The sequence below is a fragment of the Thiohalospira halophila DSM 15071 genome, from assembly GCF_900112605.1.
GTDB classification, from domain to species: Bacteria; Pseudomonadota; Gammaproteobacteria; order Thiohalospirales; family Thiohalospiraceae; genus Thiohalospira; species Thiohalospira halophila.
The window spans coordinates 215,281-270,770 of the sequence record NZ_FOMJ01000002.1; the positions used below are offsets into that span (position 1 = coordinate 215,281).

The window sequence follows — 55,490 nt, forward strand, 5'->3', positions numbered from 1 at the left end:
CAAGGCCACCCAGGGGCTCTACGACAAGTACGGCGCCGACCGGGTCATCGATACCCCGATCTCCGAGAACGGTTATACCGGGCTGGGCATCGGCGCGTCCTTCATCGGCGCCCGGCCCATCATCGAGATCATGTCGGTGAACTTTGCCTGGCTGGCCATGGACCAGATGTTCAACTCCGCCGCCAAGGTGCGCTACATGTCCGGCGGGCAGCTCACCGCCCCCTGCGTCATCCGCTCCCCGGGTGGCGTGGCCCACCAGCTCGCCGGGCAGCACTCGGCGCGCATGGAGAAGGTCTTCATGGGCATCGCCGGGATGCGGGTGGTCACCCCCTCCAATCCGCGCCAGGCCTACGGTCTGCTGAAGTCGGCGGTGCGCTGTGACGACCCCGTCTTCATGAACGAGCACGAGCTCATGTACAACCTCAAGGGCGAGGTCCCGGACGACGAGTCCTTCACCCCCCTGGAGGGCTCCGAGGTGGCGCGCCAGGGTCGCGACGTGACCCTGTTCGGCTACAACATCTCCGTCCACTGGGCCCTGGAGGCCGCCGAGGTCCTCTCCCGCGAGGACGGCATCGAGGCGGAGGTGGTCGACCTCTACGCCCTCTCCCCGCTGGACCGCCAGGGGATCCGCGAGTCCGTCTCGCGGACCCACAAGGCGGTGGTGGTGGAGGAGGCCGAGCCCGCCTGTGGCGTGGGTTCCGAGGTGGCCGCCGTGATCAACGAGGAGTGCTTCTTCGAGCTCGACGGCCCGCCCCGGCGCGTATCGGCGAAGAACGTCCCCATGCCCTACAGCCGCACCCTGGAGAAGGCGGTGGTGCCGGGCGCCAAGGACGTGGTGACCGCCGTCCGCCAGCTCTTCGGCAGGGGCTGAGCGCGACCCCTCGGGCACGGGGCCGCGTGCCCCGGTAACGGCCGCCGTCCGGCGGCCCTCGGAACCTCCAACGTAGCGGGACTAGCCATGGCCGAACCCTATACCGTGAAGATGCCCCAGCTCTCGGACACCATGACCGAGGGCACCGTGGTCAGCTGGGAGAAGAATGTCGGGGATCCCATCACCCGCGGCGACGTGGTCGCCACGGTGGAGACCGACAAGGCGATCATGGATGTGGAGGTCTTCCGCGAGGGCTACCTCTCCGGCCCCGTTGCACCGGTGGACGCCACCGTCGCCGTGGGCGAGGCCATCGCCTACATCGTTGCCAGCGAGGACGAGGTGGCCGGGGCCGATGCCGAGGCGCCGGCGGTTGGCGAGGCCGCTCCGGAGCCGGCGGCCGATCCGGCCCCGGCCGCCCCGGCCGATGCCTCCCACACCATCAAGATGCCCCAGCTCTCGGACACCATGACCGAGGGCACCGTGGTCAGCTGGGAGAAGGAGCTGGGCGAGCCCATCGAGCGCGGGACCGTGGTCGCCACGGTGGAGACCGACAAGGCGATCATGGACGTGGAGATCTTCCGCGAGGGCTACCTCTCCGGTCCGCGCGCCGAGGTGGATTCGGTCATCCCGGTGGGTGAGCCCCTGGCCTTCCTGGTGGATTCGGCCGACCAGGTGGTCTACGAGGGGGTCGCCGTCTCCGGCGGTGGTGCCTCGGCCGGGGGCAGCGAGGCCCATGGCGGCGGCGATACCCGGCCTGCCGCCACCGCCGCCCCGGCGGCACCGGCTGGCGGGGAGGGGGATGTCACCCCGGCCCCGCGCCCCGAGAACAAGCACGCCACGCCCTACGCCCGAAAGATCGCCGCCTCCCAGGGTGTGAACCTGAACAACCTCAAGGGCAGCGGCCCGGACGGCGTCATTACCGCCGAGGACGTGCGCAATGCCCAGCCGGTGGCCCGGCCCACCGAGACCGCCGAGCAGGTGCCGGCCCACGTCATGCCGGAGATCCAGGTCCCCGGCGACGGCCGCAACATGACGGCCATGGAGAAGGCGGTGAGCCACTCCATGACCGCCTCGCTCACCATGCCCACCTTCGAGGTCACCCTCCGCGCCAGGCCGGAGGCCCTGATCAAGGCGGCCAAGGCCCACGGCGTCTCCGTGACCGTGGCCATCGCCAAGGCGTGTGCCCTGGCCATGCAGAAGCACCCGGCCATGAACTGGGCCTACCAGCCGGTGGACAAGCTGGTGGAGCGCGACCAGGTGGATATCGGCATGGCCGTCTCCGCCGATGGTGGCGGCCTGGTGGTCCCGGTGCTGCGCGGCTGCGAGTCGCGCTCCCTGGAGGAGCTCAACGAGTCCTGGGGCGACCTGGTGAACCGCGCCCGCAAGCGCCGGCTGGCGCCGGAGGAGTACGCCAACCCGACCTTCATGGTCTCCAACATGGGCATGCTCGGGGTGGAATCCTTCACCGCCATCCCCACCCCGGGGACCGCCGGGATCCTGGCCATCGCCGCCGCCGGCGACGAGGGCATGCCGCTGACCATCACCGCCGACCACCGCGTCATCAACGGCGCCCAGGTGGCGGAGTACCTCGGCGAACTCAAGGGCATCATCGAGAACCCCACGGAGTGGATGGGCCCCACCGGCCCCGCCATCCCCGAGGGGGACTGGGACTACGACGTCGTGGTCATCGGCGGCGGTCCCGGGGGCGAGGACTGCGCCCGGGACCTGGCCGGCCACGGCCTCAAGGTCGCCATGGTCAACGACGCCCCCTACCCGGGCGGCGAGTGCCTGTGGCGCGGCTGCATCCCCTCCAAGGCATGGCGCGCGGCGGCGGACCGCATGCGCGACCGGGCCCACGACGGCCTGCTGGGCATTCGCGGTACCGATAACGCCAGCCTGGACTGGGAGCAGCTGGAGTCCCACCGCCGTCACGTCCTGGAGGAGCGCGGCGGCATGGCGCTCAAGACCGACAAGGGCGTGAAGATCGATGTCATCCAGGGGCTGGCCAGCTTCGAGACCGACCACCGGGTCTTCATCGACACCTCCGGCAACAGCGCCGACCCGCACAACCGCGCCCCGGCCGGCGATGCCTCCGATGGCCGCACGGTTACCTTCGGCGCGGCCGTTATCGCCACCGGCGCCCCGCCCTTCGTGCCGCCCATCCCGGGCGCCCACGAGGGGCTGGAGTCCGGCGGCGTGCGTACCTCCGACACCGTCTGGTCCCTGCCCGAGCCGCCCAAGCGCCTCGGCGTGGTCGGTGGCGGCGCCATCGGCATGGAGATGGCGCAGATCTTCGCCGACTTCGGCGCCGAGGTGACCCTGCTGGAGGGCCAGGACCGGGTCCTGGCCGAGGTGGAGGCCGAGGTGGCCAAGCAGATTACCGCCGCCCTCAACGAGGAGCCCAACCTCACCCTGCAGACCTCGGTGAAGGTGACCGGGATCCAGGGCGAGCCCGGCAACATGACCCTGACCTGGGCCGACGCCGAGGGCAACGAGTCCTCCATGGCCTGTGACTACGTCATCCTGGCCACCGGCAAGCGGCCCGACCTGGAGCCGCTGGCGCTGGACAATGCCGGCGTGCAGGTGGAGGAGGGCGTCATCAAGGCCGATGCCCGCTGCCGCACCAGCGCCGACCACATCTTCGCCGTGGGCGATGTCATCGGCGGCCTCATGCTCGCCCACACGGCCGGCCAGCAGGGCCGCGTGGCGGCGCACAACCTGGTCGGCGAGGATGCCCGCTACGACCAGGCCATGGACTCCGGGGTGATCTTCACCCGGCCGGAGGCCGGCTTCGTCGGCCTCTCGGCGGAGCAGGCCAAGGCCGCCGGTATCGATGCGGTGGAGGTGAAGACCCCCATCAACATCGACGCCAAGGCGATGATCACCGGCGAGGAGGTCGGCCTCATCAAGCTGGTGGCGGACAAGGCGACCCACCGGGTCGTCGGCGTCCACCTGCTGGCCGACCACACCGACACCCTCATCGGCGAGGCGGTGATGATGGTCAGCGGCCGCATGACGCTGGAACAGGTGGCCGAGGCCATCCATCCCCACCCGACCCAGACCGAGCTCTTCGGCGAGCTGGCCCGACGGCTGCTCTCCCGGCTGCGGCGGTCCAAGAAGAAGGGCAAGTAGGGGAGCCCGCCGGCGACGGCGGGGTTCCCCTCAAGTTCGCTGGCAGTCGGCCGCTAATCAGACCGGAAGGGTCACCGGTGCGGCCCGGGTAGCGTCTATGCGTCTGATTGCCACAACTCTGCTGGGGCTGCTGTTCAGTCTTGCCACCACGGCCTCTGCCGAGGGGGTGCGGGACTTCCGTGCCTCCCTCCACGACGCGCGCTGGTCGGTGAGCGGGGATCGCATGGCCTGCCGGCTCACCCAGCGGATCCCCGACTTCGGTCGCGCCGTCTTTACCGCCGGGGCGGGCAATCGCATCCACCTGACCTTCGAGATGGACCGGGAACCCTCCCCCCGGGCCGTCCGTGCCCGCCTGCAGGTCGTTGCGCCGCCCTGGCGCAGCGAGCGCGACCGGCGCCTGGAGCGGACGACCGTGCGGGCCGACGATCGCACCCTGGTGGTCTTCTCCGGTGAATCGGCCCGGCGAGCGCTGCACGCCCTGGAGGAGGGGCTCTTCCCGACCCTGAGCTACGCCGCCGTTAGTGGCCGGACCCGCGTTTCGGTCTCGGCGGTGAACCTCGCCTCGCGGCTGGAGGAGTTCCATACCTGCACCGCCTCCCTCCATCCGGACTCCTACGAGGACGTCGAGAACCTGCAGGTCTTCTTCGGCTCCGACGAACACCGCCTGGATGCCGACGCGCGGGCCACGCTGGACCGTCTGCTGGCCTACTGGGAGGTCGACCCCACCGCCGAATTCGCCGTCCTGGGTGGCTACTCCGACTCCGTGGGCGATGCCGACTACAACGAGGAGCTGGCCCAGCTCCGTGTGGATGCTGTCCACGAGTACCTGGTGGAGAACGGCTTCCCCGACGAGCGGATCGTCGACCTGGTCTGGGGTGAGACCGGCCCGGATGCCGGGACGGATTCACAGCGCCGTGAGACCGGACCCCGCGTGGAGGTCCAGGGCCCCCGGGCGCGGGCACAGGATCGGCGGGTGGAGATTAAGCTGCGCCGGGAAGAGTAGTCCCGTCGCCCGGCGCTGGCTGCTAGAATGCGGCCCTCCAATTCAGGGCGAACATCCAGCGAGGAGCACCCGCACCCATGACCTCCGAGACCCCCGTGCGCAAGGTGGTCCTGGCCTACTCCGGTGGCCTGGACACCTCCATCATCCTCAAGTGGCTCCAGGACACCTACGGCTGCGAGGTGGTGACCTTCACCGCCGACATCGGCCAGGGCGAGGAGGTGGAGCCGGCCCGCGCCAAGGCCAGGGAGCTGGGCGTCAGCGAGATCCACATCGAGGACCTGCGCGAGGAGTTCGCCCGGGACTACGTCTTCCCCATGATGCGGGGCAACACGGTCTACGAGGGCGAGTACATGCTCGGCACCTCCATCGCGCGGCCGCTCATCGCCCGCCGCCTGGTGGAGATCGCCCGCGCCACCGGCGCCGACGCCATCGCCCACGGCGCCACCGGCAAGGGGAATGACCAGGTCCGTTTCGAGCTGGGTGCCTACGCCCTGGAGCCGGATATCCGGGTCATCGCCCCCTGGCGGGAGTGGGACCTCAACTCCCGGGAGAAGCTGCTCGCCTACGCCGAGGCCCACGGCATCCCGGTGGAGGGCAAGAAGCACGGCGGCGGCTCACCCTACTCCATGGATGCCAATCTCCTGCACATCTCCTACGAGGGCGGCGTCCTGGAGGATCCCTGGGCGGAGCCGGAGGAGGGCATGTGGCGCTGGACCACCGCGCCGGAGCAGGCCCCGGACCAGTCCCTCTATCTGGATATCGGCTTCGAGGCCGGCGACCCGGTGAGTGTCGACGGCGAGCGGCTGCCGCCGGCAGAGCTCATGGAGCATCTCAACCGCGTGGCCGGCGCCCACGGCGTGGGCCGGGACGACCTGGTGGAGAACCGCTACGTCGGCATGAAGTCCCGGGGCTGCTACGAGACCCCGGCCGGGACCGTCCTGCTCAAGGCGCGCCGCGCCATGGAGTCGCTGACCCTGGACCGCGAGGTCGCCCACCTCAAGGACGAACTCATGCCGCGCTACGCCACCGTGATCTACAACGGCTACTGGTGGTCTCCGGAGCGGCACATGCTCCAGGCCGCCATCGATACCTCGCAGACGCCGGTGAACGGCACCGTCCGTCTCAAGCTCTTCAAGGGCTCGGTGGCCGTGGTGGGGCGCTCCTCGGAGAGCGACAGCCTCTTCGACGAGGCCGTGGCCACCTTCGAGGACGACGCCGGCGCCTACGACCAGAAGGATGCCGAGGGCTTCATCCGCCTGAACGCCCTGCGCCTGCGCACCGCCGCCCGGCGCCATCGGCCCTAGGTCACGCCGGAGCGCCGCATGAACGCCGGAGTGCCGGGCCGGGTTACGGGACGGCGCATCGGCATTCCGGGACCCCGGGCCACCGCGGTACTGGCCGCGGTGGTGCTGCTGCCCCTGGCCGGGGTTGCCGGGTTCGCGGGCCACTGGATCGGGGTGCTCCTCGCCCCGGTCCTGGGCATCGCGCTCACTGGCCTGGCCGCTCAGGCCGCCCGCCGTCGCCAGCTCGAGGCAGATCACGCCGAGCTGGCCGCCTACCACGCCCGCACCCAGAGCGAGGCCGCCCGGACCCAGGGAGAGCTTCGCCAGGAGGTGGCGCGGCGGGAGTCCATGGAGGCCGAGCTGCGGACCAGTCGGGAGCAGATGCGCCTTATCCTGGCCAATGCCCCCCTGCTCATCGTCACCCTGGATCGGGCCGGTCGGGTCACCCTGCTGGAGGGGCGCGGGCTGGAACGGCTCGGCATCGAGACCGGGGGGCTGCTGGGGCAGCCAGTGCGCCTGCTTATCGGTAATCACGGTGTCCTGAATGACGCGGTCCAGCGCGCCCTTGCCGGTGAGACCCTGTGGGTGAGTACCGACTTCAACGGCGTCCCCTTCGAGTTTTACCACCGGCCCCTGGTGGATGACGATGGCCGGATCACCGGCGTCGTCCAGGTCGCCCTGGATATCAGCGAACGCCACCAGGTGGAGCAGCTCAAGCGCGAGTTCATGGCCTCGGTGACCCACGAGCTGCGGACCCCGCTGACCTCCATCCTCGGCGCCCTGGGGCTGCTCTCCGGCGGGGCCATGGGGGAACTCGCCCCCAGCGCCCGGCGCCTTCTGGACATCGCCCGTAGCAACAGTGAACGGTTGCTGGCCCTGGTCAACGACATCCTCGACCTGGAGAAGGTCGACCGCGGTGAACTGGCCTTCCACTTCCGCGATGTCGACCTCAATACCCTGCTGGAGCAGGCCGTGGACGCCCATGAGCCGTACGCCGCCCAGTACGGGGCGGTGATGGCACTGTCCCCGGCCTCGGGGGACCCCGTGGTCCGCGTGGACCCGGACCGTCTCCTCCAGGTGCTCGCCAATCTCCTGTCCAATGCCGCCAAGCACTCCCCGGAGGGTGGGACCGTCCGCGTGACGGCCGCTCCCCGCGGAGGGCGGATACAGGTCCAGGTCACCGACGAGGGACCGGGGATCCCGGAGTCCGCCCGGGAGCAGCTCTTCCAGCGTTTCACCCCCGCCGCCGCCAGCGGCCGCGGGGGCGGTTCCGGGCTGGGTCTGGCCATTGCGCGGGCGCTGGTGGAGCGCCACGGCGGTCGCCTCGATTACGTCAACCGGGACGCGGGCGGGGCCTGCTTCTTTTTTGACCTTCCCCTGGCCGACTCCCCCGGGAACGGGTTGTAACCGCGTCGTCCCCGGGCCTACTCTCGCCCGTTGGGATCGGGATCTTGGCGCTGGGGGCAGGGATGGAATCGGCAAGCTTCGAGCGGCAGCTGGGGCGCTGGATGGCGCTGGCTGTCGCGATTCCACTCCTCGGATTCATCGCCTTCTGGGCGGTGGAGTTCGGCCGGACCCTGGAGGTGGTCGGCGAGGCCGAGGATCTGCGGGCGGAGGCCGGCGAACTGAGTGCCCTCCACGGTGCACTGCATGCCCTCCAGCGCGAACGCAGCGCCGCGGTCATCTGGCTGGCCAGTGCTCGTGAATCCTTTCAGGAGCGGTTGGTTCCCTCCTTTCACGCCACGGACAAGGCCTACCAGGCCGCCTTCTCGGGCTCCGAGGCAGGGATAGCGCCGCCGCCGGCCCTCTTGCGGACGACTGTTGCTCAGCGCCGGATCAGTCTTCAGGAGGCCCTGGAGGCCTACGAGGAGCGCCTCCGTGATCTCCTGGGGCGACTGCGCGAGCAGCGAGGCGCGGCGGCGAGCGGGGCCACATCGGAGTATCTCCTGGCCAGCGAGGCCCTGCTGCAGCTCCGCGAGCATGCCGGCCTGGAGCGCGCCTTCGGGGCGGCCGTGGGGGGCCATCGGGACCCGGCTCCGGAGTGGTTCGCCAACCTCCATTATCACCAGCGGGCCCAGAAGGGGTATCAGGCCGCCTTCCTGCGCAGCGCGCCGGCGACCCTGGGAGAGCGTCTGAAGGCGGTGGAACGCGACCAGCAGTTGGCGATGGAGGCCCGCCGTGTGGGCATGGCCGGAGCGGCGCCCGCCCCCGGACTGGCCGGCTGGTTCGATCTCAAGGGACGCCGCCTGTTGGCGTTACGAGAGCTGGAGGAGGGCCTGCTCGCCGAGCTTGAACAGGCCGCTGCGGCCCGGGTGCGTGAGGCCCGGGCACGCCAGTGGCAGCTGGGATTGAGCGGAGGCGGCCTGCTGCTGGTGACCGGCCTGGCCGGCGGGGCGGTGGTCCGCCGCCAGCTGGCCCTGGTCCACCGGCGGGAGGCGGATGCGGCACGCATCGAGTACCTGGCTACCCACAATCCGGTGACGGGCCTCCCGGATCGCCGGACTTTCAATGCGCGGCTGGATGCCGCCCTCCAGGCGGAGCCACGGCGGGACTGGCGGGTCCTCCTCATCGACCTGGTCCGCTTTACCGAGATCAATCGGACCTTCGGCGAGGCCTTCGGCGATGAACTCCTGGCGGCGGTGGCGGGTGTCCTTCGGGGGCGGGTACCGACCCCCGGCTTCGTAGGGCAGCTCTACGGCGACCAGTTCGCGGTGGCACTGCCGGTGGAGGTGGGTGATGCGCAGTCCCTCCTGGCAGTCTTCGATGCCCCCTTCCACGTCAAGGGTCGTCATGTCTCCATCGCCGTGAGGGCCGGCTCCGCCGAGTCGCCGGAGGCCGGCCGTTCGGCCCAGGATCTGGTGCAGTCCGCGGACCTTGCCCTGGTCTCGGCGCGCTCCATCCCGCGTGGCTGTCGCTATCGGACCTACACCACCGCCATGGGTGACGCCCATGGCCGGCAGCGGGAACTGGAGGCCGGCCTGGAACGGGCGGTGGAGCGCGACGAGTTCGAACTCTGGTATCAGCCCCAGGTCGACCTGCGCACCGGCCGGGCTGTGGGCCTGGAGGCGCTCCTGCGCTGGCGTCATCCGGAGCGCGGCATCGTGGGGCCAGGGGAGTTTATCCCGTGCGCCGAGGCCAATGGCCTCATCGTTCCCGTTGGCGACCATGTCCTGAGCCGGGCCACCGAGCAGATCCGGCAGTGGCGGGGGACACCCCTCGGCCGTATCCCGATGGCGGTTAATCTGTCCGGGGTGCAGTTCCACCAGGCCGATTTCATCGACCACTTGCAGGCCCACATCTCGGGCGGACGCGGGCAGCTGAAACTGGAGATCACCGAGAGCGTGCTGATGACCGATCTGGGAGGGGCGGCCCGGCGGTTGGGTGAGCTGCGCGAGATGGGAGTGCCTCTCAGTGTCGACGACTTCGGCACCGGCTACTCCTCCCTGGCGTATCTGCGGCGATTCCCGGTGGACGAACTCAAGCTGGATCGCTCCTTCGTCTCGGAACTCGGCCATAGTGAAGAGGCCGACGCCATTGTCGAGGCCGTCGTGGCTCTGGGTCACACCCTGGGCATCCGGGTCCTGGCCGAGGGGGTCGAGACCGAGAGCCAGGCGAGGCGGCTGGCCCGACTGGGCTGCGATGCGGGCCAGGGATTCCTGTGGGCCCGACCAATGCCGGCCTCCGACCTGGAGGCCTGGTTTGCCGAGGAGAGGGTCCGAATCCCCTGAAGATCTTTCCCCCGATGGACGTCGCGCCGGCAAGCCGGGATACTGGACCCCTCTACTCGGAAAAGGGGGAGCCATGATGAGCCAGGAGGGAGGGCAGAGGGCCCGGTTCGCCGCCGGCTGTTTCTGGGGCATCGAGGTGGCCTTCCGGCGGGTGCCCGGCGTGCTGGACGCCCGGGTAGGCTATAGCGGTGGTCACGTGGAGCATCCGACCTACGAGCAGGTCTGCCGCGGGGAAACGGGGCATGCCGAGGCAGTCGAGGTGGTCTTCGATCCCGTTCAGGTGGGGTACGGTGAGCTTCTGCGCGTCTTCTGGGCCATCCACGATCCCACCCAGGTGAATCGGCAGGGACCCGATGTGGGTCCGCAGTATCGCTCCGCCCTCTTCCCGCTGGATGAGGAGCAGGAGCGGCTGGCCCGGGAGAGCCGGGCGGCGGAGGAGGCCAGCGGACGCCACGCGGCGCCCATTGCCACCACCATCGAACCCGCCGGCCCCTTCTGGGAGGCGGAGGGCTACCACCAGCGCTATCTGGAACGGCGCGGCCTCGGGGGCTGAGGGGTGACGCTGGACGGTCTGGTCGCGGAGTACGGCTACCTCGCCATTGCCGCCGGGGTCTTCATCGAGGGCGAGGTGGTGGTGGCCACCGGGGGCGTATTCGCCGCTCGGGGCGTGCTGGGGCTACCCCAGGTCATTCTCAGCGCCTTCCTGGGGTCAGTGCTCACCTACCAGATCTTCTTCCTCCTCGGGCGCAGCCCCGCTGCCCGCTGGCTGGCGGACCGCCCGCGCTGGCAGCACCGGGTGATGGCCCTGCGTCAGCGGCTGGTCCACCATCACGTAGGGTTGATCCTGACCTACCGCCTCCTGTTCGGCCTGCGTAACGCCACGCCCTTCGTCCTCGGCCTCTCCGGCGTCCCCTGGTGGCGTTTCACCCTTCTCGATCTGGTCCCGGCGGCCATCTGGTCGGTGGCGGTGAGCCTGGTGGGCTACGTGCTGGGCCGGGAACTGCTGCGCTGGACCGCCGAGAACTGGCGGGCGGAACTGGTCATGACCGGTGTGGCGGTGGCCCTGCTGGTCGCCGCGATCTGGTGGCTCCGGCGGCGGCTCCATCGGCGGGATCGAACCGGGGATAGCTGCTAGAATCAATCGCTCTTACCGAACGGTCGGGACGGAGGAGCCCGTTTGTACCAATTGCTCGAGAAACGCCTGGCACGGCTGGAAGAGCTTGGCGAGGTCGGCCGCCCCGACGGCCGCCTGGTGGGCCTGGAGAAGGAGGGCCTGCGGGTGGACCGGCAGGGCCGGATCGCCGCCACGCCCCACCCGGAGTCCCTGGGTTCGGCGCTCACCAATGCCTGGCTGACCACCGACTACTCCGAGGCCCTACTGGAGTTCGTCACCCCGCCGGCGGAGTCCGCCGCCGAGGCGCTGGACTTCCTCTGCGATCTCCAGACCTTCGTCCACGAGATCCTGGGGGATGACGAGTTCCTCTGGGCCACCAGCATGCCGTGTGCCCTCGCAGGCCCGGAGTCCATCCCCATCGCCGACTACGGCCCCTCCAACCCGGGGATGATGAAGACCGTCTACCGGCGCGGTCTGGGGCATCGCTACGGCCGGCTGATGCAGGTTATCGCCGGGGTCCACTTCAACTTCTCCCTGCCGGATGCCTTCTGGCGCGCCTACCAGTCGACGGAGGGCGACGCCGGGAGCCTGCGCGAGTTCCGGGATACCGGCTACTTCGCCATGATCCGCAACCTCCAGCGGGTGGGCTGGCTCATCCCCTACCTCTTCGGCGCCTCGCCGGCGGTCTGCAAGTCCTTCCTCGCCGGGCGCGGTGCGAGCCTGGAGCCCTTCGACGACCACACCGCCTGGGAGCCCTACGCCACCTCCCTGCGCATGGGGGACATCGGCTACACCAACACCCGGGAAGACCAGACCGGGGTGAAGGCCTGTTACGACGACCTGGACTGCTACGTGGACAGCCTCCAGTGCGCCATTACCACCCCCTTCCCCGAGTACGAGCGCATGGGGGTGGAGGTCGAGGGTCGGTGGGAGCAGCTCAACGCCAACATCCTCCAGATCGAGAACGAGTACTACTCCACCGTCCGCCCCAAGCAGCCCACCGAGGGGCTGGAGATGCCCTCACTCGCCCTGCGCCAGCGCGGCGTCGCCTACGTGGAACTGCGCTCCATGGACGTCAACGCCTGGCACCCGCTGGGTGTGGAGGAGGGGCAGCTGCGCTTCGTGGAGGTGCTCATGCTCTTCTGCCTCCTCCACGAGAGCCCGCCCATCGGGCCGGTGGAGCGCCGCGCCATCGACGCCAACCAGCTGGCCACCGCCCACCGCGGCCGCGAGCCCGGGCTGGCCCTGCAACGGGGCGGGGGAACGGTCTCCCTGCGCGACTGGGCCACCGAGGTCCTGGACCACATGGAGGGGGTGGCCGCCTGGCTGGATACCGGCGAGAACGGGACCCCCTACGCCGATGCCGTGGCCGCCCAGCGGGAGCCGGTGGCCGATCCCGAGGCCACTCCCTCGGCCTGCATGGTCCGGGAGATGCGCGAACGCGGCGAGGGCTTCTTCGAGTTCGCCCTGCGGCGCTCGCGCAGCTTCCACGAGGCCTACCGCGAGCGACCGCTCACCGAGGAGCGTCGGGCCCTGTTCGAGGACGAGGCCCGGCGCTCCCGGGAAGCTCGCGCGGCCGCCGAGGCGGCCGACGAGGGCTCCTTCGAGGCCTTCCTGGCGCGCTACTTCAGCCAGGCCGGCTAGCTTGGAATCCCGGGAGTGCTGGTCCATAGTGACGGCATGATCCCATGCAGAAGGAGGTGAGATGCGGGCAGCCGTGATCATCCTGGCCATCCTCGCGGTGGCCCTGGGCGGGACTACCTGGAAATTCCACACCGAGGCCCGGGATGCCCGGGAGCAGGTGGTCCGGCTGCAGGAGGTCAACCGCGAAATCGGCGCGCGCGCCCGGGAGCTGGCCGAGCACCAGGAGGCCATGGTGGCCGAGGTGGAGAAGCGTCTGGCCGCCGAGGACGAGAACTTCGCCGAGCTCGACCGCATCCGCTCCCTCTACGAGGAGCTGGTGGCGGAGCTGGAGGAGGAGATCCAGCGCAAGGAGGTAGCGGTGAACCGCATGGCCGACCGGCTCTCCGTGCGCCTGGTGGAACGGGTCCTCTTCCGCTCCGGCTCGGCCGAACTCAGTGATGCCGGGCGCGACCTGCTCTCCCGCGTGGGCCGCCGCCTCCAGGCCAACGGCGACTACGTCATCCGCGTGGAGGGCCATACCGACAACGTCCCCATCGGGGAGAAGCTCGTCGATACCTACCCCACCAACTGGGAACTCTCCGCCCGGCGCGCGGTGAACGTGGTCCGCCACCTCCAGGAGGAGGCCGGCGTGGATCCCGAACGGCTGCAGGCGGTGGGGCGGGCGGAGCACCGCCCGGTGGCGGATAACGCCACCGCCGAGGGGCGGGCCCGCAACCGGCGCATGGAGATCCACCTGGTGCCGCCGAGCCCCGCCGCCGGGGTCGTTGCCCGCGACGACTAGGGCCTGCCGGCGTCCGGCTAGCCGCCGAAGCGGCGACGCAGCCAGTGGTCCACCGACAGGCGCCCGGCCCCCAACAGGATCAGCGGCAGCAGCATCACCGAATACATGAGCGCAAGCTTGTAGCCGTTGTCGCAGACGTTGTAGCCGTGGCCGGCGTGGACGCTGTACCAGGCCACCAGGGTCAGGATGAGCAGGGCCACGCCGACGTAGCGCGTGGCCAGCCCCACCACCAGGGCGATGGCCCCCAGCAGTTCGCTCCAGGTGGCCAGGAACCAGGAGATCTCCGGCGGCACCACGTTGAAGGGGAAGGGGAACGCCCCCTGGATCTCGGCGAACCAGTTGGACCCGGTGAACTTCATCCAGCCCGATTCCCAGTACTCCCAGGCCAGGAGCAGGCGCAGGCCCAGCGGGGCCAGGGCCACGCCGACCCGGTCCAGCTGATCGTGCAGCCCCTGCACGTGGTGGATAGCGCTCATGGGGACTCCTCCTCGTCTTGGTTGGCGGTGGCTGGTGCGATGCCGGCGATGATGCCCCGATCCCGGAGGTCGGCGAGGATGTCGGTGCCGGCGGCGATGATGGGGTCGGGATCGGTATGCCCCAGGGAGCGGGCCAGTTCGGCAAGGACCGTCCGGCCGGGGATCCCGGGGGCCGCTGACAGCCCGTCCAGCAGGGCCAGGGTCGCCGGCGTGGCGGCCAGGAAGCCCACCTGGTCCGCACCGTCCCGGTGGACGATGACCCCCGTGGGCTCGGCCGGCGGCGTCCCGGGCTGGTACTCCGGTCCCAGCCGGGGGACCGGCCAGGTATAGCGGGCCCACCGGACCGCCGCCGCCAGGACCGGGGCCCCCGCCAGGAGGTCCCCCGGAACGGCGGCCGGATCCTCTTCGCCGGCGTGGGCGACCTCGATCTCCAGCCACTCGTAGTGGGCCAGTTCCACCAGGAAGGGGGGCTCGTCCGCCAGCGCCGGGCGCTCCGGCCGTTCCAGCCAGGTCAGCAGTTCCCGGGGGAGTTCCGGAAAGAGCGGGGTGGTGGGCCGGTGGTCGCGGAACCAGGCGCGGATGAGGCAGGTCCAGCGCTTCTCCCCCAGGATGGCGTGGCAGACCGGATAGGTGTCGGCCAGCATCCCGCGCAGGTTGTTGAAGAAGAGGTCGCGATAGACCCCCATGCGCCGGTCCGGGACCCCGGCGGGCGCGGGCGCCCGCTCCGGATCCCGGATGTGGTCGGCGAAGGCGCGCAGCTGGCGGGCGAGGGGGTCAGGCGCCTGCGTGGACACGGGGCTCCTCCGGCTCGGCATCCCCGGCGGTCGCCTGGCGGCGGCGGATCGCCTCCACCTCGTCCAGCAGTTCCGGTAGCGGCGGCAGGTTGAAGTCCCGCTCCAGCAGGGTGGGGCGGGGCCCCAGGCGCCGGTAGGCGTGCTCCAGCAGGGCCCAGACCGGGTCGATGACGGGGGCGCCGTGGGTATCGATGATGAGGTCTTCGGCCTCGCGGTAGTGGCCGGCCACGTGGAGGTAGGCCACTCGCTCCGCCGGCAGGCCGTCCAGGAAGGCACGGGCGTCGTAGCCGTGGTTGGTGGCGTTGACCCAGACGTTGTTCACGTCCAGCAGCAGGTCGCAGTCAGCCTCCTCCAGCACCGCGTTGATGAAGGCGAGCTCCCCCATGCCGGCCTCGTGGGTGGCGTAGTAGGAGACGTTCTCCAGGGCGATGCGCCGACCGAGGATCTCCTGGACGGTGCGAACGCGGCCGGCGACATGGTGGACCGCCTCCTCGGTGAAGGGCAGCGGCATGAGGTCGTAGAGGTGGCCGTCGGCGCTGCAGTAGGAGAGGTGTTCGCTGTAGCCGTGGAAGCCGTGGACGTCCAGGAAGTCGCCCACCCGGGCGACGAAGTCGGTATCGAGCGCCTCCGGCCCGCCGATGGAGAGCGACAGGCCGTGGGCGATGAAGGGATGGCGCTCGGTGAGCTGGCGGAAGGTACGGCCGGGGCGGCCGCCCAGTCCCATCCAGTTCTCCGGCGCCACCTCCAGGAAATCGGGGCCGGGCGCGGGGGGCTCGAGCAGGTCGTCGGCAATGGCGCGACGCAGCCCGAGCCCCGCCCCGGTAATGCCCTCGGGGCGGTTCATGACAAGCCCGGGGTTTTAGCGGCTACCGCCGCACTTGCCCTCACCGCAGCGGCCCTCGCCACTGCTCTTGTTGCCCTCGCCGTGCTGGCGCCCCTCGGCGGAGCCGCCGCAGCGCCCCTCGCCCTCGTGCTTGCGCTCCCCCTCGGCGGAGCCCCCGCAACGGCCCTCGGCATTGCGCTCGCGCTCCTGCTCGGCGGAGCCGCCGCACCGGCCCTCGGATTGCGCGACCTGGTAGCCGCTGCCGAGATCCGTGAGACCGAAGGGGTTGGCCCCCGTGTCGGCGCTGGCACTGCCGGCGGCGAGGCCGGCGGCGAAGGCGGTGCCCAGGGCCGCACTGACGGGTTTGATGGATTTGCGATCGCTCATGGTGGCTCCTCCTTGGTGGTGGGCTCGAGGCCCGGTCTTGTTGTCCTTGTGAGTCAAGCAGTCGCGGTCGGGGCTGTCGAGCGCGGCGGCAGCAGCGTCAACAGCTCGGTTGCCAGCTCGCGCAGGATCTCCGGCGCCGGCTGCCGGCGCTGGTAGACGCGCAGGCCGTAGACCGCGGCGATGAGCGTGCGCGCGAGGCGCGCCGTATCCCGGTCGGCCTCCAGCTGGCCGGCCTTGCGGGCGGCCTCCAGGGCGCCCTCCAGCCGCTCCTCGATGCCGCTGAACATGGCGTCCACGCGCTGGCGCAGCTCGGCATCGTCCAGGGCATCGGCCTCCAGGACGGTGTTCACCATCAGGCAGCCCCGGGCCCGGTCGTCGGCAATGGCGGCCTCGGCGACCCCCTCCAGGAAGCGGCGGGCCCCTTCCAGGGGATCCGGGGCGGTGGCCAGCGCCTCCTCCACGGCGTCGCGGGTACCGGCGTAGTAGCGCTCCAGCACCGCCAGGAAGAGTTCCCGCTTGCCGCCAAAGGAGCCGTACAGGCTCCCCGGGCGCAGGTCGGTGGCGTCGCTGACATCGCGCATGGAGGTGGCGTGGAAGCCGTGGCTCCAGAACAGCTCGGTGGCGCGGTCCAGGACCGTTTCGGGGTCGTAGCTCTTGGGTCGACTCATGGCTGAATCGTAGCACCTTGAACGACCGTTCAACAAGGTCCAGACTGGGTAATTCGTAACAGTCGTTCAAGAAAGGAGAGAGCCATGAACCAGACCGCGACCCGGACCGAGAACCGCACCCACTGGCCCGTCCACGACGCCACCACCGCCCCCGAGGCGGCGAAGCCGGCCCTGGAGGCGGTACGCCAGCGCTACGGGGCGATCCCCAACATCTTCGGTGTCATGGCCGGTAGCCCCGCGCTGCTCAACGGCTACCTGGCCCTTACCGAGGCCTACGAGGGCGGAGAACTGACCCCGGCCCAGCGCGATGTCATCCTTATCGCCGCCAGCATGGTCAACGGCTGCGGCTACTGCGTCGCCGCCCACAGCACCATGAGCAGCCTCCCGGAGGAGGAACTCAAGGCGCTGCGCGCCGGCGAGCCCCTCTCGGACCCGGCCCTGGAGGCGCTGTGCCGGGTCACCCGGGCGGCGGTGGAGCGCCAGGGCTGGGTGGACGACGCCCTGCGCTCCGAGCTGGATGCCGCCGGGCTCCCCGCCTCGGCCGCCGGGGAGATCCTGGTGGGCGTGGCCCTGAAGACGATGTCCAACTACATGAACCACCAGGCGGGGACCCCCCTGGACTCATTCCTGGCCGCCTGGGCCTGGGAGCCCCGGGCGGAATAGGCCGCTAAAGGGTCGTCCCGGGCCGAGACCACCTATCCCAAGGAGGGCGGGAAGTTGGCAAAGGAGCGGGTCAGCTTCTGAGGCGGGTACCCCGGCCGGGGGGCCGGGGTCTGCGCGCGGGGCCGGACTCCACGGGGGCCGGCCCCGTACGTTACATCGGGTTGATCTCGGTGAACGTCAGGGTCGCGTCGGGGTTGCTGCTACCCTCGTAGACGCCCACCCAGATGTTGTAGTTGCCGCTCTGCGGGTTGTGGAAGACGACCATCGGATCCGAGCTGCCGAAGTCGTCGTTGCAGTACCAGCGCCCCTCGGGGCCGTAGACCACCAGGGTGGTGTCGGCGGAGGAGTTGACGGTGATGAACAGCGGATAGTCGCCGGACTCGTAGTTGAGGTCCACGTCGGGCTTTTCCAGGTTGATATTGCCGGCGCAGCCCGGGGCCAGACTCTCATCGACGCTGCCATCGCCGCCCGCATCCAGGTCGACGGTATAGGGGTCGTCGTCAAAGCCGGAGGTGAGTTCCACGGTCTCGTAGAGGGGGGTCCCCATCCAGTTGGGCTGCTGGGAGGCATCCCCGCCCTTGGCGGCGAGTGCGGCACCACCGGTTCCGAGCAGGAGGCCGCTGCTCACCAGGGCGGCCAGGGTGAAGGTGCGAGTTTCGAGGGACATACCGGTCTCCCTTTGTCGTTATTGCGATCCGTAAGAATATCCATACCACGGGCATGGGAGGGTGTCCAAGGCCGGCACGCCATCGGCCGGGGGTTACAGGGCCTTGAGGCACTCCAGGTAGGCAGCCTCGTCGGGCGCCCGGCCGTTGCGCTGGGCCTCCCACAGGGCCTGACCCAGGCACTCCATCATCCGGTGCTCGGCCTCGTGCTCGTCGCCCAGGCGGCTGGCCAGCCGGGCGTGGAGGGGCCGGATCCCGGCGGGTCGGTCGGTCCCCACCTGCTCGCGCAGGGCCAGGTGCAGGCCCATGTGCAGGAACGGGTTGGTCTCCCCCTGTTCCGGGGTGTAATCCCGGTCCAGGGCCGCCTCGGAGTCGGTGAGCAGCGCCTGGTACTCCGGGTGCGCCTCCACCACCTCGGCGATGGCCCGCTGGGTGGGATCGAGATCCTCCCCGGCCCGGGCCTTCTCCCAGGCGGTCTGGAAGGTGCGCCGCATCTCGCTGCGGTCCTGGCCGAACATGGTCAGACCTCCTCGGTCTTGTCGGGGTATTCGCAGAGGTCGGCGATGACGCAGGCCTCGCACCGGGGCTTTCGGGCCACGCAGACGTAGCGGCCGTGCAGGATGAGCCAGTGGTGGGCGCCGTGGAGGTACGGTTCGGGCACGACCTCCATGAGCCGGTCCTCCACCTCGCGCACCGTCTTCCCCGGCGCCAGGCCGGTGCGGTTGGAGACCCGGAAGATATGGGTATCCACCGCGATGGTGGGCTCGCCGAAGGCGGTATTGAGCACCACGTTGGCGGTCTTGCGGCCCACGCCGGGCAGGGCCTCCAGCGCCTTGCGGTCCCGCGGGACCTCGCCGCCGTGCTGGTCCACCAGCATCCGGCACGCCTTGATGACGTTGTTCGCCTTGGAATTGTAGAGGCCGATGGTGTTGATGTAGCCCTTCAGCCCCTCCTCGCCCAGGTCGAGGATGGCCTGCGGCGTGTTGGCCACGGGGAAGAGCTTCGCCGTGGCCTTGTTGACGCCGCGATCGGTGGCCTGCGCGGAGAGGATCACCGCGATGAGCAGCTCGAAGGGGGAGTCGTACTGCAGCTCCGAATCGGGAGCGGGGTTCTCGGCGGCCAGGCGCTGGAACAGCGTCTCGACGGTGGCGGGGTCCAAGGTCGCGGTCTCCGGCGAGCGCCGCCGGGGCCGGCGGCGCTGAAGAAGGCTCAGGTGTGGCGGAAGAAGCCGATATCCGGCGCGGCCTCGCGCGGATTCTCCTCGGCCTCCTTGCGCAGTCCCTCGACCACCTTGTTGTGCTCTTCCTCGAGCTTGTGCATGGCCTCCTCGGACTGGCGCGGGAAGACCACGCCCTTGAGGAAGTCACCCAGGTCGGCCAGGGCGACGGCCCACGCCTTGTCGTTCAGGTGGAAGTTGTGGTGGGCGTGCTGGCCGAAGGGGTACTCCTTGAACTCGTGGCCCTTGGTGACCTTGAGCTCGGAATCGTTCTCCACCATCTCCTTCGCCTGGTTGTACCACCACTGGTAGTACTTCTCCTGGAGGTCGGCGTTGAAGCCCTCGGCCTCGAAGAAGGCGTTGGTGGAAGCGCGACCGCCCCGGCCGCTGAAGGGGAAATGTCCAGCCATCTTCCTGACTCCTCGTGGTTTTCTTGAAGGGGCTGTGAGCCGTGGTCACAGCCTGGGAATTCCGCGGCGAGGATACCGCAGCCGGGGGCGGCGGTACAGTCATCGTGCTTGTCAGCAGGGGGGCGGAACCTCGCCCGGCCGGCTTGCGAGGGGGCCGTGGCCGCGGGTGGACAGGCCCTGTTCGGGGACGCGAGGACCTTCCCTGGCGCTCCGCGGCGGCCATCCATGGCCGCCGAGGCCCCGAACAGGGCCTGTCCACCCGCGGCCACGGCGGGGACCTGCATGGCTACGCGGCTACGACGACCCCACGTGCGCACCAGCCGGCCGATGCAACCCCCTTTCAATCCTGACCCTCAACCCTGGGCTGCCGCCTCCGGCTCCGGTTCGGGGGCCGGGGCTGGCCGGGCGGCGGCGCGGGCATCGACGATGTTCTTCACCGCGATGAGCAGGCCCAGGCCGATGAAGGCGCCGGGGGGCAGTACGGCCAGCAGGAAGCCCTCGTAGGCCTCCCACTCCAGGGCCAGGCCCCGGGCGGCCTCGCCGAACATCAGGTGGGCATCGGCGAACAGCGTCCCCTGGCCGATCATCTCCCGCAGGGCCCCCAGCACCACCAGCACGGCGGCAAAGCCCAGCCCCATCATCAGGGCGTCGTACATCGACGGGAGGATGGGATTGCGGGAGGCGAAGCCCTCGGCCCGGCCAATGATGCCGCAGTTGGTGACGATGAGCGGGATGAAGATCCCGAGGATGCCGTAGAGCTCGTGGAACCAGGCGTTCATGGCCAGTTCGATGGCGGTCACCGCCGAGGCGATGATGAGCACGAAGGTGGGCAGCCGAATCTCCGGGCGCACCACGTTGCGGATGATGGAGACCAGGGTGCTAGAGATGAGCAGGACCAGCAGCGTGGCCAGCCCCAGGCCCAGGCCGTTGACCGCCGAGGTGGTCACCGCCAGCAGGGGGCAGAGGCCCAGGAGCTGGACCAGGGCGACGTTGTTGTTCCACAGGCCCTGGTTGCGGATGTCGCGGTATTCCTCGTTCATGGCTCCTCCGCTGATTCGCCGCGGGCGAAGAGCTCGCGACGGTGCTCCTCGAAGTAGATCAGGGCGCGGCGGACTGCTGCCACCACGGCCCGGGGGGTGATGGTGGCCCCGGTGAACTGGTCGAAGACTCCGCCGTCCTTCTCCACCCGCCAGTCTTCCCGAGGCGGATTGCCGAGGCTGCGCCCAGCAAAGTCCTCGATCCAGTCCGAGCGCTCGATCTCGATGGCGTCGCCGAGCCCCGGCGTCTCGCTGTGGTTGACCACGCGTACCCCGGCGAGGGTGCCGTCGTGGTCGATGGCGACCAGTAGCCGGATGGGGCCGCCATAGCCGTCGGGTGCGACGACGGTCAGGACGGCGGCCACGGGCTCCCCGTTCCGGCGAGCCCGGTAGACCGTGAGGGGGTGCTTGCTGCCCAGGGCCTGCGGGGCGGTGACCGTGATGGCATCCCGAACGGGATCGTTGTCGTAGCGCGACTCCGGGATCAGTTCGTGGAGCGTCTCCAGGGTGGCGGCGCGCTGGTTCGCAGCGATCCGCTCGTCGGTCGCCTCGTGGGTCAGGGCGACGAGGCCGGTCCCGATGAGGGCGAAGAGGGCGAGGATCCCGCCGGCCAGGGCGATATGGCGCAGGTTGGCCGTCATTCCCCCCTCCCGTGGCCGAAGGTCCGCGGCTGGATGTAGTAGTCCAGCGTGGGGGCGGCGGTATTCATGAGCAGGACGGCGAAGGCGACCCCGTCGGGATAGCCGCCCCAGGTGCGGATGATGTAGATGAAGGCGCCGATACCGAGGCCGTACCAGAGGCGCGCCAGCGGTGCCGAGGGGGCGCTCACCGGGTCGGTGGCGATGAAGAAGGCGCCCAGCATGGTGGCCCCGGAGAGGATGTGGAAGGCCGGCGAGCCGTAGGCGCCGGGGTCCAGGGCGTAGAAGAACAGGGCCGGGATGCCGACGCCGAGGATCACGCCGGCCGGGGTCTGCCACGGGATGACCTTCCGGAATACCAGCCACAAACCGCCCAAGAGGAAGAGGGTGTTAATCCATTCCCAGCCGATGCCGGCCAGATCGCCGAAGATCGGGTTGCCCTGCCAGACCTCCGGGATGGTCTGGTTCTGCCCCAGGGCCGTCTTGATCTGGTCCAGCGGCGTCGCCCGGGTCACCGCGTCCAGGTCGGCCGCCGCCGGCAGGGAGCCGGTGAGGAAGAACTGCAGATGGGCGCCGAGGTCCACGGCGCCGGCCGGCGGCAGCCAGGTGGTCATCTCCCGGGGGAAGGAGACCAGCAGGATGACGTAGCCCACCATGGCCGGGTTGAAGGGGTTGTGGCCCAGCCCGCCGTAGAGGTGCTTGCCCAGGGCCATGCCCAGGGCGGTGCCCAGCATGGGCAGCCACCAGGGCGCCAGAGAGGGCAGGGCCAGGGCCAGCAGCCAGGCGGTGAGCACCGCCGAGCCGTCGCCCAGGAAGGGCATGACCGGCCGGTGGCGCAGGCGCAGGAGCACCGCCTCGGTGAGCAGGGCGGCGGCGATGGCCGCGACCAGATTGAAGGCGATGCCGGGGCCGAAGAACCAGAGGTGGGCCAGGGTGCCCGGGATCAGGGCGGCGCAGACGGTGAACATGACCCGGCGCACGCTGCTGCGGCCGGGGTGGAAGTGGGGGGAGCTGCGGACCAGTTCGAACACGGCTACTCCCCCTTGCCCGTGGCGTCGCCGGTGCCGGTCTCTTCCTCGGCGTCCTCGCCGCGCTGGGCCCGGGTCTCGGCGACCTTGCGCTTCTGCTCCTCGGTGAGTTCCGAGTCGTCGGTGTTCTTCGGCTCCACGCCCTGCTGTTCCTTCTTCTCCTGGGCCCGTTTGCGGGCGGCCTCGATGGCGGCCTTCTTCTTGTCGTCGCCGGTGTTCACCTGCTTTTTCTTTTCCGCCTGGCGGGCGGCCTTCTCCGCCTTCTCGCGCTCCAGCCGCTCGTTGCGGAACTCGTAGCGGGCGCGGGCGATGTCGGACTTCTTCTTCTCCCGCTCGGCGGCCCAGATCTCGGTCTTGGCGAAGCGGTAGTACTGCACCAGCGGCAGGTGGCTGGGGCAGACGTAGGCGCAGCAGCCGCACTCGATGCAATCGAAGAGGTTGTAGTCCTGGACCTTGTCGAAGTCCTTGTCCCGGGCGTGCCAGTAGAGCTGCTGGGGCAGCAGTCGGGCCGGGCAGACCTCCTGGCACGCGCCGCAGCGGATGCAGGGCATGGGATCCGGCGCCGGGGTCAGCTCCTCGGCGGCGGGGACCAGTAGGCAGTTGCTGGTCTTGGCCACCGGCGCCTCGTGGTGGAAGAGGCGGAAGCCCATCATGGGGCCGCCGACGATGATCTCGCCTATGTCTCCCCAGTTGCGGACCCGCTCGGTCAGCAGGTCACCCACCGGCGTGCCCAGCCGGACCCGCCAGACCCGGGGGTCGGCGATAGCGCTGCCGGTGACGGTAACAAGCCGGTCCACCAGGGGCCGCCCCTCGCTGATGGCGCGCTCCACCGCCGTGGCGGTGCCGACGTTGTGGCAGACCACCCCGACCTGGATGGGCAGGCCGTCGCTGGGAACCTCCTTGCCGGTGAGGGTGTAGATGAGCTGCTTCTCGCCCCCGGCCGGGTAGCGGGTGGGGACGGTGAGGATCTCCACCCCGGTGGCGGCGCTGTCGGTGGCCGCCAGCTCGTCCCGGGCCGCCTTGAGGGCGGTGATGGCGGCCGGCTTGTTGTCCTCGACGCCGATGATGCAGCGCTGGGCCTGCAGGGCGTGGCGCATGATGAGCATGCCGCGCAGGATGCGCGCCGGCTCCTCCTGCATGAGGCGGTCGTCGCAGGTGATGTAGGGCTCGCACTCGGCGCCGTTGAGGATGAGCGTCTCCACCGGGCGGCCGCCGGGGTTGAGCTTTACCGCGCTGGGGAATCCGGCCCCGCCCAGGCCGACGATGCCGGCTTCGCGGATGCGGTTGCGCAGGTCCGACGCCGTCTCGGCGGTGTAGTCGGCCACGGGGTGCAGGTCGGTCCAGGCATCCTCGCCGTCGCTGGCGATGACCACGCAGGGGGCGGAGAGGCCGGAGGGGTGGGCGATGGGCCGGTCCTCCACCGTCTGCACCGTGCCGGAGATGGTGGCGTGGACCGGGGCGCTGACGAAGTCCCGGGCGCGGGCGATGCGCTCGCCGGTGCGCACGTACTGGCCCGGCTCCACCTCGGCCTCCGCCGGGGCGCCGATGTGCTGCTGCAGGGGCAGGACTACCTGATCGGGCAGGGCGGCGCTGCCGCTGGCCTGCTCGCAGGACTCGGTCTTGTGGCCGGGCAGCTCCAGCCCGCCGGGGAAGCGCCAGAGCCTAGCGGTCATGGGTGGCCTCCGTCGCCTCGTCCGCTTCTTCCGGCTCCACCTGGGCCAGACCGCGCCGGGCATCCTCGGAGTAGAGTTCCGGGAAGGGCCAGCGCCAGGTCTGGGGCGTCTCCGGCACCGGCACCATGTAGATGCAGTCCACCGGGCAGGGCTCGATGCAGAGCTCGCAGCCGGTGCACTCGGCCTCGATGACGGTATGCATCTGCTTGGCGGCGCCGACGATGGCGTCCACCGGGCAGGCCTGGACGCAGAGGGTGCAGCCGATGCAGATGTTCTCGTCGATGATGGCGACCTCGGGGGTCTCCTCCTCCTCGCCGTGCTCGGGGTTCAACGGCTTGGGCTCACGGCCCAGGAGGTCGGCGAGCTGCTGGATGGTCTGCTCGCCGCCGGGGGGGCACTGGTTGATGTCCGCCTCGCCGGCGGCGATGGCCTCGGCGTAGGGCCGGCAGCCGGGGTAGCCGCACTGGCCGCACTGGGTCTGGGGGAGGATGGCGTCGATCTGGTCGACCACCGGGTCCCCCTCCACCTTGAAGCGGATGGAGGCGTAGCCCAGCAGCAGGCCGAAGGCGAGGGCGAGGCCGGCGAGGGCGAGGATGGCTTCGAGCATGGCCTACAGCCGCACCAGGCCGGAGAAGCCCATGAAGGCCAGGGACATGAGGCCGGCGGTCACCAGCCCCACGGCCGCCCCCTGGAAGGGGACGGGTACGTCGGCGGCGGCGATGCGTTCGCGGATGGCGGCGAACAGGATGAGCACCAGGGAGAAGCCCACCGCGGCGCCGAAGCCGTAGACCGCCGACTCCAGAAAGCCGTGGGCCTCCTGGACGTTGAGCAGGGCGACGCCGAGGACGGCGCAGTTGGTGGTGATGAGCGGCAGGAAGATCCCCAGCACCTGGTAGAGCAGGGGCGAGGTCTTCTGCACCACCATCTCGGTGAACTGCACCACCACCGCGATGACCAGGATGAAGGCGATGGTCCGCAGGTACTCCAGCCCCAGCGGCGCCAGCAGGTACTCGTTGACGAGGTAGCTGCAGATCGCCGAGAGGGTGAGTACGAAGGTGGTGGCCAGCCCCATGCCGGTGGCGGTCTCGAGCTTGCGCGATACCCCCATGAAGGGGCACAGCCCGAGGAACTTCACCAGCACGAAGTTGTTCACCAGGATGGTGCTCACCAGGATGAGCAGGTACTCACTCATGGGACCGCCCGTCCATCAGGAACTGATGAAAAAGTATGACGCCGCCCCCGGGGGTACTCAACCCCGCGCGGGACGGGGCATAAGGGTTACTTGATCCGCATCCCGGGCCGGGCCCCGTCGTCGGGCCCCAGGAGGAAGGGGCCGTCGCCCTCGCCGCTGGCGGCGAGGACCATGCCCTCGGAGACGCCGAAGCGCATCTTGCGCGCCGGCAGGTTGGCCACCATGACCGTCAGCCGCCCCTCCAGGTCGGCGGGGTCGTAGGCGGACTTGATGCCGGCGAAGACCTGGCGGGTCTCGCCGCCGAGGTCCAGCTGCAGGCGCAGGAGCTTGTCCGCCCCCTCCACCTGCTCGGCACTGGTGATCCGCGCCACCCGCAGGTCGACGCCGACGAAGTCCTCGAAGGCGATCTCGTCGGCGATGGGCTCCTCGGCCAGCGGGCCGGTGGGGGCGGTCTCGGTCATGGCGGTGTTCTCCTGTCGGGACGCCTCCAGCATGGCGTCCACGTGGTCCTGTTCGATGCGGGTGAGCAGGGGCTTGAAGCGGTTGATGGCCCCGTCCAGCCGGTGGGCCAGGTCGTCCCAGGTCAGCTCCCGGCCCAGGAAGGCCTCGCTGCGGTGGGCCAGCCCCGGCACCACCGGCTTGAGGTAGGTCATGATGACCCGGAAGGCATCCAGGACCATGGCGCTGATGGCCTGCAGCTCCGGCTCGCGGCCGGCCTCCTTGGCCACCACCCAGGGCTGGAGCTCGTCGAAGAGGCGGTTGGCCTCGTCGGCCAGCTCCATGAGTTCGCGCATGAGGCGGCTGTACTCGCGGTTCTCGTAGAGGTCGGCGATGGCCGCGCGGCGCTGGTCCCCGGCGAAGTCGGCGTGCACCGCGCGCCAGCGCTCGGCCAGCCGGTCGCGCTCGGCCAGGGACTCGGCGGAGGCCCCCTCGAAGCGCTCCGCCTCCCACCACAGCTCGCCGCCGAAGCGCTTGTTGATGAAGCCGGCGGAGCGGCTGGCCAGGTTGACCACCTTGCCGACCAGGTCGCTGTTCACCCGGGCGATGAAGTCATCGGTGTTCAGGTCCAGGTCGTCGATGCCGTCATCCAGCTTGGCCGCCAGGTAGTAGCGCAGGTAGTCGGGGTCCAGGTGGTCCAGGTAGGTCCGGGCGTTGAGGAAGGTCCCCCGGGACTTGGACATCTTGGCGCCGTTGACGGTGAGGAAGCCGTGGCAGAAGACCGCGCTGGGCACCCGGTAGCCGGCACCCTGGAGCAGGGCCGGCCAGAAGAGGGTGTGGAAATAGGCGATGTCCTTGCCGATGAAGTGGTAGAGCTCGGCATCGCTGTCAGGGCCCCACCAGTCGTCGAAGTCCAGGTCGCGCCGCTCGGCCAGGTTCAGGAAGCTCGCCATGTAGCCGATGGGCGCGTCCACCCAGACGTAGAAGTACTTGCCCGGGGCGTCGGGGATCTCGAAGCCGAAGTAGGGGGCATCCCGGGAGATGTCCCAGTCGCGCAGCCCGTCCTCCAGCCATTCGCCCAGCTTGTGGGCGATGGCCGGCTGGACCCGGGGGCGACCGGTGGTGTCGGTCTCGTTCATCCACTCGCGCAGGAAGCCCTCGAAGTCCTGCAGGCGGAAGAAGTAGTGCTCGGAGTCGCGCTCCTCCGGCGCGGCGCCGGAGACGGCGGAGACCGGATTCAGCAGCTCGGTGGGCTGGTAGGTGGCCCCGCACGCCTCGCAGGCGTCGCCGTACTGGTCCTCGGCGTGGCAGCGCGGGCAGGTGCCCTTGACGTAGCGGTCGGGGAGGAACATCCCCGCCTCGGGGTCGTAGGCCTGGCGGATGGTGCGCCGGTCGATGTGGCCGGCCGCCTCCAGCCGCTGGTAGAGGGTCTCCACTAGCCGGCGGTTCTCCACCGAGTGGGTGGAGTGGTAGTTGTCGAAGGCGACGTGAAAGTCGCCCAGGTCGCGCCGGTGCTCCTCGCCCACCCGCTCAATGAGCTCCTCGGGGGCGATTCCCTCGCTCTGTGCCCGCAGCATGATGGGGGTGCCGTGGGCGTCGTCGGCGCAGACGTAGCAGCACTCGTGGCCGCGCAGGCGCTGGTAGCGGACCCAGATATCGGTCTGGACATATTCCACCAGGTGGCCCAGGTGGATGCTGCCATTGGCGTAGGGCAGGGCGCTGGTAACCAGGATGCGGCGGTGGCCTTCGGACATGGGACTCGCGGCTCGGCAGTAGCGGGCTGGAAGATAACCCGGTCATGGTACTAGCCGGCCGGGGGGAGGGCCAGTTGCTGTCGGGCTTCGTTACGGGGAGCGCCCGGCATGGCGGTGGGAGGTCTGAGAGCGGAAAAGGCCCGTTCCCTTCGGGTAGAATATCCGACCCATCCGTCCCACAATAGCGGGCCAGATAGCGCGAGGTCGCCGTGGCGGCGGCCTTGCAGACAACCGTCCGAGGAGTGCGAACGTCATGGCGAACGTTTCCGAGCAGCAGGTGGAGACCGCCCTCAAGGGGTATGTGGATCCCTACATGGACCGGGACCCGGTCTCGGCGAAGATCGTCGACGGGATCCAGGTCGACGGCGACCGGGTCACCGTGAATCTCAAGGTGGGCTTCCCCGTCGAGGGCTACCGGGACGAGCTCGCCGCGGCGGTCCGCGACGCGGTGAAGGGCGGTACGGAGGCCAGCGACGTTACCGTCAACATCGAGCAGAAGGTGGAGACCCACTCGGTGCAGCAGGGCGTCTCCCCCATCTCCGGGGTCAAGAACATCATCGCCGTGGCCTCCGGCAAGGGCGGCGTGGGCAAGTCCACCACGGCAGTGAATCTGGCCCTGGCCCTGGCCGCCGAGGGTGCCAAGGTGGGGCTGCTGGATGCCGATATCTACGGCCCCAGCACCCCGCGGATGATGGGCCTCTCCGACAAGCCCGATTCCAAGGACGGCAAGACCCTGGAGCCCATGGTCAACTACGGCGTCCAGACCATGTCCATCGGCTACCTCATCGACGAGGATACCCCCATGGTCTGGCGCGGGCCCATGGTCACCCAGGCCCTGGAGCAGCTGCTCAACGACACCAACTGGGACGACGTCGACTATCTGGTCATCGACCTGCCGCCGGGCACCGGCGACATCCAGCTGACCCTGGCGCAGAAGGTGCCGGTCTCCGGGGCGCTCATCGTCACGACCCCCCAGGACATCTCCCTGCTGGATGCGCGCAAGGCGCACAAGATGTTCGAAAAGGTCTCGGTGGACACCCTGGGAATCATCGAGAACATGTCCATCCACATCTGCTCGAACTGCGGCCACGAGGAGCACATCTTCGGCGAGGGCGGCGGTCAGTCCATGGCGGACGAGTACGGGATCGACCTGCTGGGCTCGCTGCCCCTGGATATCCACATCCGCGAGCAGGCCGACGGCGGCAAGCCCACCGTGGTCGCCGACCCGGACAGCCGGCTCACCGAGATCTACCGCCAGATCGCCCGGCGGACGGCGGCCCGGCTCTCCCTCAAGGGGCGGGAGTACAGCCACAAGTTCCCCAACATCGTCATCCAGGACAACTGACGCCCGACCCCGGGGCGTCCGCATACGCCGGGGTGGTCGGCACAAGTCCCTGATCCCGGGTACGCCGTAAAGATGTCCCTGTCGGCTCGACGGCAGCATCCCTGCTGCCGACGACCCGGGATCAGGGACTTGCACCGACCACCAGGTATTCTCCGGGGAAAGGACGCGGTCTTCCTGCCCACCGGCCTCGGCCACTGGGGTGGCGGCCGTCGCCGTGCTACCCTCCCCGGCTTCCCGGAGGCGCGGCGACGAGGGCCCGAGCATGAGCATCAAATCCGACCACTGGATCCGGCGCATGGCCACCGAGGAGGGGATGATCGACCCCTTCGAGCCGGAGCAGGTGCGCACCGGCGAGGACGGCTCGCCGCTCATCTCCTACGGCACCTCGAGCTACGGCTACGACATCCGCTGTGCCGACGAATTCAAGATCTTCACCAACATCAACTCGGCCATCGTCGACCCCAAGGCCTTCACCGACGAGAGCTTCGTCAGCTTCAAGGGGGATGTCTGCATCATCCCGCCCAACTCCTTCGCCCTGGCGCGCACGGTGGAGTACTTCCGGATCCCCCGCTCGGTGCTTACTATCTGCCTGGGCAAGTCGACCTACGCCCGCTGCGGGATCATCGTCAACGTGACGCCGCTGGAGCCGGAGTGGGAGGGCCACGTCACCCTGGAGTTCTCCAATACCACGCCGCTGCCGGCCAAGGTCTACGCCAACGAGGGCGTGGCCCAGCTCCTCTTCCTGGAGTCGGACGAGGTCTGCGGGACCTCCTACGGGGATCGCGGGGGCAAGTACCAGGGGCAGCAGGGGGTCACGCTGCCCCGCTCCTGAGGACGGTTACTCCTCCATCGCGGAGAAGTCGGCCTCCGGGGCCTTGAGGAGTTCCAGCAGCCCCTTGCGGTCGTCGCCCTTGCGCTGTTCCACCGCCACCGGCAGGTAGCCCAGTTCGGGCGCGAGCCAGAAGAGGCTGCGCCGCTTGCCGGGCTTGTCGCGGATCTGCTCCACGCGGACGGTCTGCCAGGTGCCCGCCGGGGTCTCGCGCCGGGTCTCGCCGGTGACTTCGTAGCGGTAGGTCTCGGGGCCGTCCTCGTCCACGACCCGGAACTCGAAGCTCTCCTCGCCGGCGGCCACCCCGCGCATGACGGCGAACTGGGCGCTGACCAGGTCCTGGGTGCCGGCCTCCAGCGCCCACTCCCGACCGCGCACCGCCTCCCGCACCACGGCCTCGCCGTAGTGGAAGCTCAGCCGGATATCCTTGTCCTCGCCGGTGCGCTGGCGGTAGCGGTACTCCAGCGGGCGGATGCCGTCCTCCTCCCAGCGGAAGCGGCTGCTTTCCCGGGTCTCACCGCTGAACAGCAGCCGGGCCATGCCGCCGGGGCGGGCCACCGAGGCGACGCGGTACTCGTGGCCGTTGCCTCCCTGGACGGTCTCCCCGCTGATGGTCCGCTCCATGGTCCCCAGGGTGAAGCCGCTGCGCTTGACGCGGTATTCCAGATCGATCCCCTCCGGGAAGGGGGCGCGGCTCTCCGCTGCCAGCAGGGTCGGCAGGAGGACCAGCGCCAGGCAGGCGGCGAGGAGGGTGAATGCCCTCATCACGTCGCCTCCCCCGGCGTGGCCTCGGGCGGCAGCGGCGCCTCCAGCGGGGCGCCGTCCAGCAGGACCGTCTCCCCCTCCAGCCGCAGCCGGCCCTCGGCGAAGAGCCGGATGGCCTGGGGGAGGATGATGTACTCCCAGGGGCGGACCCGCGCCTCCAGGTCCCCGGGGGTGTCGTGGGCCTGCACCGGGACCCGGGCCTGGACCACCACCGGCCCGTCGTCCACCCCGGGGGTGACGAAGTGGACGCTGGAGCCGTGCTCGGTATCACCGGCCTCCACGGCGCGGCGATGGGTATCCAGCCCCTTGTGGCGCGGTAGCAGGGAGGGGTGGACGTTGAGCATGCGGCCGGTATACCGGGTGACGAAGTCGTCGGTGAGGATCCGCATGAAGCCGGCCAGCACCACCAGGGCCGGCTCGTGGGCGTCGATGCGCCGCGCCAGCTCGGCATCGAAGGCGGCGCGGTCGGGGTGGTCCCGGTGGTTGATGACCTCGGTGGGCACGCCGGCGCTCCGGGCGCGCTCCAGCCCCCGGGCGTCGGCGCGGTTGCTGATCACCGCCCGGACCTCCACCGGCAGGGTGCCGGCGGCGGCCCGGTCCAGGATGGCCTGGAGGTTGGTACCGCCGCCGGAGAGGAGGACGACGATGGGCAGGGGCGCGGTGGGCTCCTGTCCGGTCATGTGATGGTCACCCGGGGCTTGTCTTCCCCGGCGGCGGTGAGTTCACCGATGGCGGTCACCGTCTCGCCGGCCTCGCGCAGGGTCGCGGCCACCGCCTCGGCCTCGTCCGCCGCCACGGCCACCACCATGCCGATGCCGTAGTTGAAGGTACGGAACATCTCCGCCGGGTCGATGCGCCCGCTCTCCCGGATCCAGTCGAAGACCGGCGGCGCCTGCCAGCGCTCGCTCTCCACCCGGGCGGCCAGGCCGTCAGGCAGGACGCGGGGGAGGTTCTCCGGCAGGCCGCCGCCGGTGATGTGGGCCAGGGCGTGGATGGCGCCGGGGTGGGCGGAGAGCGCCTCCAGCAGGGGGCGGACATAGATCCGCGTGGGCGCCAGCAGGGCCTCGCCCAGGGTGGTCTCGCCGCAGGGGGCGTCGAGGTCGGCGGCGGTGGTGTCCAGCAGCCGCCGGATGAGGGAGTAGCCGTTGGAGTGCGGCCCGGAGGAGGCCAGTCCCAGCAGGATGTCGCCGGCGCGGCAGCTCGTCCCGTCCAGGAGCCGGTCGCGCTCGGCGACGCCGACACAGAAGCCGGCCAGGTCGTAGCGGCCGGCCTCGTAGAAGCCCGGCATCTCCGCCGTCTCGCCGCCCACCAGGGCGCAGCCGGCCTCCTCGCAGCCGGCGGCGATCCCGGTGACCACATCGCCGGCGGTATCCACCTCCAGCTTGCCGGTGGCGTAGTAGTCCAGGAAGAAGAGCGGCTCCGCCCCCTGGACGATGAGGTCGTTGACGCACATGGCCACCAGGTCGCGGCCGATGGTGTCGTGGCGGCCCAGGCGCTCGGCCAGGTCGAGCTTGGTGCCCACCCCGTCGGTCCCGGCTACCAGGACCGGGTCGCGGTAGCCGGCGGGCAGGTCCACCAGGGCGCCAAAACCGCCCAGCCCGCCACGCACCTCCGGCCGCCGCGTGCGGTCCACGGCGGGGCGGATGCGATCCACCAGGTCGTTACCGGCATCGATGTCCACGCCGGCGTCGCGATAGGTGAGGCCGGAGCCGGTTTCGGTGTCGTCGGCGCTCAAGGGGGCTCTCCTCGGGAGGTGGGCGGATGGACCAATTGTAATGAGTCCCCGGGGGGCATGGAACCGCGACCGGTGGTGGGCCATAATCCGGGGCCATGACGCCCGCATCCATCCCTCTGCACCGACTCCCGCTGCTCGTTCTCCTGAGCCTGACCCTGTTCATGGCCGGGGGCGCGTCCGCGGCGACCGTGGAGGGCCTCTACGAGATCCGCATCGAGGTGGAGAGCCAGGGGGCGGAGGAGCGCCAGCGCGCGCTCCGCGCCGGCCTGCGCCAGGTACTGGTGCGCGTCTCCGGGAGTGCCGGAAGCGGGGAGCTGACGGGCATCGCCGCCGCGGTGGCCGAGCCCGGGCGCTATCTGCAGCAGTATCGCTACACCGACGAGGAGGGGGAGGGCCTGACGCTCTGGATGCGCTTCCAGTCCCGGGCGGTGCGGCAGCTGCTGGAGTCCGAGGACCTTCCGGTCTGGGGGCGGATGCGGCCCGCCACCCTGGTGTGGCTGGCCGTGGAGGAGGATGGCGAACGGCGCCTGCTGGGGCCGGAGAGCGGCCATCCCGTCTACCGCGCGGTGGTGGAGCGCGCGCGGCTGCGGGGGCTGCCCCTGCGCTGGCCGCTGCGGGACCTGCGCGACCGGCGATCGGTGGAGGCCGCGGACGTGGCGGCCGGCTTCGTCGAACCGGTCCGTGCGGCCTCTGCCCGCTATGCCACCGATGCGGTGCTCATGGGGCGGGTACGGCGGGAGGCCAGCGGGGAATGGGTGGCGGACTGGACCCTGCTACGGGGCGAGCAGACCAGTCGCTGGTCGGTTACCGGGGATCTCCTCATCGAGGTAACGGACGCCGGTGTCGACGGTACGGCCGAGACCCTGGCGGCCGCCTATGCGGGCGGGAGTGGCGAGGGTGGGAGCGTCACCCTCGCCGTCTCCGGGGTCCGGGACCTGGGCGGCTACGTCGGCGTCCGGGACTATCTGGCCGGTCTCTCGGCGGTGCGCCGGGTCCAGGTTCACAGCGTGGCCGGGGACCAGCTGCGACTGGAGGTTACCCTGCGGGGCGGGGCCGATGGCCTCATCCAGGCCATCGGCCTGGGGGATACCCTGGTCCGGACCCGGCGGCCCACCGGTGCGGGGGATGTCCTCCACTACCGCCATCTGCCATGACCCTGGCCTGGCTGCCCAACGCCATCAGCATCCTCCGGATTTTCCTGGTCCCGCCGGCGGTGGTGGCGATGGTCACCGAGGCCTTCGGCACTGCCCTGGTCCTGGTCCTCATCGCCGCCCTCTCCGACGGGCTGGACGGCTGGCTGGCGCGGCACAAGGGGTGGGGCAGTGCCCTGGGGGCCGTCCTCGACCCCGTGGCGGACAAGCTCCTGATGCTGGCGGCCTATGTCACCCTGGGCATGCTGGAGGCGATCCCCGCCTGGCTGGCAGTGCTGGTCATCGGTCGGGATGCGCTCATTGCCGCGGGGGCCGTCTGGCTGCGATGGTCCTACGGGGCCTATCGCGTCGCCGCCCGGCGGATCAGCAAGCTCAATACCATCGTCCAGGCCGGTTATCTGCTGCTGGTCCTGGCGGCACTGGTATCGCTGCCCGTTCCGGCAGTGGCCGTGGCGGCCGGGACCCTGCTGGTGGTGCTGACCACCCTGGGCTCCGGTCTGGACTACCTGCACGCCTTCTTCCGGATGGCCGCCTCCGGAAACGTCTCGAAGGAGAATGAATCGTGATGGACAATCGGGCCCTGGTCCCCCTGGCCATCGCCCTGATCCTCGCCGGCCTCCTGTGGCTCCTGGCGCCGGTGCTGACCCCCTTTGCCGCGGCCGCCCTGCTGGCCTACCTGGGGGACCCGCTGGTGGATCGGCTGGAGGCCCGCCGGGTACCGCGGACCCTCGGCGTAGTGCTGGTCTTCCTGCTGCTGGCGGGGGCGGTGCTGGCGGCCGTGATGGTGATCCTGCCGCTGGCCGGCGAGCAGCTGTGGCGGCTGCTGGAGCGGCTGCCGGGCTGGCTGGAGCAGGCCCAGGCGCGCTTCCCCATCCTGGCGGAGCTGGACCTGACCCGGCTGGTGGAGCTGGCCCGGGAGCACTGGCAGGCAGCCGGCGGCTGGGCGCAGACGGTGCTGGCCTCCGCCTCCCGGTCCGGCCTGGCCCTGCTCGCCTGGCTGGCGAATCTGCTGCTCATCCCGGTGCTGACCTTCTATCTCCTGCGCGACTGGGACAACCTGGTGGCCCGCATCCGCGAGCTCCTGCCGCGCCCCTGGGAGCCGCTCATCGTTGACCTGACCCGGGACGCCGACGAGGCCCTGGGCGCCTTCCTGCGCGGCCAGGTCTCGGTGATGCTCGCCCTGGCCGCGGTCTACGCCGGCGGGCTCTGGGCACTGGGCATCAACGCGCCCATTCTCATCGGCCTGCTGGCCGGACTGGTCAGCTTCATCCCCTATCTCGGCCTGGTGGTGGGCATTGCCGTGGCCGGCCTGGTGGCCTGGTTCCAGTTCCAGGAGGTGTGGGCGCTGCTCGGCGTGGCGGCCGTCTTCGGTATCGGCCAGGTCCTGGAGACGGCGGTCTTCACCCCCTGGTTCGTGGGGGACCGTATCGGCCTCCACCCGGTGGCGGTGATCTTCGCCGTCCTCGCCGGTGGCCAGCTCTTCGGCTTCGTGGGGATGCTCCTGGCGTTACCGGCGGCGGCGGTCATCGCCGTTCTGCTGCGCCACGCCCACCAGCGCTACCTGGAAAGCGAGGCCTACGCGGGAGAGTAGATGGCGGCCGGGAATGATCAGCTCATCCTCCCCGTGGGGTTCCACGAGGCGGCGGACCTGGAGGGCTTCGAATCCGGGGCCAATGCGGGTGCCGTGGCGGCAGTGGCTGCCCGTCAGCCCGGGCCGCTCTTCCTCTGGGGCGGGCCGGGGCGGGGCAAGACGCATCTCCTCCAGGCCGCCTGCGTGGCGGCAGGCCGGGCCGGCGAGCCGGCGGCCTACCTCCCCTTGGGGACGGAGGGTCTGACCCCGGAGGCCCTCCAGGGGCTGGAGGGAATGGCCGTGGTGGCGGTGGACGACCTCGATGCCGTGGCCGGGGACCGCGCCTGGGAAGAGGCCCTGTTCCACCTCTTCAACCGCACCAACGAGGCCGGGGCCCCCTTCCTGGTGGCCGCCAGCGCGGCCCCGGCGGCACTGCCCCTGGTCCTGGAGGACCTGCGCAGCCGGCTGGCCTGGGGCCTGGTCTTCCACCTCCAGCCGCTGGATGACGAGGGCCTGCGGAAGGCCCTCATGGGTCGCGCCCGCCGCCGCGGCATGGAGATGCCCGAGGCGGTGGCCAACTACCTCCTGAGCCGGATCAGCCGGGACCCGGCGGAGGTCTTCGGCTGGCTGGAGCGGCTGGACCGCGCCACCCTGGCCGCCCAGCGGCGGCTGACCATCCCCTTCGTCCGCGAGCTCATTTCGGCGGACGGAGGTTGAGTTCCTTGCCGCGCCAGCGGGCGTAGAACATGGCGCTGGTGAAGAGGATCACCGACAGGGCGATCTCGATCCACGCAAGCAGCCTTGCCTCGGGGCTGGCCATGGCCTCGGTCACGCCGTGGGCGAAGTAGAGCAGGATTAGCAGGGTGGTCCAGGCGTGGGTGTAGGCGCGCCCGGCCAGGAGCCCCCGCAGCGGCAGCAGCAGTGGCCCGACGATAACGGCCACTACCAGGGAGGGATGGAAGTGGGTGGACGGCGCCAGCCACAGGTACCAGCCCAGCAGCAGGATGAAGAGGGCGAACCAGGCGGCCAGGGTGACCACCCGCGCGATGTAGGTCTTTCTAGCCACGGGCATTCTCCCGGCCGCGTAGGAGGGTAAGGGCGATCTCCGCCACGCGCGTACCCAGCGCGCGACAGAGGTGGCTCTCGTCGGCATCCACGGGCCGGCCGGCATCGGCACCGGCAACATGGCTGGCGCCGTAGGGGGTACCGCCGGAGGCCGTGGTCGACAGCCGCTCCTCGGTGTAGGGCAGGCCGGTGAAGAGCATGCCGTGGTGGAGCAGCGGCAGGGCCATGGTCAGCAGAGTGGACTCCTGACCGCCGTGCAGCGAGGCGGTAGAGGTGAAGACGGCCCCCGGTTTGCCCGCCAGGGCGCCGCCGAGCCACTGGGCGCTGGTACCGTCCAGGAAGTACTTCAGCGGGGCGGCCATGTTGCCGAAGCGCGTGGGGCTGCCCATGACCAGCCCGTCGCACTCGGCCAGGTCCTCCGGGCGGGCATAGGGCGGGCCGTCGTCGGGGACCGGCGGCGCCACCGCCTCCGGGGTCGCCGAGATGGGGGCCACCGTGCGCAGGCGCGCCGCCATTCCGGTTACGCCGTCCACACCGGCGGCGACCTCCCGGGCCATGGCGGCGGTCGCGCCGTGGCGGCTGTAGTAGAGGACCAAGATCTCGTGTGGCTCCCTCCCGCCGGCGGTCATTCGAGGATCTCCAGCACGCGTTCCGGCGGCCGGCCGATGGCGGCCCGGTCACCATTGACCACGATGGGGCGCTCCAGCAGCGGGGGATGCTCGGCAATGGCCCGGAACAGGTCGGTGCGTTCCAGGTTCGGGTCATCCAGCCCGAGTTCGCGGTATTCCGCTTCGCCGCGGCGCATCATCTCCCGGGGCTCCACCCCCAGCAGCGTGGCCAGGTGGGCGAGGGTTTCCGCGGCCGGGGGTTCCTTGAGGTATTCCACCAGCTCGGGTTCGACGCCGTGCTCGCGCAAGAGCGCGACGGTCTGGCGCGATTTCGAGCAGCGCGGATTGTGGTAGACGGTCATCGCCATGGGGGGCCTCGGAAGGGGTAGTGTGCAACGGTGAACAGTCTAACCGGAGTCGCGTTGACAGCCCATGGGGGGGGCTGCTAGCTTCGAGCGGCAACATTTTCGGGGAAATATGGCATTCCATCCGCATTGTCACCGAATTTCCGTATGGTCCGGCCTGCTGGTCGGACTCGTGATGGCAACGCTTGCCGGGTGCGCCGGTTCACCACCGGTCCAGGCCATGAGCGACGCCCGCCAGGCGGTGAGAGCGGCGGGGGATGACATGACGCCGACGACCCGGCAGCGGGCCAGGCGTCTGCTTCGGGAAGCGCGACAGGCGCTGGAAGCCGGCAGGTACGGGCAGGCCCGGGAACGGGCCGACGAGGCCCGCCACTTGGCGCACCAGGCCGGGAATTCCTAGCACACCCGGATGGGGAACGTTTGCCACTTCGGGGGATTCGTTTAGAATTCGGGGTGTAGAGCGAGCAACAGGCAGGGCGTCCCGGGCGGGCGCCGGTGAACACCGCAAGACTTGGAGTCGAAGCGATGAAAATGCGCATTTGGAACTATGCGGGACTGACCGCTGCCATCCTGATGGCCGCCGGCTGTGCCGGCTCTCCCTCGGAAGGGGATGAGACCACCGGTGCGGAGAGCGCCGCCGATCGGGCCATCAGCGAGGCCCGGGCCGCCATCGAAAAGGCGGATGACCGCGGCTGTCTCTGGCGGGACACCGAGTCCATCCTTACCGAGGCCGAGGATGCCGCCGACGCCAGTGAATACGCCGAGGCGGAAGAGCTGGCCAACGAGGCCCTCTTCCAGGCCGAGCAGGGCATGGAGCAGTGCAACGAGCAGGAGCGGCTCTTCGAAGAGGGCAAGAACATCCCGGCCGAGGGTGCCGCGGATGACGTATCCGGTGAGGTGATGGGGCCGGCGGTGTCCGGCAGCGGCTCCGGCTCCTATACCGTCGAGCGGGGTGACACCCTCTGGGGTATCGCCGGTATGGCCACCATCTACGACGACCCCTACCAGTGGCCGCTGATCTTCAAGGCCAACCGCGACCGGATCGAGGATGCCGACCTCATCCATCCCGGGCAGCGGTTCTCCATCCGGCGTGACTATTCCCGCGCCGAGGTCGAGGCCGCCGTGGAGCACGCGCGGACTCGCGGCGAGTGGAGCCTGGGTCGGACCGAGCAGTCCGATATGCGCTACCTGCGTCGGTAGGTTGCCGTAAGCCCGCGCCTCGGTGCGGGCCCGGTAGAACAAGGGGGCCTGCGGGCCCCTTTTTCATGTCCGGTCTTCCGCGGACGGAGGGCCGACCAGGGGAACCCGGCCGCTCATGGTCGGTCGAAGTCCGTGAGAACAAGAGAATGGACCGACAGGTCCACCCATGACCAAGGAGAGAGGAGGAGCGCCATGCGCTGGTGGATTGCCGCACTGGTGATCATCGGGCTTTTCGTGGCCGCCCCGGCGGCGGCGGAGAAGGACCCGGATGAGCACTTCTTCAACGATACCTGGAACGAGTTCGACCAGGAGCTCCAGCGGGCCCGGGACGAGGGCAAGGAGGGGATCTTCATCTTCTTCGAGATGGATGAATGCCCCTTCTGCCACTGGATGCGCGAGAACGTCCTCAATCAGACCGAGGTCCAGGAGTACTACCGGGAGAACTTCCTGAGCTTCAAGGTGGATATCGAGGGTGATGTCCCGGTGAAGGCCTTTGATGGGGAGTCCATGTCCCAGAAGGACTTCGCCTTCGAGCGCCATCGCGTTCGCGCCACTCCGGTCCTTGCCTTCTTCGACCTGGAGGGGGAGCGGATCTACCGCTACACCGGCAAGACCTCCGGGATCGAGGAGTTCCTGACCATGGGTCGCTACGTGGTCGAGGAAGCCTATCGGGAACAGCCCTTCCCGAAGTATCGGCAGAGCCAGCAGGACGCCGGCGGCGATGATGGCGGCGCGAGCTATTACTGAGGGCCGCCGCCGGTTTCTGACGCTCGTTCTGGCCCTGTTCGCAGGGCCGGTGATGGCCCAGGAAGAGCCGGCGGCGGAACCCGAGCCGCTACCCGAACCACTGACTCTGGAGCGGGCCCTGGAAGAGGCGGATTCCGATCACCCCGATCTGGCCGTTGCCCGGGCCCGCCTGGAGGGCGCGCGTGCCAATGAGCGGCGAGCGGCCAGTGGCAAGGGCTGGGAGCTCGGCGTGGAGGCGCGAGCCGCCGAGGTGGGGCTGCCCTCGGACTATTACGACGAGGCCTCGGCTGATGACCACTACGCCCGCGCCTACCTCACCCGGACCCTGTACGACTCCGGGGCCACCGAGGCGGCGCGAGAGGCCGAAGGGGCCCGGGCCGAGGCGGCCGAAGAGCGGGTGCTTACGGCGCGCCAGTCGCGCCGCCTGACCATCATGCGGCGCTATTTCGATGTCCTGCTGGCGGACCTGGAGGCCAACCGCGCCGACGAACGCATGGCCATCGTCTTCATCGAGGTGGATCGCATGCGGGATCGCCACGAACTCGGCCAGGTCTCTGACGTGGAGCTGGCCGAGAAGGAGGCGGAGTACCAGCAGGCGCTGGCCGAGCGCAATACGGCGCGCAGCCACAAGCGCCGAACCCGTGCCCGGCTGGCCAATGCCCTGAATCGCCCGGGAGAGCTCTCCTCCGACCTTCGGCCGCCGCCGCTGCCCGAGCTGGGCCGGGAAGTCCCCGACCTGGCGGAACTGCGCGAGGCCGTGCGGGCCGGGAATCCGGAACTGGCGGCCCTGCGGCGGGAGGTGGCCGCGGCGCGGGCAGAGATCCAGCAGGCCCGCTCCCTCAACGACCCCAGCCTGGACCTGGAACTCTCCACCTACGCCTGGTCGCGGACCCTGAAGTCCCGCTACGACTGGGAGGCGGCACTGCGCCTGGATGTGCCCTTCTATCAGGGGGGCGAGGCAGGGGCGGCCGAGGATGCGGCCCGGGCGCGGCTGCGCGAGGCGCGGGCCCGCCTGCGCCGGACGGAGATGGAGCTGGAGCAGGCGACCCTGGAGGCGTGGCAGGACCTGGACAACCTGGCCGGCGATCGCGAGGCGGCCAATACCGAGCGGGACTACCGCGAGAAGTACCTCTCCTACGCCCGCAAACTCTACGAGATGGAGGTCCAGGCCGACCTGGGCGACTCCATGGTCAACCTCACCGCCACCCAGCGCCGGCAGGCCGAGGCGGCCTTCAGTATCGCCATGGCCTGGGCGCGTATCGACGCCCTGCGCGGCCGGCTACCCCGAACCGATTCCCGGGAGGAGGCACCATGAACCGGAACTTCGCCCTTGCCACCATCCTGCTCACGGCCCTGCTCGCGCCGACCACGGGCCTGGCCGCCGACCACCCGGCCCGCCTGGTCGGGGCGACGGAGCAGTCCCTCGGCGTCCCGCTGTCCGGCGTGATCACCGAGGTCCACGTGGCCCCCGGCGATCGGGTGAAGGCCGGCGAGGAGCTGTTACGGCTGGAGCAATCCGGCCTGGCCGCCGGGGTGGCCGCCACCCGGGCGCGCATGGAGGCCGCGAAGCTCGCCCGGGACGAGGCGCGGCGGGAGCAGGAACGCGCCCAGACGCTCTTCGACCGCACGGAGCTCTCCGAGCACGATCTCCAGATCGCCATCAACGAGGCCTCAGCAGCCGAGGCCAGTTACCGGGAGGCGGTGGCCGCCCACGAACGGGCCCGCCTGGACCGCGCCTACAGCCGCCTGCAGGCGCCGGTAGCGGGGACGGTCCTCGCCGTGGAGGCCCATCCCGGCATGGCGGTGAGCAACCGGGATCGGGTGCGCACGCTGGTGCGCCTGCGCCCCGCCGACGGTGGCCTGGCGGCGGTAGCCCGCGTGGGGGACGACCATGCCGGGGATCTCGCCGAAGGGGCGACCGTACCGGTCACCCGGGCGGGGAGCCGGGCGGAGGGCGTGATCCGCCGGGTGGAGACCGTGGGGGACGGCTGGCGGGTGCGCCTGGCCCTCTCCGGGGACGCCCCGGAGGACTGGCGCCCCGGCCAGGCGGTGACCCTGGAGCTGCCCGAGTAGCGGGCCGCCGGTTGCTGTGCCACCCTCGGGAGGTCCACAAGCCGCAGGGGGGGAGCCACGATGTCGACGCACGGGAACACCTGCCAGCGCTGTGTGGTCCGCGGCCACGTGCAGGGGGTCTTCTTCCGGGCCTCCGCCGCCGATCAGGCGGGCCGGCTGGGCCTCACCGGCCACGCCCGCAATCGCGATGACGGCAGTGTGGAGGTGCTCATCTGCGGGCCCGAGGCGGCCCGGGACGAGATGATCTCCTGGCTCTGGAAGGGGCCGGCCGCGGCCCAGGTGGAGGATGTGCGCTGCGAGCTGCGGGAGGCGGACCCGGCGCCGGCGCACTTCTCGACCGGTTAGGCGCCGAGCCTTTCGAGCAGGGTGCCGGTGGCCTCTGCCAGCGGGATCTCGCCGGCCGCCTCCCCGCTGCGGGACTGGTACTCCACCACCCCGCGTTCCAGCCCCTTGCCGCCGATGGTGACGCGGTGGGGGATGCCGATGAGCTCCATGTCGGCGAACATCACTCCCGGCCGCTCACCGCGGTCGTCCAGCAGCACCTCGACGCCCGCCTCGGAGAGTTCGCGGTAGAGCCGCTCGGCGGTCTCGGCCACCTCGGCGTTGCGGCCGGGCTGGATGGGGCAGAGGGCCACCCGGAAGGGGGCCAGTTCGTCCGGCCAGGCGATGCCGCGCTCGTCGTGGTTCTGTTCGATGGCGGCGGCCACCACGCGGGAGACGCCGATGCCGTAGCAGCCCATGGTCAGGGTCCGCTGCCGGCCCTCCTCGTCCAGGACCGTGGCGCCCAGTGCCTCGCTGTACTTGCTGCCCAGCTGGAAGATGTGGCCCACCTCGATGCCCCGGCGGATCTGCAGCCGGCCGTCGCCGGCCGGGCTGGGATCGCCGGCGACCACGTTGCGCAGGTCGGCGGTCTCCGGCTCGGGGAGGTCGCGCCCCCAGTTGATGCCGAACAGATGCTCGCCATCACGGTTGGCGCCGGCGGTGAAGTCGGCCAGCGCGGCCACGGCGTGGTCGACGATGATCGGGACCTCCAGCCCCACCGGCCCCAGGGAGCCGGGGCCGGCCCCGGCAGCGGCCCGGATGTCGGCCTCTTCCGCCATGGTCAGCGGCTCGGCCACGGCGGGCAGCTTCTCCGCCTTCACCTCGTTGAGCTCGTGGTCGCCCCGGACCATGAGGGCCACCAGGCCGCCCTCGGCGCCCCGGACCAGCAGCGTCTTCACCGTCCGCTCCACCGGGATGCCGTGGTTGGTCACCAGGTCGGCGATGGTCTTCATCCCGGGGGTCTCCACCGTGCGCAGCTCCTCGGCGGGGGCGGGGCGCTCGCCCTCGGCCACCGCCTCGGCCAGCTCCACGTTGGCGGCGTACTCGCCCCCGTCGGAGAAGGCGATGGCATCCTCGCCGGACTCGGCCAGGACGTGGAATTCGTGGGAGGTGTGGCCGCCGATGGCCCCGGTATCCGCCTCCACGGGACGGAAGTCCAGGCCCAGCCGCTGAAAGATCCGGCAATAGGCGTCGTGCATCGCCTGGTAGGTGGCCTCCAGGGATTCCTGCTCCAGATGGAAGGAGTAGGCATCCTTCATCAGGAATTCCCGGGCGCGCATGATGCCGAAGCGCGGCCGGACCTCGTCCCGGAACTTGGTCTGGACCTGGTAGAGGTTCAGCGGAAGCTGGCGATAGCTGGCCACCTCGTTGCGGACCAGGTCGGTGATGACCTCCTCGTGGGTGGGGCCGTAGCAGAAGTCGCGCTCATGGCGGTCGCGCAGTCGCAGCAGCTCGGGCCCGTACTGGTCCCAGCGGCCGGACTCCTCCCACAGCTCCGCCGGCTGGATGGCCGGCATGAGGACCTCCTGGGCCCCGGCGCGGTCCATCTCCTCGCGCACCACCTGTTCCACCCGGCGCAGCACGCGCAGCCCCAGCGGCATCCAGGTGTAGAGGCCGGCGGCCAGGCGCCGGATGTAGCCGGCGCGCAGCATCAGCTGGTGGCTGGCGATCTCGGCATCCGCGGGGTCTTCCCGCAGCGTGGGCATGAGCAGGTTGGTGGTCCGCATGGCGGTGCCTCCGGAGCCGGTGGAAATCGGGTTGTCGGGGTGGGGCGGCGTCAGCCGGCGAAGGTGGTCCGCCGAAAGCCCCAGAGGTGCCGGGCGGGGCCGGCGAATTCGATATAGATGCGCTCGGCGGGGATGTCGAACTCCCCGGCCAGGTCGCACAGGGTGGCCGAGAGGTCGGCGGTGCGCTCCTCCGGCAGCCCCAGGCTCTTGAGCTCCAGGTAGGCCGCCGGCTCGGTGGAGCCGCCGAAGCGCAGGTTCACGCCGGGGGTCACCTCGACCATGACGTAGCCCTCGGGCTTGCCCAGCTCCGCGGCCACGGTGGCGGAGGCGCGCCGGCTCAGGTCCTCGGCGGCGCTCTCGTCCAGGGCGACGTTGGTGCGGAAGGCGAGATAGGGCATGGGTCAGTCCTCGCTGTCGGCCTCGGTGATACGCAGGTCGTTGGCGTGGGCGAAATCCATGATGTACCGGAACAGGTCCGGCTGGGACTGCTCCAGGTCCGGGTGGACCACGATGGACTTGACGCCGTTGAAGGCGATGGGCCGCAGCATCGGCGAGTAGTGGATGCGGCCGCCGTCGAAGGTCGACAGCGCGCCGCTCATGCGCTCGGCCCAGTCACTGGGCCGGAATTTCCGGCCCTCGTTGGTCGTCCCCTGGACGATGTAGACCTTGCCCTGACGACGGGCATCGGCGGGTTCGGGGAGTTCGACGTCGGCCTTGGCGGATGACATGGGGATAGTTCGGCTCGCTGTTGCGTCCAGACCGCGGGCACCGGGCCCACCCTGCCGGATCGAGTCTAAAGGATCCGGCCGGCTTATGGTACAGGGGGAACGGTCGAATTCCCTTGCGGGAAGGCCCGGAATGCGGCCCCGTTCACACTCTGGCGGCGGGGCGGCCCGTCAGCCGGCGTCGGCGGGCCGCCGGGCGATCCGCTGGAGGTGGTCCCGGGCGCGGCCCACCAGCTCCGGGGCCAGCCCGTTGCGCTCGGCGATGAGCAGCCCCAGGGAGCGCCCGGGTTCCCCCACGGCCAGCTGGTAGGTGGGGGCGAGGGCGTCGTGATCAAAGCGCATGGAGGCGTTGACCACGTACTCGGCGCTCTCGGCGTAGTCCTTGAGCGGCGAGAGGTGGGTGTTGACGATGCCCTGAACCCCGCGGCCGGAGAGCTCGTCCAGCACCGACATGGCCAGCGCCGCCCCCTCCTCGGGGTCGGTGCCGGTGCCCAGCTCGTCCATGAGGACCAGGGTACTGTTGTCCGCCTCGTCCAGGATGCGCTTGAGCTTCTCCACGTGGCCGGCAAAGGTGGAGAGGTGGTGGAAGAGGTCCTGGGGATCGCCCACGTCCACCAGCACCCGGTCGTAGGCGCCGATGGTGCACTCGCCCTCCGCCGGGACGTGGAGGCCGCAGTGGGCCATGGTTACCAGCAGTCCCAGGGTCTTCAGCACCACCGTCTTGCCGCCGGTGTTGGGGCCGGTGATGACCAGCATGCGGTTGGTATCGTCCAGCTCGATGGTCAGCGGCACCGGCTGCGGCCCGGTGCCCTCGGCGAACTGGAGCAGTAGCAGGGGGTGGTAGGCCTCGTTGAGCCGTAGCCCCGGCTGGTCGGCCAGGATCGGGGCATGGGCGTTCAGATGGATGGAGAGCTGGGCCCCGGCGGTGGCCAGGTCCACCCAGGTGACGGCGGTCACCAGCCGGTCCAGGGTATCGGCGTGTTCGCGCACCGTGTCGGTGACCTCGCGCAGCAGGCGCTGCTCCTCCGCCTGGATGCGTCCGTCCATGGCCTCCAGCCGGTTGTTCACTGCCACCGCCTCCACCGGCTCGATGATGACGTCCCGGCCGCCCATGGCGGTGCCCCGGCGCACACCCTTGACGCCGTCGGCGTGGGTGGCGCGCAGGGTGATGGCCGCCCGGGGGCCGTGCCAGGTCACCTTCTTCGGGTCGTCCACGGCGTCGCGCAGGTCGCGCTTGTCCTGGCGCTTGCGCACCGACTCGGTGGCCTCTTCGCCCAGGGAGCGGCGCTCGCCGTGGAGGCGGCCCAGCTCCTCGGAGGCATCCTCGCGCAGCTTGCCAGTGCTGCTCAGTACCTCGTCCAGCCGCGCCACCAGCGGCGCGGGCAGTTCCAGGTTGCCGGCCCCGCTGGGGTGGAGGGCCGGATGGCGGCCCAGGAAGTCGTTGAGGTCCGAACCAGCGCGCAACAGGGTGCGGAGATTCTCCAGCGCCGTCACCGCCAGCGCCGCCCCCGGGGTCCGGGCCTGGCGCAGGGCCGGCCGGACATCCGGGAGCTCGGGCAGCGGCGGGCCGTCGCCGGCCTCGATGGCGGCGCGCGCGGCGGAGATCGCCTCCTGCATGCGGCGGGCGCCGTCGCGGCTGGGCGCCGGGGCGAGGTTGCGGCAGGCCTCCGCGCCGTAGGGCGTCGCGGCCAGCTTCTCCAAGAGACGGCGGATGCCGTCGAATTCCAGGGACTTGAGATCGCTCTCCATGGGGCCTATTCCCGACCGTGTGGGTAGGGAGAGGCTAGCACGGTACCGGGGTCGGAAAAACCGCCGACGGGATCCTGTTCCAGGGTCGGGTTGTTCTCCAGGAACAGGCCCGGCGGACTGGTACTGCTTGCCCCATCCACAGCACTCCAGGGGCAGTTCCCGGGACGGGTATCGGTTGACCCGTCGGTCGGTTGACAGTACGTTTGACGGTTCACATTCGTGCCGCCAGTGGCGGCGATTTGCGGGGGAATTGCCAGTGGAGTTGAGCGGCGGCGAGATCATCGTCCAGTTCCTGCGGGACGAAGGTGTGGAATACATCTTCGGCTATCCCGGCGGGGCGGCGCTGCATATCTATGATGCCCTCCACGGCCAGCAGGACATCCGGCACATCCTGGTACGCCACGAGCAGGGTGCCGGCCACGCGGCCGACGGCTATGCCCGGGCCACCGGGAAACCGGGGGTGATGCTGGTCACCTCGGGGCCCGGCGTGACCAACGCCGTGACCGGCATCGCCACCGCCCACATGGACTCCATCCCCATGGTGGTGATCAGCGGCCAGGTGCCCACCGGGGTCATCGGCTCCGACGCCTTCCAGGAGGTGGACGCGGTGGGCATTACCCGGCCCTGCGTGAAGCACAACTTCCTGGTCAAGGATGTTCGCGACCTGGCCAGCACCCTGAAGAAGGCCTTCCACATCGCCACCAGCGGCCGCCCCGGTCCGGTGCTGGTGGACGTGCCCAAGGATGTCACCGACCCGTCGGTGAAGATCCCCTATACCTATCCGTCCAGTGTGAGCCTGCGCTCCTACAATCCGGTGACGCGCGGCCATCCGGGCCAGATCAAGCGGGCGGTGGACCTGCTCCTCTCCGCCAAGCGGCCCATGATCTACACCGGCGGCGGTGTGGTCCTCGGTGAGGCCTCGGCGGCGCTTACCGAGATCACCCGGGAGCTGGGCTACCCCATTACCCAGACCCTCATGGGGCTGGGCTCCTACCCGGCCTCGGACTCGCAGTTCCTCGGCATGCTCGGCATGCACGGGACCTACGAGGCCAACATGGCCATGCACGAGTGCGATGTGCTGTTCGCCGTGGGCGCGCGCTTCGACGATCGCGTCACCGGCAACACCGAGCACTTCTCGCCCAACGCCCGGATCATCCACCTGGATATCGATCCCTCGAGCATCTCCAAGAACGTGCGTGTGGATGTCCCCATCGTCGGCGACACCGACCAGGTCCTCCAGGAGATGCTGCGACTCATGCGCAGTGGCGACCGGCATCCGGACGGTGCGGCTCTCAAGGAGTGGTGGGGCCAGATCGAGCAGTGGCGGAGCCTGAACTGTCTGGGTTACGACCGCAGCAGCGAGCTCATCAAGCCGCAGATGGTCATCGAGAAGCTGGCCGAGGTCACCGGCGGCGATGCCTATGTCAGCTCCGACGTGGGCCAGCATCAGATGTGGGCGGCGCAGTTCTACGGCTTCAACAAGCCGCGGCGCTGGTTGAATTCCGGCGGCCTGGGGACCATGGGCTTCGGTCTGCCAGCCGCCATTGGTGCCCAGCTCGCCGACCCGCAGGCGGACGTAGCCTGCGTAACCGGCGAGGCGAGTATCCAGATGTGCATCCAGGAGCTCTCCACCTGCCTGCAGTACATGCTGCCGCTGAAGATCATCAACCTGAACAACCGCTACATGGGCATGGTGCGGCAGTGGCAGGAGTTCTTCTACGAGAGCCGCTACAGCCACTCCTACATGGACGCCCTGCCCGACTTCGTCCGCCTGGCCGAGGCCTACGGCCACACCGGTCTGCGGGTGGAGCGGCCCGGCGACGTGGAGGGCGCCCTGCGCGAGGCCTTCGCCATGAAGGACCGGCTGGTCTTCCTGGACTTCATTACCGACCAGACCGAGAACGTCTACCCCATGATCGAGGCGGGGAAGGGGCACCACGAGATGCACCTGTCCCCCGACCGGGAGCTCGCCTGACATGCGCCACATCATCGCCATCCTCATGGAGAACGAGTCCGGGGCGCTCTCCCGGGTGGCCGGGCTGTTCTCCGCCCGCGGCTACAATATCGAGTCCCTCACCGTGGCCCCCACGGAGGACCCCAGCCTCTCCCGGATGACCCTGGTCACCAGTGGTTCCGAGGAGATCATCGAGCAGATCGTCAAGCAGCTGAACAAGCTGGTGGACGTGGTCCGGCTCATGGAGCTGGCCGAGGGGCCGCACATCGAGCGCGAGATGATGCTGGTGAAGGTCCGCGCCACCGACGGTGACGCCCGCGAGGAGCTCAAGCGGCTGGCCGATATCTTCCGGGGCCGCGTGGTGGACGTGACCGAGAATACCTATACCATCGAGCTCACCGGCGATGCCGAGAAGGTGGACGCCTTCCTCCAGGCCCTGCCGCAGACGAGCATCCTGGAGACCGTGCGCTCGGGGGTCATGGGCATCGCCCGGGGCGAACGCGCCCTGCGCCTCTGACGGCCCGCGAGAACGAACGAACCGAACCCTTAAACCCTTATTCCGTTGAAGGAAGCGCGACCGTGAACATCTTCTACGACAAAGACGCCGACCTCTCCCTGATCCAGAAGCGCAAGGTGGCCATCCTGGGCTACGGCTCCCAGGGCCACGCCCACGCCAACAACCTCAAGGAGTCCGGCGTGGACGTGGTTGTCGGCCTGCGCCCCGGCTCCGCCTCGGCGGCCAAGGCCGAGCAGGCCGGCCTCACCGTCCAGTCCCTGGACGATGCCGTCGCCGGCGCCGACCTGGTCATGGTGCTGGCCCCCGACGAGCACCAGGGCGCCCTCTACGCCGAGCACATCGAGCCCAATCTGCGCCAGGGTGCCGCCCTGGCCTTCGCCCACGGCTTCAATATCCATTACGGCCAGATCGAGCCGCGTGCCGACCTGGACGTCATCATGATCGCGCCCAAGGGCCCCGGCCACCTGGTCCGCTCCACCTACACCCAGGGCGGCGGTGTGCCGAGCCTCATCGCCGTGGAGCAGGACAGCTCCGGTCAGGCCCGGGATATTGCCCTGGCCTACGCCTCCGCCAACGGCGGCGGTCGCGCCGGCGTCATCCAGACCAGCTTCCGCGAGGAGACCGAGACCGACCTCTTCGGCGAGCAGGCGGTCCTCTGCGGCGGCACCTCGGCGCTGGTCAAGGCCGGTTTCGAGACCCTGGTGGAGGCCGGCTACGCCCCCGAGATGGCCTACTTCGAGTGCCTCCACGAGCTCAAGCTCATCGTCGACCTCATGTACGAGGGCGGCATCGCCAATATGCGCTACTCCATCTCCAATACCGCCGAGTACGGGGACTTCACCCGGGGTTCGCGGGTGGTGGACGAGTACACCAAGGAGTCCATGCGCGAGATCCTCACCGAGATCCAGAACGGCGAGTTCGCCCGGGAGTGGATCGCCGAGAACCAGGCCAATGCCCCGGTCCTCAAGGCCAACCGCCGTCTCGGCGCCGAGCACCAGATCGAGCAGGTGGGCGAGCGGCTGCGCGGCATGATGCCCTGGATCGCCTCCAACAAGATCGTCGACCGGTCCAAGAACTAGGGGCCCCCTGACGGGAATCGTGCCACACGACGAGAGCTCCAGCGGGGAGCCGGGCCGCCGCCGCGGCATCTATCTGCTCCCCAACCTGCTGACCACGGCGGCGCTGTTCGCCGGCTTCTTTGCCATCATCAGCGCCATGGGGGGCGACCACCGCACGGCGGCGGTCGCCATCTTCGTGGCCATGATCCTGGACGGGCTGGACGGCCGGGTCGCCCGGCTGACCAACACCCAGACCGATTTCGGCGTCCAGTTCGACAGCCTCGCCGATCTCATCTCCTTCGGCCTGGCCCCGGCGTTGGTGGTCCATCAGTGGGCGCTCACAGACCTGGGCAAGGTGGGCTGGCTCGCGGCCTTCGTCTACGTGGCGTCGGCCGCCCTGCGGCTGGCCCGGTTCAATACCCAGGTGGCCCATGCCGATCGCGGCCACTTCCAGGGGTTGGCCTCGCCGGCGGCGGCGGCGTTGCTGGCGGGGATGGTCTGGGCGGTGCCGGCCTACGGGTTCGACCCGGCAGAACTGGCCATCCCGGCGGCGGTGCTCACCGTCCTGGCGGGCCTGTTCATGGTCTCCAACCTCCGCTATCGCAGCTTCAAGGACTTCGACCTCCGGGGCCGGGTGCCCTTCGTGGCGCTGCTGGTCATCGTCCTGATCTTTGTCCTGGTGGCCCTGGACCCGCCGCAGGTGCTCTTCGGCGCCGCCCTCATCTATGCTGCCAGCGGCCCGGTGGAGACCCTGCGCTCCCTGCGCCACCGGCGGCGGGAGCGGGCGCGGCGTTCCGGTTCCTGAGGGGCGTCGGGAGCCAGCCTGTGCCGGGAGTCCGAGGGCGACAGGGCAGGGACGCCGTACATACGTCCATGTAGGCTCCACGACGGCATCCCTGCCGTCGAGGCCCTGCCCTGTCGCCCTCGGACTCCCGGCACAGGCTGTATTCGGGTCTCCTTGCCATGAACCTGCGGGCCACCAGCCGGGGGTTGGCGAAGTCGCAAATGCGATTTATACTAAGTCCAGATTCGCCCTGGAACCCCGTACCCCATGGCCATCCGCGCACCGCACAACAACGCATACAGCGATCGTCGCCCCGGCGGCGATCGTGCGGTCGCGCCCCTCCTGACCAGCCTGCGACTGCTGCCGCTGCGGCGGCTATAGATCTCGACCCCTCTCCCCCCGTGTGACGTATGCAGCCCGCCCGACCCGTTGGAGCGGCGAGGCGCCTCGATTACCATGGCCTTTCGGCTGGAGGAATCCCCATGAGTCAGGAACATCTCACCATCTTTGATACCACCCTTCGCGACGGGGAGCAGAGTCCCGGCGCTTCCATGACGCGCGAAGAGAAGATCCGTATCGCCCGGCAGCTCGAGCGGCTGCGGGTGGACGTCATCGAGGCCGGCTTCCCGGCGGCCAGCGAGGGCGACTTCGAGTCGGTCCGGGCCGTCGCCGAGAGCGTGAAGGAGAGCACGGTCTGCGGCCTCGCCCGCGCCGTGGAGCGGGACATCGAGCGTGCCGGGGAGGCGCTGGCCGGTGCCGCCCACGCCCGCATCCACACCTTCATCGCCACCTCCACGGTGCACATGGAGAACAAGCTCCGCATGGGGCCGGACGAGGTGGTGGAGCGGGCCGTGGCCGCCGTGCGCCGGGCGCGGGACTTCGTGGACGACGTGGAGTTCTCCGCCGAGGATGCCGGCCGCTCCGAGCCGGACTTCCTCTACCGCATCGTGGAGGCGGCCATCGACGCCGGGGCGACCACCATCAATATCCCGGACACGGTGGGCTACGCCATCCCGGAGCAGTTCGGCCAGCTCATCGCCGACATCCGGGCCAACGTCCCCAACAGCGACCGGGCGACCTTCTCCAGCCACTGCCACAACGACCTCGGCCTCGCCGTGGCCAACTCCCTGGCGGCGGTGACCAACGGCGCCCGCCAGGTGGAGTGCACCATCAACGGCCTCGGCGAGCGGGCGGGTAACGCGGCGCTGGAGGAGATCGTCATGGCCCTGCAGGTGCGCCAGGACGTCTTCCCCTGCAACACCCGCATCGATACCACCCAGATCGTGCCCAGCTCCAAGCTGGTGGCGTCGGTGACCGGCTTCCAGCCGCAGCCCAACAAGGCCATCGTGGGCGCCAACGCCTTCGCCCACGAGTCGGGGATCCACCAGGACGGGGTGCTCAAGCACCGCGAGACCTACGAGATCATGCGCGCCGAGGATGTGGGCTGGAACACCAACCGCATGGTCCTGGGCAAGCACTCCGGCCGGAACGCCTTCAAGTCGCGGCTGGCCGAGATCGGCATCGAGCTGGAATCGGAGGCGATACTCAACGACGCCTTCGCCAAATTCAAGGAACTCGCCGACAAGAAGCACGAGATCTTCGACGAGGACCTCCAGACCCTGGTCACCGAGGCCGGGGTGGAGGCGGAGAACCAGCGCGTCCAGCTGGTCTCCGTCCACGTCTGCTCCGAGACCGGGGAGACGCCGGAGGCCACCGTCACCCTGGAGGTCGACGGCGAGGAGCGCCAGGGCCGGGCCACCGGCAGCGGCTCGGTGGATGCCACCTTCTCCGCCATCGAGGCGGTCATGGCCTCCACCACCCAGCTGTTGCTCTACTCGGTGAACAACATCACCTCCGGCACTGACGCCCAGGGCGAGGTCACCGTCCGGCTGGAGCGGGGCGGGCGCATCGTCAACGGCCAGGGGGCCGACGTCGATATCGTCATCGCCTCCGCCCAGGCCTATATCAATGCCCTGAACAAGATCATGGCGCCGGTGGAGCGTTCCCACCCCCAGGCCGGCGACGTCTAGCGCCGTGGAGGAGGGGCGACGCCGGGTCTGGCTGGAGGCGCTGGGGATCCCGCGGTGGGAGCGCCGCGCGGATGCCCCGGCGCCGCAGCTCGGGCCGGCCGAAGGCACCGAGGTGGCGCCCGTCGGCGCCGAGGAGCCGGCGACCGCCCCGCAGGCCGGGGATGAGCCGGCCTCCTCCGAGTCGAGGGCCGGCGAGGGCGGTGCAGCCGAGGGGGCGCCCGGTGCGCCGGAGGAACCTATCGTCCCCGCGCCCGATCCCGTGGCCCGCCTCGACTGGGAGCCGCTGGCCGCCCGGGTCGCCGAGTGCACCGCCTGCGACCTCCACCAGTCCCGAACGCAGACCGTCTTCGGCGTGGGCGACCGCGCCGCCGACTGGCTGGTGGTGGGCGAGGCCCCGGGGGCCGAGGAGGATCGCCGCGGCGAGCCCTTCGTGGGTCGGGCCGGGGAGCTCCTGGACGCCATGCTCGTCGCCCTGGGGCTGGCCCGCGGTAGCGGCGTCTACATCGCCAACATCCTCAAGTGCCGCCCCCCGCGCAACCGCGACCCCCAGCCGGCGGAGGTGGCCGCCTGTTCCCCCTACCTGCGGCGCCAGATCGAGCTCATCGACCCGGGCGTAATCCTCGCCGTGGGCCGGATCGCCGCCACCAACCTGCTGGGCCGGGAGGCCCGACTGGGGGAACTGCGCGGGAAGGTCCACGCCCATCCGGAGACGGGGACGCCGGTGGTGGTTACCTACCACCCCGCCTATCTCCTGCGGAACCCGGCGGACAAGGCCCGCGCCTGGGCGGACCTGAAGCTGGCCCGCCAAACCCTGGCGGAGCACAGGGGTGACGCCTGAGCCCATCATCCGCCCCATGGTGGGGGCGGACCTCCCGGCGATCCTGACCATCGAGGAGGCCACCTACCACGAGCCCTGGACCGAGGGGATCTTCCGGGACTGTCTGCGCGTGGGCTATACCGGCCGGGTCCTGGAGGTCGCATCGGCCACGGGGGAGGCCGCGGGCCTCGCCGGCTACGGCCTGCTCTCGGCCGCCGCCGGGGAGTGCCACATCCTCAACCTCTGCACCGCCCCCGACCAGCGAGGTCGGGGTGTGGGGCGACTCCTCCTGCGCGCCCTCCTGGCCGAGGGCCGGCTCGCGGGGGCGGAACAGGCCTTCCTGGAGGTCCGCCCCTCCAATGCCGCCGCCCTTGGTCTCTACCAGGCCGAGGGTTTCGAGACCGTGGGCGTGCGCGAGGGCTACTACCCGGCCGAAGCGGGTCGGGAGGATGCCTGGGTGCTGCGGCGGGAGCTGGTGGGCCGAAACCCCGGCGGCTGATCCCTGTCAGCCTGCCGGGGGCAGGCTCTCCTCCAGTCTCCGCGGGGTGGCAACCCCGAAACCCTGGACGGCGTCCACGCCGATACCGGCGAGGGCGGTGATCTGCTCCTCCCGTTCGGCCGCTTCGGCGATGGTGCGCAGCCCCATGACCCGCCCCACCTGATTGATGGCGCTGACCAGGGCCCTGTCTACCGGGTCGGTAAGGAGATCCCGGATGAAATGGCCGTCGATCTTCAGCCAGTCCACCTCCAGATCCTTGAGGTAGGCGAAGGAGGAGAGGCCGCTGCCGAAGTCATCCAGGGCAAACCGGAAGCCGTCCCGCCGCAGCTCGTGGATGAAGTGGCGCGTCTCCAGCAGATTGGCTACCGCTGCCGTCTCGGTGATCTCGAAGCAGACCCCGGCCGGGGGGAGGTCATGCTCCCGCGTCTGCTCGCGGATCCACGCCAGCAGCTCGCCATCGCCGAGGCTGGCCCCGGAGAGATTGATGTTGAACAGCCAGGTGGGCTGGCCGCTGGCATCCCGGCTGGCGCGCAGCGGGGCGGCCAGGGCCGCAAAGGCGTGGCGAATCACCCAGCGGTCCAGGGAGGGCATCACCCCGTAGCGCTCGGCGGCGGGGATGAAGCGGTCCGGCGTCAGCAGCTCGCCGCTGGTCGGGTGGATCAGGCGGACCAGCACCTCTTCGTGGCGCTTCAGCCCGTTCTCCTGGAAGTGGCGGATGGGCTGGCTCTCCAGCCGGAAGAGGTCCCGGTCCAGGGCCTCGGAGAGCACCGTGAGGATGTGCATCTCCCCCTCACGGCGGCGGACGGCATCGTCGTGGTGCTGCCAGACATGGACCCGGTTGCGACCCAGGTCCTTGGCGGTATAGGCGGCGACATCGGCCGCGGACATGATATCGGTCACGTCGCAGCTGTCGGGCTCCACCAGGGCGACACCGATGGAGGCGCCCACCTGGAAGGGATGGCCCTGCCAGTGGAAGCGATACTCCTCCACGGCCGCCCGGATCTTCTCCGCCACCCGCGAGGCCGCGGCCAGATCGGCATCCTGGAGCAGCAGGGCGAACTCGTCGCCGCCCAGGCGGGCCAGCAGATCCTGGCTGCGCAGGTGCTCGCGCAGGGCCCGGGGGAGTTGACGCAGGAGCTCGTCCCCGGCGGCGTGGCCGGCCGTATCGTTGACCACCTTGAACTGGTCCAGGTCCAGGAAGAGCAGGGCGTGGTGGCGGCCGGTGGCGCGGGCATCCTCCAGCAGCGCCCCCAGGCGCCGCTCGAACTCCCGTCGGTTCACCAGGCCGGTGAGGGGGTCGTGGCTCGCCTGCCAGGAGAGCTGCTGCGTGAGGGCGCGCTTCTCGCTGACGTCGTGGAAGACCATGACCGCCCCCATGACCCTGCCCTGCTCGTCGCGGATGGGGGCGGCGGAGTCCTCGATGGCGATGACCCGGCCGTCCCGGCTTTGCAGCGCCGTGTGGTTGGCCAGGCCGACGATGGTGCCGGACGCAAGGCAACGCCGTACCGGATTGTCCGCCGGTTCGCCGGTGAACTCGTTGAAGATCGGGAAGACCTCGTCGAGTTCCCGGTCGATGGCCTCGCCGACGCTCCAGCCGGTGAGGTTCTCGGCCACCGGGTTGAGGTATTCCACGCGGCCTTCGGCGTCGGTGGTGATGACGGCATCCCCGATGCTGTGGAGGGTCACCTGGGCGCGCTCGCGCTCGGCGTCCAGGGCCGCGTGGGTGCTGGCCACCCGCTCGGCCATGGCATCGAAGGCGCGGCTGATGGTGGCGAGTTCGTCGCGTCCGGCGAGGGCGGCGCGGGCCGAGGTATCGCCCCCGGCGAAGTGGTCCGCGGCGGCGGTCAGCCGGTTCATGCGCTGGCCGACCTGGCGGTGAAGCACCAGGGCCAGGCCGGCGACGACCACCAGCAGGAAGAGGGAGAGGTGGGCGGTCTGGTGCCAGGCCGCGGCCCGTGCCGTGGCCAGGGGGCGCTCCAGGGAGCGGATCAGGTGGAGTTCGCCGATGCCGGTGGGAGTCAGGTCGTCGGGGGCGCGGTCGAGGATGACGGGATAGGCGCCGTGGATGTTCGTCCCGGTTCGGGTGATGCCGCTCTCCGAAAGGCCTCGGACCGGCGGGCGATCCGCCAGGATCCCGGCCATGTCGCGACCCACCCAGGCCTGGCGGTGGGCGGCCCGGATGGTGCCGTCGGGGCCGGCGAGCAGGGCGGTGGTCAGGGCCGGATCGGCACCGGTGGCTGCCAGGACCTCCCGGATGCGCGACGGCTCGTCCTTGCGGGCGAGGTGCTCCAGCTGCGCCTGGAGCTGGTCGAGCTGGCGGGCCATCTCCGCCATGGCGCCCGACTGGGCCTGTTTACCGGCGTCGTCGAGGAAGCGCCAGTGGCTGTAGCCCAGCGTGGCCACGGCGAAGCCCGCCAGCACCAGCGGCAGCAGGGCGC

At 70.2% G+C, this 55,490-nt stretch carries 56 protein-coding genes (2 of these 56 only partly in view); 29 read left to right on the forward strand and 27 right to left on the reverse strand.

Annotated features, from left to right (window positions below; all coding sequences use genetic code 11):
• The 10 genes from BM272_RS05140 to BM272_RS14165 all read left to right on the forward strand — a co-directional run.
• A protein-coding gene (locus BM272_RS05140; protein WP_093427684.1) for an alpha-ketoacid dehydrogenase subunit beta crosses the window boundary here: on the forward strand, positions 1-871 show its 3' portion. 113 nt of this gene lie to the left of the window's left edge; only the last 871 of its 984 coding nucleotides appear in the window; its start codon lies beyond the left edge, outside the window; it ends in the stop codon at positions 869-871.
• Positions 872-958: 87 nt separating this feature from the next.
• Positions 959-4,003 carry an FAD-dependent oxidoreductase gene (locus tag BM272_RS05145; protein ID WP_093427685.1) on the forward strand — a complete coding sequence of 1,015 codons (3,045 nt, stop codon included), beginning with the start codon at positions 959-961 and terminating at the stop codon, positions 4,001-4,003.
• A 97-nt stretch (positions 4,004-4,100) separates the two neighbouring features.
• Positions 4,101-5,006: an OmpA family protein gene (locus BM272_RS05150; RefSeq protein WP_093427686.1), complete on the forward strand. Its 906-nt coding sequence runs from the start codon at positions 4,101-4,103 to the stop codon at positions 5,004-5,006.
• Positions 5,007-5,083: 77 nt separating this feature from the next.
• On the forward strand, positions 5,084-6,310 hold the full coding sequence (locus BM272_RS05155; protein WP_093427687.1) for an argininosuccinate synthase: 1,227 nt from the start codon (positions 5,084-5,086) through the stop codon (positions 6,308-6,310).
• A gap of 18 nt (positions 6,311-6,328) precedes the next feature.
• Complete coding sequence (locus BM272_RS05160; RefSeq protein ID WP_093427688.1) at positions 6,329-7,696, forward strand: PAS domain-containing sensor histidine kinase; 1,368 nt, start codon at positions 6,329-6,331, stop codon at positions 7,694-7,696.
• 62 nt (positions 7,697-7,758) lie between these two features.
• The gene (locus BM272_RS05165; protein ID WP_093427689.1) at positions 7,759-10,017 is read left to right on the forward strand and encodes a putative bifunctional diguanylate cyclase/phosphodiesterase; all 2,259 of its coding nucleotides are present in this window, start codon (positions 7,759-7,761) and stop codon (positions 10,015-10,017) included.
• Between the two features lie 73 nt (positions 10,018-10,090).
• The gene (msrA, locus tag BM272_RS05170; protein WP_093427690.1) at positions 10,091-10,570 is read left to right on the forward strand and encodes a peptide-methionine (S)-S-oxide reductase MsrA; all 480 of its coding nucleotides are present in this window, start codon (positions 10,091-10,093) and stop codon (positions 10,568-10,570) included.
• Positions 10,571-10,573: 3 nt separating this feature from the next.
• Complete coding sequence (locus tag BM272_RS05175) at positions 10,574-11,152, forward strand: DedA family protein (RefSeq protein ID WP_093427691.1); 579 nt, start codon at positions 10,574-10,576, stop codon at positions 11,150-11,152.
• A 51-nt stretch (positions 11,153-11,203) separates the two neighbouring features.
• A complete protein-coding gene (gene gshA / locus BM272_RS05180; protein WP_240308026.1) occupies positions 11,204-12,775 on the forward strand; it encodes a glutamate--cysteine ligase in 1,572 nt (523 codons plus the stop codon).
• 61 nt (positions 12,776-12,836) lie between these two features.
• A complete protein-coding gene (locus BM272_RS14165) occupies positions 12,837-13,556 on the forward strand; it encodes an OmpA family protein (RefSeq protein WP_093427693.1) in 720 nt (239 codons plus the stop codon).
• 17 nt (positions 13,557-13,573) lie between these two features.
• On the opposite strand, the gene BM272_RS05190 is transcribed toward BM272_RS14165, so the two are convergent.
• The 5 genes from BM272_RS05190 to BM272_RS05210 are packed head-to-tail and all read right to left on the reverse strand — an operon-like array spanning position 13,574 to position 16,704.
• The gene (locus BM272_RS05190; RefSeq protein WP_093427694.1) at positions 13,574-14,032 is read right to left on the reverse strand and encodes an HvfX family Cu-binding RiPP maturation protein; all 459 of its coding nucleotides are present in this window, start codon (positions 14,030-14,032) and stop codon (positions 13,574-13,576) included.
• Positions 14,029-14,826 carry an HvfC family RiPP maturation protein gene (locus BM272_RS05195; protein WP_159433025.1) on the reverse strand — a complete coding sequence of 266 codons (798 nt, stop codon included), beginning with the start codon at positions 14,824-14,826 and terminating at the stop codon, positions 14,029-14,031. Before BM272_RS05195 ends, BM272_RS05190 begins: the two co-directional genes overlap by 4 nt.
• The gene (locus tag BM272_RS05200) at positions 14,807-15,670 is read right to left on the reverse strand and encodes an HvfB family MNIO-type RiPP peptide maturase (protein ID WP_093427696.1); all 864 of its coding nucleotides are present in this window, start codon (positions 15,668-15,670) and stop codon (positions 14,807-14,809) included. Before BM272_RS05200 ends, BM272_RS05195 begins: the two co-directional genes overlap by 20 nt.
• A gap of 15 nt (positions 15,671-15,685) precedes the next feature.
• A complete protein-coding gene (locus tag BM272_RS05205) occupies positions 15,686-16,036 on the reverse strand; it encodes a hypothetical protein (protein ID WP_093427697.1) in 351 nt (116 codons plus the stop codon).
• 53 nt (positions 16,037-16,089) lie between these two features.
• Positions 16,090-16,704 carry a TetR/AcrR family transcriptional regulator gene (locus BM272_RS05210; protein ID WP_093427698.1) on the reverse strand — a complete coding sequence of 205 codons (615 nt, stop codon included), beginning with the start codon at positions 16,702-16,704 and terminating at the stop codon, positions 16,090-16,092.
• An 84-nt stretch (positions 16,705-16,788) separates the two neighbouring features.
• Here BM272_RS05210 and BM272_RS05215 point away from each other — a divergent pair, with 84 nt between their 5' ends.
• Complete coding sequence (locus tag BM272_RS05215; RefSeq protein WP_093427699.1) at positions 16,789-17,367, forward strand: carboxymuconolactone decarboxylase family protein; 579 nt, start codon at positions 16,789-16,791, stop codon at positions 17,365-17,367.
• A gap of 151 nt (positions 17,368-17,518) precedes the next feature.
• Here the strand turns inward: BM272_RS05215 and BM272_RS05220 are convergent, their stop codons facing one another.
• The 11 genes from BM272_RS05220 to metG form a co-directional block, all read right to left on the reverse strand.
• Positions 17,519-18,034, reverse strand: a complete 516-nt coding sequence (locus BM272_RS05220; protein ID WP_093427700.1) for a hypothetical protein — start codon at positions 18,032-18,034, stop codon at positions 17,519-17,521.
• A gap of 93 nt (positions 18,035-18,127) precedes the next feature.
• A complete protein-coding gene (locus BM272_RS05225; RefSeq protein WP_093427701.1) occupies positions 18,128-18,550 on the reverse strand; it encodes a DUF1841 family protein in 423 nt (140 codons plus the stop codon).
• A gap of 2 nt (positions 18,551-18,552) precedes the next feature.
• Positions 18,553-19,191, reverse strand: a complete 639-nt coding sequence (nth, locus tag BM272_RS05230) for an endonuclease III (RefSeq protein WP_093427702.1) — start codon at positions 19,189-19,191, stop codon at positions 18,553-18,555.
• Between the two features lie 50 nt (positions 19,192-19,241).
• Entirely contained in the window at positions 19,242-19,658 is a 417-nt protein-coding gene (locus BM272_RS05235; RefSeq protein ID WP_093427703.1) for a hypothetical protein, read from the reverse strand.
• Between the two features lie 353 nt (positions 19,659-20,011).
• Complete coding sequence (locus BM272_RS05240) at positions 20,012-20,698, reverse strand: electron transport complex subunit E (protein WP_093427704.1); 687 nt, start codon at positions 20,696-20,698, stop codon at positions 20,012-20,014.
• Positions 20,695-21,336: an electron transport complex subunit RsxG gene (gene rsxG / locus BM272_RS05245; protein ID WP_093427705.1), complete on the reverse strand. Its 642-nt coding sequence runs from the start codon at positions 21,334-21,336 to the stop codon at positions 20,695-20,697. Before rsxG ends, BM272_RS05240 begins: the two co-directional genes overlap by 4 nt.
• Positions 21,333-22,364 carry an RnfABCDGE type electron transport complex subunit D gene (locus BM272_RS05250; protein ID WP_093427706.1) on the reverse strand — a complete coding sequence of 344 codons (1,032 nt, stop codon included), beginning with the start codon at positions 22,362-22,364 and terminating at the stop codon, positions 21,333-21,335. The genes rsxG and BM272_RS05250 overlap by 4 nt, the downstream gene beginning before the upstream one ends.
• A gap of 2 nt (positions 22,365-22,366) precedes the next feature.
• On the reverse strand, positions 22,367-24,034 hold the full coding sequence (rsxC, locus tag BM272_RS05255; protein WP_093427707.1) for an electron transport complex subunit RsxC: 1,668 nt from the start codon (positions 24,032-24,034) through the stop codon (positions 22,367-22,369).
• Positions 24,024-24,641 (reverse strand): electron transport complex subunit RsxB, encoded by a 618-nt coding sequence (gene rsxB, locus BM272_RS05260; protein WP_093427708.1) that lies wholly within the window; start codon positions 24,639-24,641, stop codon positions 24,024-24,026. Before rsxB ends, rsxC begins: the two co-directional genes overlap by 11 nt.
• A gap of 3 nt (positions 24,642-24,644) precedes the next feature.
• Positions 24,645-25,226 (reverse strand): electron transport complex subunit RsxA, encoded by a 582-nt coding sequence (rsxA, locus tag BM272_RS05265; RefSeq protein WP_093427709.1) that lies wholly within the window; start codon positions 25,224-25,226, stop codon positions 24,645-24,647.
• An 86-nt stretch (positions 25,227-25,312) separates the two neighbouring features.
• On the reverse strand, positions 25,313-27,418 hold the full coding sequence (gene metG / locus BM272_RS05270; RefSeq protein ID WP_093427710.1) for a methionine--tRNA ligase: 2,106 nt from the start codon (positions 27,416-27,418) through the stop codon (positions 25,313-25,315).
• 253 nt (positions 27,419-27,671) lie between these two features.
• Between metG and apbC the strand changes: the two genes are divergently transcribed.
• Both apbC and dcd read left to right on the forward strand, forming a co-directional pair.
• Positions 27,672-28,763, forward strand: coding sequence for an iron-sulfur cluster carrier protein ApbC (gene apbC / locus BM272_RS05275; protein WP_093427711.1), 1,092 nt, complete (start codon positions 27,672-27,674; stop codon positions 28,761-28,763).
• Positions 28,764-29,025: 262 nt separating this feature from the next.
• Complete coding sequence (gene dcd, locus BM272_RS05280; protein WP_093427712.1) at positions 29,026-29,595, forward strand: dCTP deaminase; 570 nt, start codon at positions 29,026-29,028, stop codon at positions 29,593-29,595.
• 6 nt (positions 29,596-29,601) lie between these two features.
• On the opposite strand, the gene BM272_RS05285 is transcribed toward dcd, so the two are convergent.
• Genes BM272_RS05285 through purM form a run of 3 tightly spaced genes read right to left on the reverse strand, consistent with a single transcriptional unit; the run spans position 29,602 to position 32,092 of the window.
• Entirely contained in the window at positions 29,602-30,357 is a 756-nt protein-coding gene (locus BM272_RS05285; protein ID WP_093427713.1) for a DUF3108 domain-containing protein, read from the reverse strand.
• On the reverse strand, positions 30,357-31,037 hold the full coding sequence (gene purN / locus BM272_RS05290) for a phosphoribosylglycinamide formyltransferase (protein WP_093427714.1): 681 nt from the start codon (positions 31,035-31,037) through the stop codon (positions 30,357-30,359). Before purN ends, BM272_RS05285 begins: the two co-directional genes overlap by 1 nt.
• On the reverse strand, positions 31,034-32,092 hold the full coding sequence (gene purM, locus BM272_RS05295; RefSeq protein WP_240308027.1) for a phosphoribosylformylglycinamidine cyclo-ligase: 1,059 nt from the start codon (positions 32,090-32,092) through the stop codon (positions 31,034-31,036). Before purM ends, purN begins: the two co-directional genes overlap by 4 nt.
• A gap of 95 nt (positions 32,093-32,187) precedes the next feature.
• On the opposite strand from purM, the gene BM272_RS05300 reads away from it, so the two are divergent.
• From BM272_RS05300 to hda, 4 genes are read left to right on the forward strand one after another with little or no spacing between them, the layout of a single operon-like run.
• Positions 32,188-33,246: a DUF2066 domain-containing protein gene (locus BM272_RS05300; RefSeq protein WP_093427716.1), complete on the forward strand. Its 1,059-nt coding sequence runs from the start codon at positions 32,188-32,190 to the stop codon at positions 33,244-33,246.
• The gene (locus tag BM272_RS05305; RefSeq protein WP_093427717.1) at positions 33,243-33,809 is read left to right on the forward strand and encodes a CDP-alcohol phosphatidyltransferase family protein; all 567 of its coding nucleotides are present in this window, start codon (positions 33,243-33,245) and stop codon (positions 33,807-33,809) included. Before BM272_RS05300 ends, BM272_RS05305 begins: the two co-directional genes overlap by 4 nt.
• Positions 33,809-34,834, forward strand: a complete 1,026-nt coding sequence (locus tag BM272_RS05310) for an AI-2E family transporter (protein WP_093427718.1) — start codon at positions 33,809-33,811, stop codon at positions 34,832-34,834. The genes BM272_RS05305 and BM272_RS05310 overlap by 1 nt, the downstream gene beginning before the upstream one ends.
• A complete protein-coding gene (gene hda / locus BM272_RS05315; protein ID WP_093427719.1) occupies positions 34,835-35,530 on the forward strand; it encodes a DnaA regulatory inactivator Hda in 696 nt (231 codons plus the stop codon).
• On the opposite strand, the gene BM272_RS05320 is transcribed toward hda, so the two are convergent.
• Genes BM272_RS05320 through arsC form a run of 3 tightly spaced genes read right to left on the reverse strand, consistent with a single transcriptional unit; the run spans position 35,508 to position 36,854 of the window.
• Positions 35,508-35,879 (reverse strand): DUF2069 domain-containing protein, encoded by a 372-nt coding sequence (locus tag BM272_RS05320; RefSeq protein WP_159433026.1) that lies wholly within the window; start codon positions 35,877-35,879, stop codon positions 35,508-35,510. The genes hda and BM272_RS05320 overlap by 23 nt on opposite strands.
• A complete protein-coding gene (gene wrbA / locus BM272_RS05325; protein ID WP_093427721.1) occupies positions 35,872-36,507 on the reverse strand; it encodes an NAD(P)H:quinone oxidoreductase in 636 nt (211 codons plus the stop codon). The genes BM272_RS05320 and wrbA overlap by 8 nt, the downstream gene beginning before the upstream one ends.
• Entirely contained in the window at positions 36,504-36,854 is a 351-nt protein-coding gene (gene arsC, locus BM272_RS05330; RefSeq protein ID WP_240308028.1) for an arsenate reductase (glutaredoxin), read from the reverse strand. The genes wrbA and arsC overlap by 4 nt, the downstream gene beginning before the upstream one ends.
• Positions 36,855-37,376: 522 nt before the next feature.
• On the opposite strand from arsC, the gene BM272_RS13990 reads away from it, so the two are divergent.
• The 5 genes from BM272_RS13990 (at position 37,377) to BM272_RS05360 (ending at position 41,216) form a co-directional block, all read left to right on the forward strand.
• On the forward strand, positions 37,377-38,051 hold the full coding sequence (locus tag BM272_RS13990; protein ID WP_240308030.1) for a LysM peptidoglycan-binding domain-containing protein: 675 nt from the start codon (positions 37,377-37,379) through the stop codon (positions 38,049-38,051).
• 192 nt (positions 38,052-38,243) lie between these two features.
• Entirely contained in the window at positions 38,244-38,798 is a 555-nt protein-coding gene (locus BM272_RS05345; protein ID WP_093427723.1) for a thioredoxin family protein, read from the forward strand.
• 52 nt (positions 38,799-38,850) lie between these two features.
• Positions 38,851-40,113 carry a TolC family protein gene (locus BM272_RS05350; protein ID WP_159433027.1) on the forward strand — a complete coding sequence of 421 codons (1,263 nt, stop codon included), beginning with the start codon at positions 38,851-38,853 and terminating at the stop codon, positions 40,111-40,113.
• Positions 40,110-40,871, forward strand: a complete 762-nt coding sequence (locus BM272_RS05355; RefSeq protein ID WP_093427725.1) for an efflux RND transporter periplasmic adaptor subunit — start codon at positions 40,110-40,112, stop codon at positions 40,869-40,871. Before BM272_RS05350 ends, BM272_RS05355 begins: the two co-directional genes overlap by 4 nt.
• 60 nt (positions 40,872-40,931) lie before the next feature.
• Positions 40,932-41,216, forward strand: a complete 285-nt coding sequence (locus tag BM272_RS05360) for an acylphosphatase (protein ID WP_093427726.1) — start codon at positions 40,932-40,934, stop codon at positions 41,214-41,216.
• Here BM272_RS05360 and BM272_RS05365 read toward each other — a convergent pair.
• The 4 genes from BM272_RS05365 to BM272_RS05380 form a co-directional block, all read right to left on the reverse strand.
• Positions 41,213-42,919: a proline--tRNA ligase gene (locus BM272_RS05365; RefSeq protein WP_093427727.1), complete on the reverse strand. Its 1,707-nt coding sequence runs from the start codon at positions 42,917-42,919 to the stop codon at positions 41,213-41,215. The two genes, BM272_RS05360 and BM272_RS05365, sit on opposite strands and share 4 nt — an antisense overlap.
• Before the next feature lie 50 nt (positions 42,920-42,969).
• Positions 42,970-43,317: a phenylpyruvate tautomerase MIF-related protein gene (locus BM272_RS05370; RefSeq protein ID WP_093427728.1), complete on the reverse strand. Its 348-nt coding sequence runs from the start codon at positions 43,315-43,317 to the stop codon at positions 42,970-42,972.
• A gap of 3 nt (positions 43,318-43,320) precedes the next feature.
• The gene (locus BM272_RS05375; protein ID WP_093427729.1) at positions 43,321-43,647 is read right to left on the reverse strand and encodes a DUF3579 domain-containing protein; all 327 of its coding nucleotides are present in this window, start codon (positions 43,645-43,647) and stop codon (positions 43,321-43,323) included.
• A gap of 168 nt (positions 43,648-43,815) precedes the next feature.
• Positions 43,816-45,393 (reverse strand): endonuclease MutS2, encoded by a 1,578-nt coding sequence (locus tag BM272_RS05380; protein WP_093427730.1) that lies wholly within the window; start codon positions 45,391-45,393, stop codon positions 43,816-43,818.
• Positions 45,394-45,649: 256 nt separating this feature from the next.
• Here BM272_RS05380 and BM272_RS05385 point away from each other — a divergent pair, with 256 nt between their 5' ends.
• From BM272_RS05385 to rimI, 7 genes are all read left to right on the forward strand, one after another.
• The gene (locus BM272_RS05385; protein WP_093427731.1) at positions 45,650-47,368 is read left to right on the forward strand and encodes an acetolactate synthase 3 large subunit; all 1,719 of its coding nucleotides are present in this window, start codon (positions 45,650-45,652) and stop codon (positions 47,366-47,368) included.
• A gap of 1 nt (position 47,369) precedes the next feature.
• Positions 47,370-47,864 (forward strand): acetolactate synthase small subunit, encoded by a 495-nt coding sequence (gene ilvN / locus BM272_RS05390; RefSeq protein ID WP_093427732.1) that lies wholly within the window; start codon positions 47,370-47,372, stop codon positions 47,862-47,864.
• 62 nt (positions 47,865-47,926) lie between these two features.
• On the forward strand, positions 47,927-48,943 hold the full coding sequence (gene ilvC / locus BM272_RS05395) for a ketol-acid reductoisomerase (RefSeq protein WP_093427733.1): 1,017 nt from the start codon (positions 47,927-47,929) through the stop codon (positions 48,941-48,943).
• 16 nt (positions 48,944-48,959) lie between these two features.
• Positions 48,960-49,727 carry a CDP-diacylglycerol--serine O-phosphatidyltransferase gene (pssA, locus tag BM272_RS05400; RefSeq protein WP_399348919.1) on the forward strand — a complete coding sequence of 256 codons (768 nt, stop codon included), beginning with the start codon at positions 48,960-48,962 and terminating at the stop codon, positions 49,725-49,727.
• Between the two features lie 461 nt (positions 49,728-50,188).
• On the forward strand, positions 50,189-51,736 hold the full coding sequence (locus BM272_RS05405) for a 2-isopropylmalate synthase (protein ID WP_093427735.1): 1,548 nt from the start codon (positions 50,189-50,191) through the stop codon (positions 51,734-51,736).
• 4 nt (positions 51,737-51,740) lie between these two features.
• Positions 51,741-52,574 (forward strand): uracil-DNA glycosylase, encoded by an 834-nt coding sequence (locus BM272_RS05410; protein WP_240308031.1) that lies wholly within the window; start codon positions 51,741-51,743, stop codon positions 52,572-52,574.
• Between the two features lie 16 nt (positions 52,575-52,590).
• Positions 52,591-53,052, forward strand: coding sequence for a ribosomal protein S18-alanine N-acetyltransferase (rimI, locus tag BM272_RS05415; protein WP_093427775.1), 462 nt, complete (start codon positions 52,591-52,593; stop codon positions 53,050-53,052).
• Positions 53,053-53,058: 6 nt separating this feature from the next.
• On the opposite strand, the gene BM272_RS05420 is transcribed toward rimI, so the two are convergent.
• Positions 53,059-55,490, reverse strand: partial view of an EAL domain-containing protein gene (locus tag BM272_RS05420; protein WP_093427736.1) — the 3' portion only. Its footprint extends 25 nt past the window's final position; 2,432 of the gene's 2,457 nt are visible here — the last part of the coding sequence; its start codon lies beyond the right edge, outside the window; its stop codon occupies positions 53,059-53,061.

Bases quoted from the DNA above. Each gene is read 5' to 3' on its own strand.
- BM272_RS05145 (WP_093427685.1), top strand. From the start codon at position 959: ATGGCCGAACCCTATACCGTGAAGATGCCCCAGCTCTCGGACACCATG.
- BM272_RS05150 (WP_093427686.1), top strand. From the start codon at position 4,101: ATGCGTCTGATTGCCACAACTCTGCTGGGGCTGCTGTTCAGTCTTGCC.
- BM272_RS05155 (WP_093427687.1), top strand. From the start codon at position 5,084: ATGACCTCCGAGACCCCCGTGCGCAAGGTGGTCCTGGCCTACTCCGGT.
- BM272_RS05160 (WP_093427688.1), top strand. From the start codon at position 6,329: ATGAACGCCGGAGTGCCGGGCCGGGTTACGGGACGGCGCATCGGCATT.
- BM272_RS05165 (WP_093427689.1), top strand. From the start codon at position 7,759: ATGGAATCGGCAAGCTTCGAGCGGCAGCTGGGGCGCTGGATGGCGCTG.
- msrA (WP_093427690.1), top strand. From the start codon at position 10,091: ATGATGAGCCAGGAGGGAGGGCAGAGGGCCCGGTTCGCCGCCGGCTGT.
- BM272_RS14165 (WP_093427693.1), top strand. From the start codon at position 12,837: ATGCGGGCAGCCGTGATCATCCTGGCCATCCTCGCGGTGGCCCTGGGC.
- BM272_RS05190 (WP_093427694.1), bottom strand. From the start codon at position 14,032: ATGAGCGCTATCCACCACGTGCAGGGGCTGCACGATCAGCTGGACCGG.
- BM272_RS05200 (WP_093427696.1), bottom strand. From the start codon at position 15,670: ATGAACCGCCCCGAGGGCATTACCGGGGCGGGGCTCGGGCTGCGTCGC.
- BM272_RS05205 (WP_093427697.1), bottom strand. From the start codon at position 16,036: ATGAGCGATCGCAAATCCATCAAACCCGTCAGTGCGGCCCTGGGCACC.
- BM272_RS05210 (WP_093427698.1), bottom strand. From the start codon at position 16,704: ATGAGTCGACCCAAGAGCTACGACCCCGAAACGGTCCTGGACCGCGCC.
- BM272_RS05215 (WP_093427699.1), top strand. From the start codon at position 16,789: ATGAACCAGACCGCGACCCGGACCGAGAACCGCACCCACTGGCCCGTC.
- BM272_RS05220 (WP_093427700.1), bottom strand. From the start codon at position 18,034: ATGTCCCTCGAAACTCGCACCTTCACCCTGGCCGCCCTGGTGAGCAGC.
- BM272_RS05225 (WP_093427701.1), bottom strand. From the start codon at position 18,550: ATGTTCGGCCAGGACCGCAGCGAGATGCGGCGCACCTTCCAGACCGCC.
- BM272_RS05235 (WP_093427703.1), bottom strand. From the start codon at position 19,658: ATGGCTGGACATTTCCCCTTCAGCGGCCGGGGCGGTCGCGCTTCCACC.
- BM272_RS05240 (WP_093427704.1), bottom strand. From the start codon at position 20,698: ATGAACGAGGAATACCGCGACATCCGCAACCAGGGCCTGTGGAACAAC.
- rsxG (WP_093427705.1), bottom strand. From the start codon at position 21,336: ATGACGGCCAACCTGCGCCATATCGCCCTGGCCGGCGGGATCCTCGCC.
- rsxC (WP_093427707.1), bottom strand. From the start codon at position 24,034: ATGACCGCTAGGCTCTGGCGCTTCCCCGGCGGGCTGGAGCTGCCCGGC.
- rsxB (WP_093427708.1), bottom strand. From the start codon at position 24,641: ATGCTCGAAGCCATCCTCGCCCTCGCCGGCCTCGCCCTCGCCTTCGGC.
- rsxA (WP_093427709.1), bottom strand. From the start codon at position 25,226: ATGAGTGAGTACCTGCTCATCCTGGTGAGCACCATCCTGGTGAACAAC.
- metG (WP_093427710.1), bottom strand. From the start codon at position 27,418: ATGTCCGAAGGCCACCGCCGCATCCTGGTTACCAGCGCCCTGCCCTAC.
- apbC (WP_093427711.1), top strand. From the start codon at position 27,672: ATGGCGAACGTTTCCGAGCAGCAGGTGGAGACCGCCCTCAAGGGGTAT.
- dcd (WP_093427712.1), top strand. From the start codon at position 29,026: ATGAGCATCAAATCCGACCACTGGATCCGGCGCATGGCCACCGAGGAG.
- BM272_RS05285 (WP_093427713.1), bottom strand. From the start codon at position 30,357: ATGAGGGCATTCACCCTCCTCGCCGCCTGCCTGGCGCTGGTCCTCCTG.
- purN (WP_093427714.1), bottom strand. From the start codon at position 31,037: ATGACCGGACAGGAGCCCACCGCGCCCCTGCCCATCGTCGTCCTCCTC.
- BM272_RS05300 (WP_093427716.1), top strand. From the start codon at position 32,188: ATGACGCCCGCATCCATCCCTCTGCACCGACTCCCGCTGCTCGTTCTC.
- BM272_RS05305 (WP_093427717.1), top strand. From the start codon at position 33,243: ATGACCCTGGCCTGGCTGCCCAACGCCATCAGCATCCTCCGGATTTTC.
- BM272_RS05310 (WP_093427718.1), top strand. From the start codon at position 33,809: ATGGACAATCGGGCCCTGGTCCCCCTGGCCATCGCCCTGATCCTCGCC.
- hda (WP_093427719.1), top strand. From the start codon at position 34,835: ATGGCGGCCGGGAATGATCAGCTCATCCTCCCCGTGGGGTTCCACGAG.
- wrbA (WP_093427721.1), bottom strand. From the start codon at position 36,507: ATGACCGCCGGCGGGAGGGAGCCACACGAGATCTTGGTCCTCTACTAC.
- arsC (WP_240308028.1), bottom strand. From the start codon at position 36,854: ATGGCGATGACCGTCTACCACAATCCGCGCTGCTCGAAATCGCGCCAG.
- BM272_RS13990 (WP_240308030.1), top strand. From the start codon at position 37,377: ATGAAAATGCGCATTTGGAACTATGCGGGACTGACCGCTGCCATCCTG.
- BM272_RS05345 (WP_093427723.1), top strand. From the start codon at position 38,244: ATGCGCTGGTGGATTGCCGCACTGGTGATCATCGGGCTTTTCGTGGCC.
- BM272_RS05350 (WP_159433027.1), top strand. From the start codon at position 38,851: ATGGCCCAGGAAGAGCCGGCGGCGGAACCCGAGCCGCTACCCGAACCA.
- BM272_RS05355 (WP_093427725.1), top strand. From the start codon at position 40,110: ATGAACCGGAACTTCGCCCTTGCCACCATCCTGCTCACGGCCCTGCTC.
- BM272_RS05360 (WP_093427726.1), top strand. From the start codon at position 40,932: ATGTCGACGCACGGGAACACCTGCCAGCGCTGTGTGGTCCGCGGCCAC.
- BM272_RS05365 (WP_093427727.1), bottom strand. From the start codon at position 42,919: ATGCGGACCACCAACCTGCTCATGCCCACGCTGCGGGAAGACCCCGCG.
- BM272_RS05370 (WP_093427728.1), bottom strand. From the start codon at position 43,317: ATGCCCTATCTCGCCTTCCGCACCAACGTCGCCCTGGACGAGAGCGCC.
- BM272_RS05375 (WP_093427729.1), bottom strand. From the start codon at position 43,647: ATGTCATCCGCCAAGGCCGACGTCGAACTCCCCGAACCCGCCGATGCC.
- BM272_RS05380 (WP_093427730.1), bottom strand. From the start codon at position 45,393: ATGGAGAGCGATCTCAAGTCCCTGGAATTCGACGGCATCCGCCGTCTC.
- ilvN (WP_093427732.1), top strand. From the start codon at position 47,370: ATGCGCCACATCATCGCCATCCTCATGGAGAACGAGTCCGGGGCGCTC.
- BM272_RS05405 (WP_093427735.1), top strand. From the start codon at position 50,189: ATGAGTCAGGAACATCTCACCATCTTTGATACCACCCTTCGCGACGGG.
- rimI (WP_093427775.1), top strand. From the start codon at position 52,591: ATGGTGGGGGCGGACCTCCCGGCGATCCTGACCATCGAGGAGGCCACC.